The 57671-nt window shown below is 37.0% G+C and carries 52 protein-coding genes, 1 tRNA gene and 1 riboswitch (1 of these 54 only partly in view); of the genes, 25 read left to right on the top strand and 28 right to left on the bottom strand.

All coding sequences use genetic code 11. The annotated features are described in order from the left end of the window. Positions 1-174: the 3' end of a hypothetical protein gene (locus N0B48_RS19930; protein WP_259840855.1), read on the top strand. The gene continues 591 nt to the left of window position 1, outside the view; 174 of the gene's 765 nt are visible here — the last part of the coding sequence; its start codon lies off the left edge, out of view; it ends in the stop codon at positions 172-174. Between the two features lie 91 nt (positions 175-265). On the opposite strand, the gene N0B48_RS19925 is transcribed toward N0B48_RS19930, so the two are convergent. Further along, positions 266-727: an Lrp/AsnC family transcriptional regulator gene (locus tag N0B48_RS19925; RefSeq protein ID WP_259840853.1), complete on the bottom strand. Its 462-nt coding sequence runs from the start codon at positions 725-727 to the stop codon at positions 266-268. A gap of 153 nt (positions 728-880) precedes the next feature. Next, a riboswitch (cobalamin riboswitch) is annotated at positions 881-1065 on the top strand. A gap of 179 nt (positions 1066-1244) precedes the next feature. Here N0B48_RS19925 and metE point away from each other — a divergent pair. From metE to N0B48_RS19895, 6 genes are all read left to right on the top strand, one after another. After that, complete coding sequence (gene metE / locus N0B48_RS19920; protein WP_259840851.1) at positions 1245-3566, top strand: 5-methyltetrahydropteroyltriglutamate--homocysteine S-methyltransferase; 2322 nt, start codon at positions 1245-1247, stop codon at positions 3564-3566. 248 nt (positions 3567-3814) lie between these two features. Continuing rightward, a complete protein-coding gene (locus tag N0B48_RS19915; protein WP_259840849.1) occupies positions 3815-4195 on the top strand; it encodes a helix-turn-helix domain-containing protein in 381 nt (126 codons plus the stop codon). A gap of 94 nt (positions 4196-4289) precedes the next feature. Next, complete coding sequence (locus tag N0B48_RS19910) at positions 4290-5021, top strand: SDR family oxidoreductase (protein ID WP_259840847.1); 732 nt, start codon at positions 4290-4292, stop codon at positions 5019-5021. 100 nt (positions 5022-5121) lie between these two features. Then, complete coding sequence (locus N0B48_RS19905) at positions 5122-5598, top strand: HEPN family nuclease (RefSeq protein ID WP_259840845.1); 477 nt, start codon at positions 5122-5124, stop codon at positions 5596-5598. Beyond that, complete coding sequence (locus N0B48_RS19900) at positions 5598-5930, top strand: hypothetical protein (protein WP_259840844.1); 333 nt, start codon at positions 5598-5600, stop codon at positions 5928-5930. Before N0B48_RS19905 ends, N0B48_RS19900 begins: the two co-directional genes overlap by 1 nt. A gap of 102 nt (positions 5931-6032) precedes the next feature. Beyond that, positions 6033-6479: a KTSC domain-containing protein gene (locus N0B48_RS19895; protein WP_034725280.1), complete on the top strand. Its 447-nt coding sequence runs from the start codon at positions 6033-6035 to the stop codon at positions 6477-6479. A 655-nt stretch (positions 6480-7134) separates the two neighbouring features. Here the strand turns inward: N0B48_RS19895 and N0B48_RS19890 are convergent. From N0B48_RS19890 to N0B48_RS19875, 4 genes are all read right to left on the bottom strand, one after another. Further along, positions 7135-10323, bottom strand: coding sequence for an efflux RND transporter permease subunit (locus N0B48_RS19890; RefSeq protein WP_259840842.1), 3189 nt, complete (start codon positions 10321-10323; stop codon positions 7135-7137). Between the two features lie 6 nt (positions 10324-10329). Further along, complete coding sequence (locus tag N0B48_RS19885) at positions 10330-11391, bottom strand: efflux RND transporter periplasmic adaptor subunit (protein WP_259840840.1); 1062 nt, start codon at positions 11389-11391, stop codon at positions 10330-10332. Between the two features lie 9 nt (positions 11392-11400). Beyond that, entirely contained in the window at positions 11401-12753 is a 1353-nt protein-coding gene (locus N0B48_RS19880) for a TolC family protein (RefSeq protein ID WP_259840839.1), read from the bottom strand. 96 nt (positions 12754-12849) lie between these two features. Beyond that, entirely contained in the window at positions 12850-13443 is a 594-nt protein-coding gene (locus tag N0B48_RS19875) for a TetR/AcrR family transcriptional regulator (RefSeq protein WP_259840837.1), read from the bottom strand. Positions 13444-13629: 186 nt separating this feature from the next. Between N0B48_RS19875 and N0B48_RS19870 the strand changes: the two genes are divergently transcribed. Next, on the top strand, positions 13630-17643 hold the full coding sequence (locus N0B48_RS19870) for a DUF7948 domain-containing protein (RefSeq protein ID WP_259840835.1): 4014 nt from the start codon (positions 13630-13632) through the stop codon (positions 17641-17643). A 37-nt stretch (positions 17644-17680) separates the two neighbouring features. On the opposite strand, the gene N0B48_RS19865 is transcribed toward N0B48_RS19870, so the two are convergent. From N0B48_RS19865 to recQ, 10 genes are all read right to left on the bottom strand, one after another. Then, on the bottom strand, positions 17681-18505 hold the full coding sequence (locus N0B48_RS19865) for a CvfB family protein (RefSeq protein WP_259840833.1): 825 nt from the start codon (positions 18503-18505) through the stop codon (positions 17681-17683). Between the two features lie 256 nt (positions 18506-18761). Continuing rightward, complete coding sequence (locus N0B48_RS19860; RefSeq protein WP_259840831.1) at positions 18762-19604, bottom strand: arylamine N-acetyltransferase family protein; 843 nt, start codon at positions 19602-19604, stop codon at positions 18762-18764. Positions 19605-19680: 76 nt separating this feature from the next. After that, entirely contained in the window at positions 19681-20598 is a 918-nt protein-coding gene (locus N0B48_RS19855; RefSeq protein WP_259840829.1) for an AraC family transcriptional regulator, read from the bottom strand. Positions 20599-20736: 138 nt separating this feature from the next. Continuing rightward, positions 20737-21591, bottom strand: a complete 855-nt coding sequence (locus N0B48_RS19850) for a proline and serine-rich protein 1 family protein (protein WP_259840827.1) — start codon at positions 21589-21591, stop codon at positions 20737-20739. 101 nt (positions 21592-21692) lie between these two features. Continuing rightward, positions 21693-23096 (bottom strand): dihydrolipoyl dehydrogenase, encoded by a 1404-nt coding sequence (gene lpdA, locus N0B48_RS19845; RefSeq protein ID WP_034725270.1) that lies wholly within the window; start codon positions 23094-23096, stop codon positions 21693-21695. A gap of 126 nt (positions 23097-23222) precedes the next feature. Continuing rightward, positions 23223-23549 carry a hypothetical protein gene (locus tag N0B48_RS19840; RefSeq protein WP_259840825.1) on the bottom strand — a complete coding sequence of 109 codons (327 nt, stop codon included), beginning with the start codon at positions 23547-23549 and terminating at the stop codon, positions 23223-23225. A gap of 140 nt (positions 23550-23689) precedes the next feature. Continuing rightward, complete coding sequence (locus tag N0B48_RS19835) at positions 23690-24040, bottom strand: hypothetical protein (RefSeq protein ID WP_259840823.1); 351 nt, start codon at positions 24038-24040, stop codon at positions 23690-23692. A 77-nt stretch (positions 24041-24117) separates the two neighbouring features. Then, the gene (locus N0B48_RS19830) at positions 24118-25200 is read right to left on the bottom strand and encodes a glycosyltransferase (RefSeq protein WP_259840821.1); all 1083 of its coding nucleotides are present in this window, start codon (positions 25198-25200) and stop codon (positions 24118-24120) included. 9 nt (positions 25201-25209) lie between these two features. Continuing rightward, positions 25210-25635 carry a hypothetical protein gene (locus N0B48_RS19825; protein WP_259840819.1) on the bottom strand — a complete coding sequence of 142 codons (426 nt, stop codon included), beginning with the start codon at positions 25633-25635 and terminating at the stop codon, positions 25210-25212. 122 nt (positions 25636-25757) lie between these two features. Beyond that, on the bottom strand, positions 25758-27962 hold the full coding sequence (recQ, locus tag N0B48_RS19820; RefSeq protein WP_259840817.1) for a DNA helicase RecQ: 2205 nt from the start codon (positions 27960-27962) through the stop codon (positions 25758-25760). A 158-nt stretch (positions 27963-28120) separates the two neighbouring features. Here recQ and N0B48_RS19815 point away from each other — a divergent pair, with 158 nt between their 5' ends. From N0B48_RS19815 to N0B48_RS19780, 8 genes are all read left to right on the top strand, one after another. After that, positions 28121-29080, top strand: coding sequence for a KpsF/GutQ family sugar-phosphate isomerase (locus tag N0B48_RS19815; protein WP_259840815.1), 960 nt, complete (start codon positions 28121-28123; stop codon positions 29078-29080). 215 nt (positions 29081-29295) lie between these two features. Beyond that, complete coding sequence (gene tatC, locus N0B48_RS19810; protein ID WP_259840813.1) at positions 29296-30117, top strand: twin-arginine translocase subunit TatC; 822 nt, start codon at positions 29296-29298, stop codon at positions 30115-30117. Between the two features lie 154 nt (positions 30118-30271). Then, positions 30272-30658 (top strand): DoxX-like family protein, encoded by a 387-nt coding sequence (locus N0B48_RS19805; RefSeq protein ID WP_259840811.1) that lies wholly within the window; start codon positions 30272-30274, stop codon positions 30656-30658. Then, positions 30651-31415 (top strand): DUF2071 domain-containing protein, encoded by a 765-nt coding sequence (locus N0B48_RS19800; protein ID WP_259840808.1) that lies wholly within the window; start codon positions 30651-30653, stop codon positions 31413-31415. The genes N0B48_RS19805 and N0B48_RS19800 overlap by 8 nt, the downstream gene beginning before the upstream one ends. Beyond that, positions 31379-32131: a methyltransferase gene (locus N0B48_RS19795; RefSeq protein WP_259840807.1), complete on the top strand. Its 753-nt coding sequence runs from the start codon at positions 31379-31381 to the stop codon at positions 32129-32131. The genes N0B48_RS19800 and N0B48_RS19795 overlap by 37 nt, the downstream gene beginning before the upstream one ends. A gap of 12 nt (positions 32132-32143) precedes the next feature. Then, positions 32144-32542, top strand: a complete 399-nt coding sequence (locus N0B48_RS19790) for a hypothetical protein (protein WP_259840805.1) — start codon at positions 32144-32146, stop codon at positions 32540-32542. Between the two features lie 77 nt (positions 32543-32619). Continuing rightward, the gene (locus tag N0B48_RS19785; RefSeq protein WP_259840803.1) at positions 32620-34251 is read left to right on the top strand and encodes a M1 family metallopeptidase; all 1632 of its coding nucleotides are present in this window, start codon (positions 32620-32622) and stop codon (positions 34249-34251) included. Positions 34252-34403: 152 nt separating this feature from the next. Further along, positions 34404-36260 carry a M61 family metallopeptidase gene (locus N0B48_RS19780; RefSeq protein WP_259840801.1) on the top strand — a complete coding sequence of 619 codons (1857 nt, stop codon included), beginning with the start codon at positions 34404-34406 and terminating at the stop codon, positions 36258-36260. 218 nt (positions 36261-36478) lie between these two features. Here the strand turns inward: N0B48_RS19780 and blaIND are convergent, their stop codons facing one another. The 4 genes from blaIND to pepE all read right to left on the bottom strand — a co-directional run bounded on the left by blaIND (position 36479) and on the right by pepE (position 41046). Beyond that, the gene (gene blaIND, locus N0B48_RS19775; protein ID WP_259840799.1) at positions 36479-37210 is read right to left on the bottom strand and encodes an IND family subclass B1 metallo-beta-lactamase; all 732 of its coding nucleotides are present in this window, start codon (positions 37208-37210) and stop codon (positions 36479-36481) included. A gap of 451 nt (positions 37211-37661) precedes the next feature. After that, positions 37662-38813 (bottom strand): sensor histidine kinase, encoded by a 1152-nt coding sequence (locus N0B48_RS19770; RefSeq protein WP_259840797.1) that lies wholly within the window; start codon positions 38811-38813, stop codon positions 37662-37664. 6 nt (positions 38814-38819) lie between these two features. Then, positions 38820-40190 (bottom strand): D-alanyl-D-alanine carboxypeptidase/D-alanyl-D-alanine endopeptidase, encoded by a 1371-nt coding sequence (gene dacB / locus N0B48_RS19765; RefSeq protein ID WP_259840795.1) that lies wholly within the window; start codon positions 40188-40190, stop codon positions 38820-38822. 163 nt (positions 40191-40353) lie between these two features. Continuing rightward, complete coding sequence (gene pepE, locus N0B48_RS19760; protein ID WP_259840793.1) at positions 40354-41046, bottom strand: dipeptidase PepE; 693 nt, start codon at positions 41044-41046, stop codon at positions 40354-40356. A 198-nt stretch (positions 41047-41244) separates the two neighbouring features. Between pepE and N0B48_RS19755 the strand changes: the two genes are divergently transcribed. Then, positions 41245-41811, top strand: a complete 567-nt coding sequence (locus N0B48_RS19755; protein ID WP_259840791.1) for a tetratricopeptide repeat protein — start codon at positions 41245-41247, stop codon at positions 41809-41811. 384 nt (positions 41812-42195) lie between these two features. On the opposite strand, the gene N0B48_RS19750 is transcribed toward N0B48_RS19755, so the two are convergent. Next, the gene (locus N0B48_RS19750) at positions 42196-42684 is read right to left on the bottom strand and encodes a YdeI/OmpD-associated family protein (protein WP_259840789.1); all 489 of its coding nucleotides are present in this window, start codon (positions 42682-42684) and stop codon (positions 42196-42198) included. A 273-nt stretch (positions 42685-42957) separates the two neighbouring features. Between N0B48_RS19750 and fsa the strand changes: the two genes are divergently transcribed. After that, entirely contained in the window at positions 42958-43611 is a 654-nt protein-coding gene (fsa, locus tag N0B48_RS19745; RefSeq protein WP_034725246.1) for a fructose-6-phosphate aldolase, read from the top strand. Between the two features lie 59 nt (positions 43612-43670). Here fsa and N0B48_RS19740 read toward each other — a convergent pair whose 3' ends face one another. The 6 genes from N0B48_RS19740 to N0B48_RS19715 all read right to left on the bottom strand — a co-directional run bounded on the left by N0B48_RS19740 (position 43671) and on the right by N0B48_RS19715 (position 49677). Next, the gene (locus N0B48_RS19740) at positions 43671-44537 is read right to left on the bottom strand and encodes a GLPGLI family protein (RefSeq protein ID WP_259840787.1); all 867 of its coding nucleotides are present in this window, start codon (positions 44535-44537) and stop codon (positions 43671-43673) included. Positions 44538-44558: 21 nt separating this feature from the next. Next, the gene (locus N0B48_RS19735) at positions 44559-45137 is read right to left on the bottom strand and encodes a sugar O-acetyltransferase (protein WP_349644561.1); all 579 of its coding nucleotides are present in this window, start codon (positions 45135-45137) and stop codon (positions 44559-44561) included. A gap of 86 nt (positions 45138-45223) precedes the next feature. Further along, the gene (locus tag N0B48_RS19730; protein ID WP_259840785.1) at positions 45224-46138 is read right to left on the bottom strand and encodes a GLPGLI family protein; all 915 of its coding nucleotides are present in this window, start codon (positions 46136-46138) and stop codon (positions 45224-45226) included. A gap of 168 nt (positions 46139-46306) precedes the next feature. Then, on the bottom strand, positions 46307-47197 hold the full coding sequence (locus tag N0B48_RS19725; protein WP_259840784.1) for a GLPGLI family protein: 891 nt from the start codon (positions 47195-47197) through the stop codon (positions 46307-46309). A gap of 68 nt (positions 47198-47265) precedes the next feature. Beyond that, on the bottom strand, positions 47266-49305 hold the full coding sequence (locus tag N0B48_RS19720; protein ID WP_259840782.1) for a M56 family metallopeptidase: 2040 nt from the start codon (positions 49303-49305) through the stop codon (positions 47266-47268). 6 nt (positions 49306-49311) lie between these two features. Next, complete coding sequence (locus N0B48_RS19715) at positions 49312-49677, bottom strand: BlaI/MecI/CopY family transcriptional regulator (protein ID WP_047456181.1); 366 nt, start codon at positions 49675-49677, stop codon at positions 49312-49314. A gap of 414 nt (positions 49678-50091) precedes the next feature. On the opposite strand from N0B48_RS19715, the gene N0B48_RS19710 reads away from it, so the two are divergent. The 4 genes from N0B48_RS19710 to N0B48_RS19695 all read left to right on the top strand — a co-directional run bounded on the left by N0B48_RS19710 (position 50092) and on the right by N0B48_RS19695 (position 53843). Further along, positions 50092-50961 (top strand): ATP-grasp domain-containing protein, encoded by an 870-nt coding sequence (locus N0B48_RS19710; protein WP_259840779.1) that lies wholly within the window; start codon positions 50092-50094, stop codon positions 50959-50961. 380 nt (positions 50962-51341) lie between these two features. Then, positions 51342-51923: a hypothetical protein gene (locus tag N0B48_RS19705; RefSeq protein WP_259840777.1), complete on the top strand. Its 582-nt coding sequence runs from the start codon at positions 51342-51344 to the stop codon at positions 51921-51923. Between the two features lie 81 nt (positions 51924-52004). Continuing rightward, positions 52005-52604 carry a Crp/Fnr family transcriptional regulator gene (locus N0B48_RS19700; RefSeq protein WP_259840775.1) on the top strand — a complete coding sequence of 200 codons (600 nt, stop codon included), beginning with the start codon at positions 52005-52007 and terminating at the stop codon, positions 52602-52604. Between the two features lie 90 nt (positions 52605-52694). Beyond that, positions 52695-53843, top strand: a complete 1149-nt coding sequence (locus tag N0B48_RS19695; RefSeq protein ID WP_259840773.1) for a T9SS type A sorting domain-containing protein — start codon at positions 52695-52697, stop codon at positions 53841-53843. A gap of 80 nt (positions 53844-53923) precedes the next feature. Here the strand turns inward: N0B48_RS19695 and N0B48_RS19690 are convergent, their stop codons facing one another. After that, positions 53924-54490 carry a hypothetical protein gene (locus N0B48_RS19690; protein ID WP_259840771.1) on the bottom strand — a complete coding sequence of 189 codons (567 nt, stop codon included), beginning with the start codon at positions 54488-54490 and terminating at the stop codon, positions 53924-53926. Positions 54491-55028: 538 nt separating this feature from the next. Between N0B48_RS19690 and N0B48_RS19685 the strand changes: the two genes are divergently transcribed. The 3 genes from N0B48_RS19685 (at position 55029) to N0B48_RS19675 (ending at position 56811) form a co-directional block, all read left to right on the top strand. Further along, entirely contained in the window at positions 55029-55280 is a 252-nt protein-coding gene (locus N0B48_RS19685) for an Ada metal-binding domain-containing protein (protein WP_259840769.1), read from the top strand. A gap of 366 nt (positions 55281-55646) precedes the next feature. Beyond that, positions 55647-56477, top strand: a complete 831-nt coding sequence (locus tag N0B48_RS19680) for a GLPGLI family protein (RefSeq protein WP_259840767.1) — start codon at positions 55647-55649, stop codon at positions 56475-56477. Between the two features lie 34 nt (positions 56478-56511). Then, positions 56512-56811 carry a hypothetical protein gene (locus N0B48_RS19675; RefSeq protein WP_259840766.1) on the top strand — a complete coding sequence of 100 codons (300 nt, stop codon included), beginning with the start codon at positions 56512-56514 and terminating at the stop codon, positions 56809-56811. Positions 56812-57489: 678 nt separating this feature from the next. On the opposite strand, the gene N0B48_RS19670 is transcribed toward N0B48_RS19675, so the two are convergent. Beyond that, positions 57490-57562 (bottom strand) — tRNA-Met (locus tag N0B48_RS19670). Positions 57563-57671: the final 109 nt, after the last annotated feature.

Raw genomic sequence — 57671 nt, 5'->3', positions numbered from 1 at the left:
GATCAGCTTAATGATCTCCAGAAAGATGATTATGCACTCATTGACCTGATGGGAATGGGGTTTCACAACTGTGCGAACGCCAGTTTCAGAGCTGAACCCGATGATGAAGGAATATTGTATAAGAAATTTGACAAGACCTTTGTAAAGCTGAAGCAGGATTGTGATCAGCCGTAGACGTGATTTAAAGATTGAATCATTTAAAAATTTAATGATTTAAAAATTCAGAAAGTATAGCAGCATTCGTTTTCGGGTGCTGTTTTTATTTTTAAATACTTACCCCATGAATATTTTTCACTTCCGCCATGACAAAAGTACTGTGCGCACTGCCAATAGTATCCAATGAACCCAGCTTATTGAAGACAAAGTCCTGATAATGCTTCATATCTCTTACCTGAACTTTGAGCAGGAAATCAAAATCTCCGGAAATATTATAACACTCGGCAACTTCATTGATCTGTAAAATATCTTCAACAAACTGGTTGCCTACAGAACGATCATGCATTTTAAGTTTGACCTGACAAAAAACAGTAAATCCCCGATTGAGTTTTTCTGCCTCCAAAACGGCTGCATAATGCTTGATATATCCAGCCTGTTCGAGCCTTTTCATCCGCTCGAAAACAGGTGAAGGTGACAGATTAATTTCTTTCGCAAGTTCCTTTACCGTCAGTTTAGCATTCTTTTGAAGGATTCTAAGCAGCTGAAGATCCTTTTCGTCAAGTCTTTCCACAGAATAATATTCTTTTTGGGATTATGTTTTTCAAATTTACAGAATAATTCGCTTTTAAATTAATCAAAAACGAAATTATATTCTTATTTTATTCAATTCAACCAATCAATTCACTTTAATCATACCTTTAGCCCAGATTTTGTTCTTTAACATCCTTCATCAAACAGAAGAGGTTTTACATAACGTAGATTAATAGGGAATCGTGTGAGAATCACGAGCTGTCGCGCAACTGTAAGTAACACACCAAAGGTTTTTATCCGTGAATATCCACTGCGAAAGCGGGAAGGATGATGAAAGCCGTTATAAGCCAGGAGACCTGCCTAATCTGAATTGACAATGCTTTCGCGGTCTGAAGCTTTGGGTCATACAGATGATACTTTTTTTGAACGTTCCTGTTAGCAGGAAAACTACGTCCTTATTGTATCTCTTTATCCTCAACATTCTTTCCCGGCAGCATTGCGAAGCATTCTAAAAGAGCTTTTACCATCATTATTGTTTAATTTAAAAGTTTAAGAACATGCAAACGCACCTACTTGGCAGCCCGCGTATTGGCCGCCACAGAGAACTCAAAAAAGCCTGCGAGCAATATTGGTCAGGCAAAACGTCACTGAATGAACTTTTGGAAACCGGGAAAAACATCAGCCTGCAAAACTGGAAACTTCAGCAAGAAGCAGGAATCGATCTTATTCCATGCAATGACTTTTCGTATTATGATCAGGTTTTGGATATGACGCTAAGTGTTGGAGCCATTCCGGAGCGTTATCAGGAAATTGCAGCCAGAAAATCTGCCTCAGAGCATGATCTGTATTTTGCAATGGCAAGAGGCTATCAGAAAGACGATCTGGATATTACCGCCATGGAAATGACGAAATGGTTCGATACTAATTACCATTACATTGTTCCCGAGTTTCAAAAGGACCAACCGTTCAGATTGTTTTCCCAAAAGATCATTACTGAATTCATCAGTGCAAAACAAGCCGGAGTGAATGCAAAACCGGTAATCATCGGACCGCTTACTTATCTCCTCCTGGGAAAAGAGAAAGAAGAAGGGTTTGATAAACTGGATTTAATCCATAATCTTCTTCCGGTATATATTGAAATTTTAAAAGAACTTGAGAACCACGGTGCTCAATGGATACAGTTTGATGAACCGTTTTTAGGACTGGATCTTACTGAAAAAGCAAAAGAAATCTATCAATCGGTTTACAGCGAAATCAGAAACCAGTTTCCGGAGCTTAAAATCATCGTTGCTACTTATTTTGAAGGTTTAAAAGATAATCTTTCATTGGCATCTTCGCTTCCGGTTGATGTCTTACACATTGACTTAGTTCGTTCTCCTGAGCAGTTGGATGAGGTTTTAAATGCTATTCCGCAGACACTGAGTTTATCCTTAGGCATTGTAGACGGAAGGAACATCTGGAAAAATGATTTTGAAAGATCACTGGGATTCATTGAGAAAGCTGTCAATACCATCGGATCTGACAGGGTTTTCATCGCTCCGTCATGCTCCCTGCTCCACTCTCCTTTCGACCTTGACCTTGAAACGAATGAAAACACGTTATCTCCTGAGATCAAACAATGGATGGCTTTCGCCAAACAAAAGATCCATGAAGTGGTTGCTTTAAAAAAACTGGCAGCCGGAAAGGCAGATTATCAGGTCTTACAGCAATATGCCGAAAATAAAAAAGCCATTGACAACCGTAAAATTTCATCCCTGATCCACAATCAGGCCGTAAAAGACCGTGTTGATATCACCACTGAAAATGATGCGCAGAGAAAAAGTCCGTTCAGCATGAGAAAAGAAAATCAGCAGAATGTTCTTCAGCTTCCTTTATTCCCAACAACCACTATCGGTTCGTTTCCTCAAACTAAAGAAGTAAGAGCCTGGAGATCGAAATTCAAAAAAGGTGAACTGACAGCCGAACAATATGATGATTTGCTAAAAAAAGAAACGGAAAGAACCATCCGCTGGCAGGAAGAAATCGGCATCGATGTATTGGTTCATGGTGAATTTGAACGAAATGATATGGTGGAATATTTCGGGGAACAGCTTGCCGGATTTGCTTTTACCCAAAACGGATGGGTTCAGAGCTATGGAAGCCGCTGTGTAAAACCTCCGGTAATCTATGGTGATGTTCACCGACCGCATCCCATGACCGTTTATTGGTCTCACTATGCTCAATCTCTTACTCAAAAATGGGTAAAAGGAATGCTTACCGGTCCGGTAACGATCCTGCAATGGTCTTTTGTACGAGATGATCAACCAAGATCTGTAACCTGTAAACAGATTGCGTTAGCGATCCGCGATGAGGTCAACGATCTGGAAAAAGCAGGAATCAGAATTATTCAGATTGATGAACCGGCAATCAGAGAAGGACTTCCACTTAGAAGATCCGAATGGCAGCAGTATCTGGAATGGGCAGTAGAAGCCTTCAGGATTTCCGCTTCAGGTGTTGAAGATACAACGCAGATTCATACCCATATGTGCTATTCCGAATTCAATGATATCATCCAGAATATTGCAGATATGGATGCCGATGTGATCACTATAGAATGTTCCAGAAGCCAGATGGAACTGCTTCAGGCCTTTGCCGATTTCAAATATCCGAATGAGATTGGTCCGGGAGTTTACGATATTCACTCACCAAGGGTTCCTTCGAAAGAAGAAATGATTCATCTGTTAAGAAAGGCGCAGGCTGTTATTCCGGCTCAGCAGCTTTGGGTGAATCCGGATTGTGGTTTGAAGACTCGGCATTGGGATGAAACGGAGAAGGCGTTGATTGCGATGGTGAAAGCCTCAAGAGAAGCAGCTGCAGATTTTGTGTTGCAGGAAAGCTAAAGAATTAATTATTATAATTTTTGAGCAGGAGTTTTTGCTCCTGCTTTTTTATGTTTTGGCTAAAGCCGTTTGCCTGAATTAATGATGGTGAGTGAGCGGGCTAAAGCCCGCTCCTATTGAATTTTTCACAAACACCTATACAATAATTTTAAATCTCAGATTTCAGAATAGGAAGACAAACTCAGCTATTTAAGTTAGAAAATCAATTTAATTCAATAATTTTGAATATTATTTTTTCACCATTTTTAATGAAAAAGCAGGATAAAAGTATTTCTTTGAGACAGGCAGAAATAGCCAATCAATTTGTTTCTAAACTGGATAAACATTTAGACGAACTTCTGGCAGGACAGGTTGAAACGGCTTATGAAATCAATGAGTTTGCAGACTTACTGTTTATCAATCCCAATCATTTAAGTGACACCATTAAAGATGTTCTGGGAAAATCACCTTGTGCCGTATATGAAGAAAAACTGGTTATTATTTCCAAGGACCTCATTGTGAACACCAACAAACCCATTAGTGAAATTGCAAGAATTTTAGATTATGACCCATCCAATTTCACGAAATTTTTCAAACGATTTACAGGTAAAACGCCCAAAGAATTCAGAAATGAAAACCATGCGGGTTAAAAAAACAGAAAAGGTTACCATTTAAACAGAAAAGGTCACCATTTTCCCTGTCATACACTTTCTATTTTTGCTGTATCATTTAACGACAGAAATTATGACAACAAAGAAAACGGCTTTAATTACAGGAGCCAATAAAGGAATAGGTTTTGAAACGGCTAAACAGCTTTTACAGCTTGGGTATTTCGTTTTCATCGGTAGCAGAGATAGAGAAAGAGGTTTAAAAGCTGTAGAAGAGCTTAAAAATACAGGATTTAATGATATTGACCTGCTGGAGATTGATGTCACCAATTTACTCTCGGTTCAACGTGCCAGAGAAGAACTTGGGTTCAAAATTTCAAAGCTAGATGTGCTTATCAATAATGCCGGAATTACGGGAGAAATGCCTCAAAATGCGTCCAGTATATCATTGGACAATCTGCGTACCGTTTATGAAACCAACTTCTTTGGCGTTATTCAGGTGACACAGCATTTTCTGGATCTGATGAAAAAATCTGACGAGCCCAGAATCGTCAATGTTTCGAGCGACCTTGGCTCTCTGACCAATCACAGTAATCCTGATTATGAATTTTATGACGTAAAACTTACGGCCTATTGCAGTTCAAAAACGGCTGTCAATACTTTTACTGTAATGCTCGCCTATGAACTGAAAGATACCCATTTCAAAATCAACAGTGTGAATCCAGGATTTACGGCAACGGATCTTAATGGATACACAGGATATCAGACCGTAGAACAGGGAACTAAAGCCATTGTAAAATATGCTACTATTGATCAGAATGGCCCATCCGGAAAATTTTTCGGTGATGGATTGGAAATTGCGTGGTAGAAGTTCTTCAAATTTGATTAAACAGGATATTTTCCTGTTTTTTTTATTTGTCAAAGAAAAATAAAATTTATAGATTGCTTAAAAACTTAAGTATTAAATTATGAGTTATTATAAACATCAAGAATATGATTTTGTACAAAGAACCAAAAAAATAATTAATCAATATGATAGCATTATTATTAATGAAAAAGAAAAATTTGAAGTTACATTATTAATCAATTGTTTTGTAGGCTTACTAATGACTCCGCAACAGTATTGGATAGATCAAATTCCACAGACATTAATTAGAAATAAAGAATGGGGATTAAAAAAAGAATATTTCAGAGTTTGTAAGGATACTAGTGGAAATGAGCTGTTAGATTTACGACAAGTAACAAGACATTTAAGAAATTCTGTTGCACACTATAGTTTTAAAACATTCAATAACCAAAATCATGTGATAAAAAGCATCAAATTTACCGATAAAAAAAATAGAACAGAAATTACTTTTGAAGCAGAAATTCCCATAAGTAATTTAAAAGATTTCTTAAATCATTTATCTGACTGGTTTTTAAATGAAATGAAAAAAAATCAATAATGACTACTAAAGAATTCGTAAAAAATTTCTACCAAGAAAAACAAAATATTCTAAATTCAAGTTTTGAAACTCAATCAGAATACAGAACTCTAGTTTCGGTAAAAATTGAAAAATTAAACTTAAATAAAGTACAAACTGAAAAATTAAAAGAGATAGTTTCTAGTATTTTGACAGATAGTTTTTATACTATCTTATTAGGCTTGGATGGATCTGCAAACATTGGAGGTTCACAAGAAAGTTTTAAAATTTATGATGAAGAAGATAACTTAATCTCTGAAAGTGGAGATTTGGAAGGCTATGCTTATGAATACTTTCATGGAGATAACGGGTAGTTTTTAATTCTAATAAATCCATTAAATAAATTAACACTGAATAACTTACAGTTTGTCAATTAAAAAGCTTAATTTTGCACCCCGAAATAAGGATTTACAGTTATGAAAAAATTAGGCGAATACAGAAAGCTTCTTAATGTTGATAAGACCGTTACTTTAAAGGAATTAAAGACAATTTACAGAAATACGATGAAAGATTCGCATCCTGATAAATTTATTGACGACGAAGCCGGGAAACTGGAAGCAGAAGAAAAAAGTAAAGCTGTAATTGAAGCATACCATTTCTTAGTCAGCATCAACCAGGAAACACAGGAAAAATATAAAGAGGAATATACGGAAACGATTACAAAATCTAATATTCAGGATTTTTATCTTGAAAAGGCAGTTTTGAAAGTTCAACACCTGAACGGAAATATGTACGAATACATTGGGGTTCCAAAAAACACGTATATCAAAATGGTGAACGCTGATTCGCCAAGCCGTTTTGCAAGAAGACACATTTACGGAAGTTTCGTCTACAGAAAAGCCGGTGAGGCGATGGTAGATTAATTCTCCACATACAATATAAACAAAGGCTTTCAGTTCATTCTGGAAGCTTTTTTTATGCTTAAACATTATTTTTTGCTCTCGCAGATGATTCTGATATAGCAGATTAGTAAACCTAGAAATCTGTATTATCTGATGAATCTGCGTGAGATTTTAAAATCAAGCAATCTGTATTGGCTTCATCAGAATCAATTAGATTAATTCTCTCTTTGTATTTCTTATAATATGCGATATCAGAATTATACTTTGCGTGGTAAATTCGTAATAATAAAATACTCTTTAAATTTCGAATAAAAATATTCATTTAAATTATTCGAAAAAAGATAGGTTTTGCGCTGATAATTTTGATATCGTTTTAAATGTTTAATAATCGCAAGGAGAAACAAAGGTTTTTTGAAATGAAACAAAACGAATAAAGATAAACAAAGGCATTTCATTTAACAAAAGTAAAACAAAACATCAGTAATTTTAGGCTTTAACTTATTCTAAAAATCGTATTTCGGAAATGAGTGAAACGCCTTTGCTTATCTTATTTTAAAGTAATTAAAGTCAATTCTTTGTTTTTCTTTGCGTTAAAAAAAAAGATGAAAATACTTCAAAAATCAAAAAAAGCGCATCAGATTTCTGATGCGCTTTTAGGTTAATTAAGGTTATTATATTATTCTACGTGTTTCGGAGTGTATCCGTCTTCACTTAGTTCTTTATGGTCGTATTCAGCTTTCATTTCAGCTTCGTAGTCTACTTTTTCACCTTTACCCATTCTTCTTAGAATTGAATCAAATAATGAATATACTACCGGTACAATGATCAGCGTCAGGAATAATGATGATGTCAAACCACCGATAATTACCCAGGCCAGTCCGTTGTTCATCTCTGCTCCTGCTCCTTTTGCAATTGCAATCGGGATCATACCGAAGATCATCGCAATCGTGGTCATCAGGATCGGACGAAGACGGGCGTGGTTGGCCTGAATCAAAGCGTCATGGGTATTGGCACCCGCTGCTTTTCTCATATTCGCAAAGTCGACAATCATAATCGCGTTCTTCGCTACCAAACCAATCAACATGATCATCCCCAGCATCGTAAAGATGTTTAATGAATTTCCGGTGATGGCAAGAATAACCATTACCCCGATCAATGCCAGAGGAATAGAGAACAATACCACGAACGGATATACAAATGAGTCATACAGTGAAACCATTACCAGATAAACCAATACGATAGCTGCCATCAATGCAATACCTAACGTACCGAAACCTTCAGTCTGGTTTTCCATATCACCACTCCAGATATAGCTTACACCCGCCGGTTTGGTTTTCTCGTTATCCATAAACTGAGCGGCCCATTCGTTGGCAACATCTCCTACAGGACGACCTACCACTTTAGATTTTACCTTTACAGAAGGTGCTTTATCTCTACGTTCAAGCAAACTAGGTCCTGAACCCATTTTTACATCTGCAAACTGGCTCAGTCTGATCTGCTCACCCTGAGGATTTGTAAACATCAGGTTTCTTACATCATCAATAGACTGTCTGTTGGCATCACCAAAACGGATGTTGATATCATATTCATATTCTCCGGCTCTGAATTTTCCGTCTGTATTTCCACTGAATGCAGTCTGCATCGTTTGTCCTACACTGGAAAGATTTAAGCCTAAAGATGCCATTTTATCTCTGTCGATATTCACTTGTACTTCAGGACTTCCAGAATCCGTAGATAATTCTGCATCTACAGAACCGGGAACTTTCTTAAGTAATTCAAGAATTCTGTTCGCTTCTTTATTGGCCGTTTCGTTATCCTGAGCCGTCACTACCATTTCAATCGGTGCATTATCTGCTCCCATTAATCCGATTGGTGCCGTTTTAAATTCAACTCCTGTGAATTTTTCTTCTAAAGCTCTCTTGATTTTTGCAGACTTGATATCCGTGCTTTCATTACGCTCAGATTTATCTACCAGAATCACCTGAATCTCTGACTGATACAATGTAGCCTGTGCCCCACCAAAACCAGATGACTGCTGACCCACTGTCGTGATCATATCCACGACATCTTTATCATTTCTAAGGTATCTTTCAACAGCTAAAGTAATCTGATTGGTTTTTTCTACGGAAGCATCTTTTGGTAATTCCATCTGAACAAGGAATTGACCTCTGTCCATTTTAGGGAAGAATTCACCACCGATAAATCCGAAAGCCACCAACATGAATGAAGAAATCAGGATAATAAATGTTATAACCACTGTCATAATTCTTCTCAATGTTGATTTTAAAGCCCACTCCAGAATTCCTGTAATCCAGTGCGTGAATTTTTCCAACTGCTTTTCAAACCAAAGGATAAATTTCTCAAAAGGATTTTTACCTGTCAGATGCACCAGTTTACCATATCTTGAAGATAACCAAGGAATAATGGTAAATGAAGCCAATAACGAGAATAATGTCGCAATAACTACCGTGACACAGAACTGCGCCAGGATATCAGCAACCAACCCAGAACTCATCGCAATCGGTAAGAATACCACCACAATTACCAGGGTAATAGCCGTTACCGTAAATCCAATTTCCGAAGCTCCATCGTACGCTGCACGAATTCTGCTTTTCCCCATCTCCATGTGACGGTAAACGTTCTCCAGTACTACAATCGCGTCATCCACAAGAATACCCACAACCAATGAAAGTCCAAGTAAACTCATTAGATTCAAGGTATATCCCATCAGATACATTCCAATTACCGTTGCAATCAATGACATCGGAATAGAAACCATTACAATAAATGCGTTTCTGATGTTATGAAGGAACAATAGCATTACTACTGCTACCAGGATAATCGCCAGGAATAAATCGAAAATTACGTGGTCAGCAGCTTCAAGTGTAAAGTCTGTTGAGTCATCTACGATATTGATTTTAATCGCCTGCGTTTTATAATCTTTCTGAACATTATCAATTGTTTTCTGAATAGCTTCTGAAACGGAAACTGCATTGGCGTCAGATTGTTTTTTAACCTGAAGTAAAATCGTAGAATTCTGGTTGTATCTTGCCACTTTCTCCACATCTTTCTGGGTATCGAAAACGGTTGCAATATCAGACAAACGAACCTGAGCTCCATTTTTATTGGAAACTACAAGGTTATTCATCTCATCTACACTTTTATACTTACCGGAAAGTCTGATCGTAGATCTCGAAGTTCTTGTCTTCAAAGCTCCCGTCGGGAAATCCAGGTTGGATGAAAGAATGGCCTGCTGTACATCTGCGATGGCAATACCATACCCCTGCATTTTCTTTTCATCTAAATTCACCTGAATCTCTCTCTCCTGTCCACCTACAAGGTCCACCTGAGCTACACCGTTTACACGGGAGAAAATAGGTTCTATTTTTTTATCTAAAAGGTCATAAAGATCTTTATTATTCAGCTTGTTACTGGAAATACTCAAAGTCATGATCGGAAGATCATCCAATGAGAATTTTTGCAGAGAAGGAGGATCTGCATCGTCCGGAAGGTCTGCCAGAATAGCATTTACCTTTCTCTGTGCATCATTCAAAGCGTAGTTTACATCGGCACCGGTATTCAACTGAACCATGATTACCGATAAACTTTCGTATGATGAAGATTCTACTTTCTTTACGTTTTCCAGGGAACCTACGGCATCTTCAATTTTTCGGGTTACCGAAGTTTCCACCTCAGCAGGCGAAGCTCCCGGATATACCGTAGAAATGGTTACCATATTGGTTTCAAACTTCGGAATCAACTCGTACCCCATCATGGAGTAACTTAATAAACCACCCAATGTAAGTATCGTAAACAATACGATAACCAGGGACGGCCTTTTAATGGATATTTCTGCTAACTTCATCTTCTGTTACTTTACGATGTTGATTTTCGAACCGTTATCAAGGTTGATCTGTCCGCTGGTAATTACCTGTTCTCCGCCATTCAGTCCGCTTAAGATTTGAACTTTGTCACCGTATACTTTTCCGGTTTGTACTTTGATCAGTTTAGCCGTTCCATTGCTTACGACGAATAGTTGCCCTGAGCTTACTCCGTTCACAAAAGCTTCTGCAGGAACGGTCAGCATATTCTGAGTTTCAGTACCGTGATTGGTTTTAAATAAAGCTGTTGCGTACATACCCGCTTTTAAGTTTCCTCTGTTTTGAACTTCAATTTCAACCGGGAAATTTAAAGAGGCATCACTTTTAGGAGCAATAAATGTAATTCTACCGCTGAATGAATCTTCAGGTAAAACATTAACATTGATCGGAACTTCCTGACCTAAAGCAATTCTTCCTACCTGACTTTCGTCTACTAATACAGACAATTTAAGGCTGTTGATATTTACAATTTCAAACATAGAAGTTCCTACAGAAACTACAGTTCCCGGCTCTACCATTTTTTTATTGACTGTACCACTGATTCCTGCACGGATGCTGGTATCATTCACTCTTACCCCCTGAGCTCTTACGGCTGCCTGTGCATTTTTCAGCTGTAGTCTTGAATTATCAACCTGCTGCTTCGTAACTCCTCCCGTTTTGAAGGCGCTTTCGTAACGCTGATTGTCAATAATTGCATTCTGTAAATTATTCTGAGCCTGAGAAACATCAACCTCGATGGCGTCTTTTTTGATCACGGCCAAAGTCTGTCCTGCAGAAACTCTTGATCCTTCTTTTACCAAAACGCTTACGATACGTCCTGCGATTTCAGAAGACTGGTTCATTTCCTGTTTTGGAATGAAAGTTCCGTTAGCTGAGTAATCTGTATTGATATTTTCTCTGGAAACAGTTACTATATTCACGTTGATTTTGTCAACCTGTTTAGCAACTTCCTTTACTTCTTTCGTCTGTTTCTCTTTATTATCTGCAATCTTGTAAGCCGCTAAACCGATTAGGACCGCTGCTACGATGATGTATATTAAAGTTTTTTTCATTTTAGTTTATTATAAGTTTTGTAGTGTGTTCAGTTCCCCTTTAGCTTTTATGAGTTTAATCTCAGCCTGTTTGTAGTCCAATAATGCGTTTGAATAGTTCTGTTTTGCCTGTGTTAAAGCGTTTTCAGAATCCAGCACTTCGGTAAGTGTTGCCAAACCGTATTGGTAATTGGACTGTGTATTCTTCTGTACTCTTTCCGCAAGCTCAACGTTATCTTTCATGCTTTGGATATTGATAATGGCATTTTCCATATTGGTAACGGCATTTTTATGATCCAAATCTAAAGTCAACTGTTTATTTTGGATATCCTGATCAAGATCCTGAATATCAATTTCTGCCTGCTGAATTTTAGCTTTTGTAGCACCACCGGTGAAAATCGGAACATTAATGTTCAACCCTATCGCAGAATAGTCGCTCCAAAGAACTCCATTATTAAGACCGTTGGTCAAAGGAAATTTCTTCCCCATCCCGGCCCAGCCATAGTTGGCAGTAAGGCTAACGGTAGGATAAAGATAAGCTTCCGTTGCTTTTTTGTTAAACTGAAGAAGTTCTCTGTTTTTATTTAAAACTTTGATCTCTGTACGATCATCCAGGTTTATTGTACTGGCAATAAGTTCAGGTTTTGGCTCGATAGTTTTTTCTTCAAGCTCGATATCTGTCCCGATCGGAACTCCCATATAAAATTTCAAAGAATTTTTTGAAAGTTCTACAGAATTGATCAGCTGTTGCTTGTTGGAACCGATATTGGTAAGCTGTACATTGGTACGGTCTAAATCGATGGCTTTTGCAAGACCATTATCGACTAAACTTTTAATCACATTTCTTACTCTTTCCGTATTGGCGTAGCTAGCTTCTACCGTTTTCAGATTTTCCACCTGTACAAATACCTGATAATAAGCTGTAGCTACATTTTCAATGATCTGTTCGTTCGTAAGCTGAGCATTCAGAACATAGAATTCTCTGGTAGACTTTGCTGCTTTAAGACCTGTGAAAACTCTCTGGTCAAATAAAGCCTGCTGAAGCTGCACCGAAGCTGTTGAGCTCCAAGGCTGTCCCAGCTGTGCTCTGATTCTTTCTCCACCAAATTCAAGCAAAGACTCCTGAATAACAGGATTATAAGTTAAACCTGCTGTGGCCGTTATCTGAGGTAAAGCACCGGCTCTGGCCTCGTCAATCTTATATTCAGCCTTTTTGATCTGTAATGCTGCTTTTTTAGCTTCTGCTTTATTCTGCAGTGCCTGCTTGATGGCTTCCTGTAAAGAAACCTGCTGCTGGGCAGATACCGATGAAAAGCCGAAAATCATAAATGCTGCAGCTATCCCAATTTTTAGCTTTTTAGCAGTTATACGTTTTCTTTTCATAATTGTATACTTCGTTTATTTTTTTAATTTAATTTTTCTCGTCAAGGTTTTTGTTTCTAAAGGACGTATCATTTCCCAAAATACTTTAACATTTTTTTAATTTTTAAAAAGCATGTTGATAATGATCTCTTTTCTTTCGGAAATAATCTGGTCATATTCTTGATCACTGATCATCAGATTCTCCATAAACAAAGGCCTTACAGCACTTGGGAATACGAGTAGCGAAACCATATTCAGAATAAACTGAACGGGCGCCATTTTTTCTATATTTCCCAATTCCATTTCTTTTTCGATGTCTTTATACATCGTTTCCAGTACATCTTCTTCAATTTCTCTCTGATGGCAGTTTCCCTTATTAATCTGTGAAACAATGTAGGTTTCCAGATACGGATATTGAAGGCTGGTAGAAAGACTGCTTTCTATAAACTTGCTAATCTTTACTTTGAAAGGAAGATCTGCATCCTGAATGATCTTAGATTTTTCCTGTTCCACTCTCTGAGCTTCGTCAAAAATGATCTGAATCAGATTATCTCTTGAACGGAAATAATAGTTGATTAATGTTCTGTTCACTCCGGCTTCATCGGCAATCTCCTGGGTAGTAGCATCAAACTTCCCCTTCACAAAGAATAAATTCTTCGCTGTCTCCTTGATCAATTCCTGTGTTTGGTCTTTTTTCGCTTGATTTGACATTATTGTTAAACAATTTTGTGCAAATGTAAATCAAATTCTGTTTTTGACAAAATTGTTAAACAAAATAATTAAACAAATTTGTTATGATTTGCATCATGTTTTCGATGTTCAGTTTGAGATTATTATGAATTAATCTTGGCTGGGAACGGCATTTTTATATCTTTGCCGCAAAAAAAATAATAACTGATGCGAAAGATTTTATTTCTGTACACGGTACTCTACTGTGCACTGTCATATTCTCAAAACAGAACTCAAAACAACGATTACTATTTTTACGAAAATAAAGGTCAGATCATTGATCAGGAAGGAAAGGATAATCCTGGAGTGAAATACCTTTTCCTTTCAAATGGCCTTAATGTTCAGCTAAAGAAAGCCGGATTTTCTTACGATGTTTACCAGATAGAAAAGCTAAAGGAAAGCAATTCCGGTAAAAAACAAAATTTATCTGATCAAAAGCTTGAAAAAATAAAATATAAGTACCACAGAGTTGATATCGATTTAGTTAACTCAAACCCCAATGCTGAGATTGCTCCTGAAGACCAATCTCCGGATTATGAAAACTTTTATAATATTCCAGGTAAGCCCAACGGAGTAACCCATGTTTACAGATTTAAAAAAGTTACTTATAAAAACATTTACAGTAACATAGATCTGGTATTTTTTAAGCCGGCAGATACTTTAAAACCAATAGAATACAATTTCATTGTAAAACCTGGCGGGAAAGTTTCAGATATTAAAATGAAATTTAATGGCACTAAGACATCGTTAAAAGACAATAAAATAGTGATGAATCTCCGTTTTGGAGCAATGCAGGAAAACATTCCTCTTTCATGGCTTTTTGATGGGAACTCTAAACAGGAAACCAGCATAAAATTCAGAGAAGTAGAAAAAGATATGTATGGATTCGTCGGGACACAGAATTCATATGACAAAACACTAATTATAGATCCTGTACCAACACCTTTGTGGATCAAAAATTTACCTAACTGGGTTTGGCATTCAGATAATTCATATTATAAAATCTTTGCCAATGCAAATCAGGAAGTTTACACAAGTTTAACTACGATAGCAAGATACAACGTAGCTACAAGCACTTATACTGTAATGGACTCTAATTCCCAAAACTATGGTTATGTTTCTAAATTTGATTCATCAGGAAATAAAATCTGGGGAGTATTTTTAGGTAATCATCACTCTAGTGGTGACGAATCTAATGTGCTAAAAGATATGGCCATCAACAACAGTAACGAAATATATGTAGTGGGACATGCCAGAGATTCTCAAGGTGGTGTCAATACAATCACAACTCCTGGTGCACACAAAGAACACTCTACCTATATGGGACCATTCGCCACCTATGCGAATATGGATGCTTTTATTATCAAATTAAATGATAGTGGTACAAGGGTTTGGGGCACTTATTTCGGAGGAGAGGAAAGCGAAACAATCAATTCTCTGGTTCTGGACTCTAATGAGAATTTAATTTTTGGAGGTCAAGCTAACGGCAATAATGGAATTGCCACTCCGAATGCTGCCGTTCCGAATAATTTGAATATCTACAATGGAGCGTCATTTATCGCAAAATTTTCTCCAAATGGCAGCCAGATTTATGGATCGTATTTCAATTTAACAGGAGGCATCAAAAAACTCGACAGAGATAATGCCAATAACATCTATATAGCCGGAGACGTTGATAGGAGCTATAACACTTCCGGACAGGGAACAGCAGGTACTCATCAGCAAACCATCATTGGTAACGGAAATGCTTATTTAGCAAAGCTGGACAGCAATTTTCAGTTTTTGTGGGCCACTTACTACGGTGGAAAAAATGCATACGGTCTTCTACATAATTACAATGAAGGAAGAACCACAGTCAGCGATTTAAAAATAGATAAGGATAATAATGTCATACTTTTAGGAGATACGGATTCTAATGAGAAAATTTCAACTCCCGGAACGCATCAGACGGTCCGTACTTCTAATCTTGGCAACGATATTTTTTTAGCAAAATTTAATTCATCAGGAAATCAGATTTGGGGCACCTATTTTGGGGCTACCACTACTAATGCCGTTAGTGATGATTTATCTTTCGGTCTTTCAGTAGATGACAGCAATAATCTTGTATTTGCAGGACAGACATCAAATAATATCCAGATAGCCACTCCTAATGGTTTTCTTCCCAATAACACAGGAGGTCATTCCGGGTTTTTCACTAAATTCAGCACAACAGGAAATCAAATATGGGGATCATATTTTTACCGTACAATAAACACAATTTATGCAAAAAGTAATAACATTTACACTTTAGGAGGGGCTAATACAACTAATAATCTTGCAAAATTTTATGATTGTACTACCGGGATTTCAGTCACTTCCAACTCACCAGTCTGCACCAACTCTACTCTCCAATTAAATGCCACCGGAGGAACAATTTACAACTGGACAGGGCCAAACGGATTCACTTCAAACCTACAGAATCCCACTATTCCAAATGCTACAACCTCCAATTCGGGAATTTATACCTGTCAGGTTTCAGGTTCCGGAGCCTGTGATGGCAGTTTTACCGTCAATGTTGTGGTTGGAGATAATGTGGCTCCCATTCCAAATACAGCTACCTTACCAAGTATCACTGGAGATTGCCATACTGTCATTACCAATATCCCAACGGCAACAGACAACTGCGCCGGAACCATTATAGCTACAACTACAGACCCTCTTTCCTATTCAGTTCCGGGAACGTATACCATTCACTGGAATTACAATGATGGAAACGGAAATATTACCACGCAAAACCAAACCGTTATTGTAAACGCTGTTCAAACTCCTACAGCAAACATTACACAAACTTTCTGCGCCTCCAATAATCCAAAGGTTTCCGATCTTCAGAGTACAGGCCAAAATATCAAGTGGTATGATGCGACGGGAAATTTACTAACTGCCACAACTCCACTTGTGAATGGACAGACTTACCATGCATCCCAAACAATTAACGGCTGCGAAAGTGGTAAAACAGCTGTTCAGGTAACCGTAAACAGTACGCCAAAACCAACTGCTAATACTGCCCAAGACTTCTGTGCATCGGCATCTCCTACATTGGTCAAGCTGATTGTAACTGGAACATCTCTTATATTTTACAATGCCTCAGGAAGTATTCTTCCGCTTACTACGCCTCTTGTTCACGGACAGACTTATTATATGACCCAAACCATTAACGGATGTGAATCTGAGAAATTGGCTATAGCCGTTACGCTTTCAGTCAATAATGTTCCTGCAACCAATTATACGGCTGTATTATGTAACAACACCATCGCAAATTCGATGAATGTAAACCTTCATTCGTATGAAAGTAATATCATCAATAATCCGGGAAGTTATTTTTTCACCTATACAGACAGTGCTGGAAATGTCATTCCCAATCCGGCCAACTATACTTTAAACAATGGAACCACGGTTATCATAGTAAAAGTGGCAACTGCTGACGGATGTTTTAATACCGTAAGACTTACTTTGACATTAAATCCCAAGCCTATTATTGAACTTTCTGATCAAGCTGATTTCTGTGAAGGTAAAACCGTTACATTGAATGCCGGACCTGGCTTTGCTTCTTATCTCTGGAGCACCGGAGCAACCAGCCAAACCATTACAGTTTCTACGCCGGGAACGCATACTGTGACTGTGAAAAATGCTTTTGGATGTGAGAATACAAAATCTGTTCAGGTGACGTATTCTGTGCTGGCTACAATTGTCGCCGTCAATATCAATAACAATACAGCAACTGTGGTTCTTTCTGCAACTGGTAGCTATGAATATTCCTTAGATAATTTCATCTGGCAGGATTCCAATATTTTCACCAATTTAGGTTCAGGAGAATATACGGTTTACGTCAGAACCAAATCAGGCTGTATCATCGGACAGAAAAAGTTCTCTATTTTCAATATCCAAAATGCGATAACTCCGAATGGCGACGGAAATAATGATACCTGGAAAATTGCCGGACTGGAAAACTATCCGGGAACTGAAATCTATTTATATGACAGAAAAGGATTTGTTATAGTAAAAGAAGTTATTACGAAGAAACCTTTCGTATGGGATGGAAAATACCATCAACAGCCCGTAGCTACAGGAAACTATTGGTACACCATTAAAGTTTCAGACGGAAGAACCTACAGCGGATGGCTTCTGGTGAAGAACAGAGATTAAAACAAAACGGGCAGAAAATTCTGCCCGTTTTTTATTTTTATACTAATTTGATTTTATCATCTGAAATATCAACGATCTTATCTTTATAAAGTCCACCGAGTGCTTTTTTAAAGTTCTTTTTACTCATCTGAAGTTCAGCTTTGATTTCCTCTGGAGAAGACTTGTCTGAAAGATAAAGAAGTCCGTAGTTATCATCCAGTTTGTCCAGAATTTTCTGTTTGAATTCGTCTATGTTTTCAAAACCTTCGGGCTGTAAGGATACATCGATCTTACCATCTTCACGGATATCCTTGATATAACCACCTTCTTCTGATAAAGGATACAATTTTTTGAACACATCAGACGCGTAAATAAGTCCGATATATTGCTTATTGATCACCACATTCCAGCCCAACTCACTTTCATTCATCATGATCAGGTCTACTTTCTCTCCTTTTTGCAAAGGAAGATCCTGATATTGCGGATTTCTTTTGAATTTTGTAGTTCCTGTAATCAGATCAAGAGCTTCATCTACGTAAAGGTAAACGAGGTATCTTTTTCCTTCAATAATTTTGGATTTCTGCTGTTTGTAAGGAATAAAAAGGTCTTTAATGATTCCCCAATCCATAAATGCCCCGCTCGGAAGACTCTGCACACAGCTCATTACAGCATACTCACCTACTTCCGCTAATGGAATTTCTGTGGTAGCCTTTAATTTGCCGTCGTCCTGATAGACAAAAACTTCAACGTCATCATCAATTTCTTTTTCATCGCTGGTGAAAACCTTAGGCAGGAAAGCCTTTTCTCCTGATTCATCCTTAAGGATCCATCCTGAATAGTTTTTGTCTGAAATTTTTAAAGTCTGGGTTTTTCCGAGTTGCATTGAATATAAAATTAGCCACAAAGGTACGGAAAATTGAAGATTTTAAAACTACATATGCTGCTTAACCTGAACTTAGGTCAAGAAAATTAAGGTTATGGGGCTTGGAAGCCGGAACAGGGAGGCTGGAAGTTACTATTAGTCGTCCATTTTTAATGATTTCCTTAACTTTTCATTTCCAACTTCCTTACATTACAAAATAACTTAATTCAATAAAAAAGAGAAGCCTCAACTTCTCTTTTAATTTTGGGATCTACTTCTATTGTGTCACACTGAAATAAGTCTTTATTTCTCTCAGTTTTCCATATACTTTTTCCAGTAACTCATCAGAAAGATGATGCAGATTAAAATACGTTTTGAGGATAAAAGCCAGCTGATCCAGCTCTGTAATCTCTGAACTCTCTTTTCTTCCGTCGTTCCAGCGGATATTAAATGTATTGTTAAAAAGGGCATATCTCGCCTCTTCATTCACTCTGGTGATCATTAAAAACTGGCTAAACACAGAACCCGGACCGGTCGCAATATACCAGTTGGCCATTTCCAGATCTGAAAATTCCACTTCTTCCAGCGAAAATTTGTAAATGGGAAGCCATTCTTCCTTTAAAACTTCCAATCTGTAAAAATCTTCTGTTTTTATTAGTCGAAACAGACCATTTGGTGTTTCCTGCTCGATATCCGTATTCAATATAATCGGAGAAGTAAGAGTCATAGATCCGAATCCCACATCTACAAGGTATTTCACGCCGTCTATATCTGTGGTAAGCATCATATGAGAGCGGGCGGTTCCGGTTCCGTCTTTACTGCCCCACACGACTCTTGCTAAGTGCATTTTAATAGTAAAGCCAACAGTTTCCAAAACATCTTTGAATAATGAATTCTGCTCATAACAATACCCTCCTCTCTCAAGCGTAACCAATTTATTGAAAACAGCATTCAACTGTAATGAAGGTGCTTCTCCGGTAAATGTTTCTATATTTTCAAAAGTGATGTTTTTAGGATGCAGCTGATGAAGTCTTTTCAAAAGCTCCAGTTTTCCTGTATTTTCTGCTGGTTGTTCTGCCTGTATTCTCTTTAGGTACAGATCCAGTTGCTGGTTTTCCATAATGCTGATATTTTAAATTTATTCTGATTCAAATATCGGGATTGTTCGGGTCTCAAAAATAGGTCAAAAGAGAGAATTACGAGGACAAATCAATCATTTTCCGGTATTCACGGGGAGTCATTCCGGATTGCTTTTTAAAAAAGCGGGCAAAGTATGAAGGATCACTGATGCCTACTGCATAAGCCACTTCACTGATACTCATTTCAAAGATCGATAAAAGCGCTTTGGCTTCGATCATAATCAACTTATTGATCAACTCTAAAGCAGTAGAACCGGTGAAATCTTTGACACATTTATTCAGGTGATTCGGGGTAACATTTAGCATTACAGCATATTCATGAACGTTGTGGATCTTATGAATATTTTTCGTTACTGCTTTTTTAAATTTCAGGACCAGTTTTTCATTAGCTGTCCATTTAATCTCCGGTAATGTTTTAATAATTTCTTTCAGTTCACCCAGAAAACACATCAGATAAAAGCTGATGAGCTGGGTATTTCTTTCGCTTTTCTCCTGATCATTTAAACGCTCCATCCTACTGAGAAGCGGTAATAAAGTTTCCGCCGAATCTACCGGAATGACATATTGATCATGGAATTCCAGATAATTTAAAATTTCAAGGAGGTATTTGATCTGATCATTTTTTGCAATAAAATCATCAGAAAAATGACAGTAAAAACCTTCAATATCTTCAGAAAGCAGATCGATGGTTCTTATTTTTTCCGGGGCTAGCAATAAAACAGATCCGGCAGAAAGATGATAGTGTTCGTTGTATACGGTCTGCTCTAATCTGCCTTTGGTCACCCATACAAAATCATTCACTGTTTTCCGGTGAGGCAGAAAAGGAGTCCGGAGCTTCACTTTTGTCGTGGATAGTTTTGAAATAAAAAAATCATTAATTGTTTTATCCTTCCAGTGTTTCTCATCGGTTTCAATGAATGCTGAAAAATTTTCCGGTTTATATTCAGGTACGATCTGTTTTTTATCCATGATCATTCAGTAACAAATTAAATGAAATATGATTTTTCTAAACGTATGTAAAGGTACAAAAGTTAATGGGGATCATAATTTGCTTTTAGTCTCAATCTGAATTTTAAACAAAAAAGAGAAACATCACTGTCTCTCTTTTATATTTTAATATTTTGCGATAAACTCCATGAGTTCCCTCTTGCTGTTTTCAAAATCAAATGCATCATAGACTAAGAAATACCTGTTTTTATCTGCACATCTTTTGTACATCGATTTAGCCAGTGCCAGTTTATTGTTATCAAAACTGATATATTTTACCAGATCTCTGATTTGCGCCGAACTAAACATAGAAGTGCGCATCTGCTGATTGATCAGAGCCAGTTTACCATCATCGAACTTTTCGTTTTTCTGCAACATATCAAAAAACTGACGGAACGTATTATTATCCATCACATTTCCTGAATTATATCCATCTCCCGGATGATTTCCATAAGGATCATTCCAGACATCATTCCAATCATTAAAACCATAAGACTGGCTTTTAACAGGGTAAAGATCCAGTAAGTAAAGGCCTTCATTGGTGAAGAAATCCAGAACCATTCTGTTGTTGTTACGCAGCATTAGAGTTGTTCTGTACAGCAAAAATCCATTTTCATAGATCGACACAGGCATTTTACCGGATTGCAAGTCAAAAAAACGATATTTTCCAGAACCATTTGAAATCATCTGGTCACCAACTTCAACTGTGAAAAAGCCTTGCTCAGGGATTCTCAGAAAAACCTCTGCATATCCATAGTTTTTATTCCACTGATAGTTTGGATTTTTTGATATATTGTTTGAATTATCTGTCTGATTATATTTTGACTGATCAAAGGTTTTGGCCTTTGTCTTTACATTCCCGGAAACCTGCATTTCTGCTGTGGAAGCTTCATTCTTTAACAACTCACCCGCCTTTCCTGCTTCCTGAGCAAACGAATGTATTGCTGCAAAAAACGCTAAACCTATAAAAAATTTCTTCATAAAATAAATTTGCTTTGTCGATCTCCATTTTTATGCCAAAAAAAAGAGAAGTAAAAAACTTCTCTTTTAATATTTAAATTTTTAAATCTTTCAATTAAAAATTAGATATGAATAGGTCTCTTACCTGTCGCATCCAATGCAGCTTCTTTAATAGCTTCTGCATAAGTCGGGTGTGCATGAGAACTTCTTGCCACATCTTCAGCACTTGCACGGAATTCCATTGCAATAACTCCTTCAGCGATAAGGTCAGCTGCTCTTGCTCCAATGATGTGCATTCCTAAAATTTCGTCTGTTTTCTCGTCAGCGATAATTTTAACCAAACCATCAACATCACCACTTGCGCGGCTTCTTCCTAAAGCTCTCATTGGGAAAGAACCTACCTTAATGGCAACTCCTTCTTCCTTCAATTGCTCTTCTGTTTTACCTACTCCGGCAACTTCAGGCCAAGTGTACACAACACCCGGGATTAAGTTATAGTTGATATGTGGTTTTTGACCAGCAATGATTTCAGCAACCAAAGTTCCTTCTTCACTAGCTTTGTGAGCAAGCATTGCTCCTTTGATTACATCTCCGATTGCGTAGATGTTTGCAACGTTAGTCTGTAAATGATCGTTTGTTTTTACTCTTCCTCTTTCATCAAGTTCTACCCCTGCTTTTTCAAGACCAAGACCATCTGTATAAGGTTTTCTTCCTACTGAAACTAAACAGTAATCTCCTTCTACAACTACCTCTTCACCTTTTTTATCTTTAGCAGTCACTTTTACAGTGTCTCCATTTCTTTCCACGGCAGATACAGCAGTAGAAAGCATGAACTTCATTCCCTGCTTTTTAAGAACTTTAGTTAATTCTTTACTCAATGCACCGTCCATTCCTGGAATAATTTTATCCATGAATTCAACAACGGTTACCTGAGCTCCTAATCTTAAATATACAGAACCTAGCTCAAGACCGATAACTCCTCCACCGATTACGACCAGGTGTTTAGGAATTTCTTTAAGGTTTAAAGCTTCTGTAGAAGTGATCACTCTTTCTTTATCAAGACTAATGAAAGGAAGTGAAGACGGTTTAGAACCTGTTGCAATGATTGTATATTTAGATTCAATGGTTTCAGAAGAACCATCGTTTTTCGTGATTTTGATCTGAGTAGCAGATTCAAAGCTTCCCAAACCTTCAAAAACAGTGATTTTGTTTTTGTCCATCAAAAACTGAATTCCTTTAGTAGTCTGATCTACCACCTCGTTTTTACGGGCAACCATTCTTGCAATATCAGCCTGTGGCTCATTGATAATGATTCCGTGACCTGCAAAATTATGTTTTGCGTTTTCGAAATGCTCAGAGCTGTCTAAAAGCGCTTTTGACGGAATACATCCAACGTTAAGACAAGTCCCGCCTAAAGTTGAATATTTTTCAATAATTGCTGTTTTGAAACCTAACTGTGCTGCACGGATAGCAGCTACATAACCTCCAGGACCAGAACCGATTACGGTAACATCGAATTGACTCATGTTATTGTATGAATTTGTTTGTTATTATCTTACTTAATGATCACAAATTTACTGATTAATTGCCACACCCCCAAGTGAGTTTTGTCAAGTTTATGGATGAATTTGAGATTTAAAAAAAAACAGTTGTTATCTGTTTGCATTGATCCATATAATGACGGCAAGAATAACCAAAGGGATTCCAATTTTAATTCCACCTAAAGTAATCACTACTATTCCTGTCAAAAGAACAGCAGTACCTACTAAATATAATACGATGCTTATAATATAACGGTACTTATTTTTTTGTTTTATGGCTTTCTGCTTTTCAGCATGGATGTCTTTCATTACTTCATCTACGTCTTTTTGATCATAACCCTCCTGAATGATGAGTCGATAGATGTATTTTTCATTATAATTTTTAGCAAGATAGCTTCTGTACTTATTGTATATTTCTTGTTTTAATTCGCTAGTCATGGTTAAAAAATTTCAATCCTTTTTATGGATATTAATCCTATTTTTTTCTTGTAGTAAAGACTTTTATAATTCAAAAAATTAATCCTGAAATGATTAACAGAGCTTATATTCTTACCTATATCTTTAATTTATACCAAAACTCACGCATCTACGTTCATTTTTCCAGATCCGAACATTCCCGCACTTTCAAAAAACGAGCCTCCATAGACATACCATTCAATATTTTCCAGATACTCCGCTGCATTTTCCGGGGTTATTTGTAAGCGATCTTTTTTCGAAACGATTCCTTTGTACCATCTTCCCGATTTAGAAAAATGCTCAAATTCAACGAAATAACGAATCCATATTCTTTGACAAAGTTTGCACTGTTGAATCGTTACTTCTGCATATCTTCCGTTGGTATGGTCTATTCCTAATTCAGAACTTCTGTATTCAGTATAGTCCGAACTCGGTTTTTCACAAGCACATCCAATTTTGGGGATTTTATTCATTGATGAATATTGATTTTAAATAAAATTAATGAAGGTCAAATGTAAAGAAATATGAAGTCATAACGCAAATCCGTGCCTTATTTCTTCACCAGATCCATCAGAACCTTTTCATATTTATCGAGAATGATATTCTTTGAGAATCTTGATCTGATAGAGTTTTTTATAGCATCACGGTTATAATTACCCTGAAGAACCTTCATTATTTTTTGGGAGAAACCTTCGTAATCTTCGATATTGGAAACTTCCCCATTGATCTGATGCTGAATGATTTCATTGATGCCACCGGGACAATTATTGGCAAGAGAATAGGTTCCGCACGCTCCTGCTTCCAGAAGGACATTCGGGAAACCTTCATACCTTGAAGAAAGGATAAAAAGATCGGCATACTTTAGATACTGGTAAGGATTGTCTTTCCTGCCGTGAAAAATTACATTTTTTAATCCCAGAAAATCTTTCGTCTGCAGCAAAACATCTTTGTCTCTACCGTCACCCAGAATATGAAGCAGGATATTTTCGTTTTTAAGTCTTGAAAACACTTTCAGAAGATTGTCGAATCCTTTTCGGGGCGACAGATTCCCGATCGCTACTACGTTTTTGTAATTGTATTTAAAACAATCCGGCTTGGTAGAAATGGCTAGTTTTTCATTGATAAAATCAAAATCAACAGGATTATTTATTTTGACAATTTTCTTTTTCTTAATATTGAAATTATCGACAAGATCATTCATCATATCATCACTTTGCGCAATGATCTTCTGATAGTTATTGTAAAAATTATAGAAAAATTTAATCTCTTTTCTGGTCACATGTTGCGTCACCACATTGGTTTCCCTGGCAATGAATTTCGTTCTCGGGAAAAGCCTGATAAATAAGGCCAGATAAGCATTCACCTCACCAAAACCTGAAAATACAATATCCGGTTTCCGTCTGTAGATTTCACCCAGAATAGGTTTTAATGAATGTCTGATCCGCTCCGTATTGATGTCGATGATTTCAACATCTTTTTTCAGAAAATTAAGATATCCGCCCTGTTTGCGGAGCAGCAGGATTTTGGGTTCGAAGCGATCTCTGGACAGGTGATTCGCAATGGTGGTCACAATCCTTTCTGCACCACCGGTTTCCAGATCCGGCAGAATAAATATGACAGAAATCTTTTTCATCAGTTAAAGTTAGTAAAAAGTTTTATTAACCTTTAATTTTAAGTTTTCGAAGACAGGAATAATCTCGCTTATATTTTCAACACTTAAAAAGGCATATTCATCTGGCTTAAAATTCATTTCCATTCTTTTAGAAATAATAAAACGTGGATTATTTTCGCCAAAAGCGGCTTCCGGTTCCCCAAAAATAATATTTCCGAAAAACTTATCATTCATCTCAATATGAACCTTCTTTATTTCTGAAAGTTTTTTCTCTTTTATAATTTCCTTATCAGACTGTTGAGCCACAATAATCCTTTCATTGGTGATGAGATAATAATTATTTTTCACCTTAAAATAGTTCAAAATCCAATTGAAAAAAGTGGTAAAAAATACGATTCCCACTACGATTACTACAAAAAAGAAGAGTATGGATGTTATCGTGTTTATAAGAAACATAGTGGACAGCACTAAAAAAATGAAGAAAAACACTGCTCTTATTTTTTCTGTCATATTAAAAAAGAAACCCTTCTTTGGAAGAATTTCTTTTAAAATTATTTCGTTATCGTGTAAATTCATTCTTAATTAGCTACGTCACTGATAAATTTTATTCTCAGCATTCTCACTTCTTCATCAGACAATTCGTCTCCAAATTCATCGAGAAGCACTTTCATGCTGTCGCTTTCAGATTCGGTCATGAATTCTATGAAGCCGTCTACAATATCTTCATCGAAATTATCTTCAATATAATAATCGATATTCAGCTTTGTTCCCTGATAAACGATGCTTTCCATTTCTTTTAAAAGTTCGGTCATCGAAAGGTTTTTCGCCCTTGCAATATCTTCAAGATCTATCTTTTTATCGGTACTCTGGATGATGAAAACCTTGTGACTGGATTTATTAGCCACCTGTTTAAGCACCATATCCTGGGTACGCTCGATATTATTAGCTTCAACGTAAGTTTTAATGAAGTCTGCGAATTCTTTACCATATTTTTTGGCTTTTCCTTCTCCAACTCCATAAATTTTTGCAATCTCATCCACCGAAACAGGATACTGAACCGTCATGTCTTCCAGACTCGGGTCCATGAAAACCGTATAAGGCGGAATTCCATGTTTCTTGGCCACTTTCTTTCTAAGATCCTTTAACTGAGCGAATAAATTCTGATCGAGTCCGCTGCTGGCCTGCATTTGTACCTGTTCGCTCTCCGCTTTGGTCTGGGAAAGATCGAATTCACGGTCTTCAGCGATTAAGAATGGTTCTTTAGGCTGATTGTCCAGGAAGTTTCTCGCTTTGTCTGACATTTTTAAAACGCCATAGGTCTCAATATCTTTCTGTAGGAAACCCTGAACGGTAGCCTGTCTTAAAATGGTTTTCCAGTAATTATCGTTTTTCTCTTTTCCGAAGCCGAAATGAGAAGTCTGCTCCAGTTTATAGGATTTTGTAACGGCATTTTCTTTTCCAACCACCACGGATATCAGATCTTTAGACTTGAATTTTTCCTGGGTATCCCGGATCAGTTCCAGCATTTTTCTCAGATCTGCGGTCGCTTCTTTTAATTTTGGAGGATCGGAGGAATTGTCGCACATATCTGCACCATCTCCTTTCACCGGATCGAAATTTTCCCCGAAATAATACAGAATATACTGTCTCCGGCTCATGGAAGTTTCGGCATAGCCTACTACTTCATTTAAAAGCTGAAGCCCGATTTCTCTTTCGGAAACTGGTTTCTGGGCAAGAAACTTTTCCAGCTTTTCGATATCCTTAGGATCATAAAATGCAAGACAATAGCCTTCGCCGCCATCTCTTCCTGCTCTTCCGGTTTCCTGGTAATAACTTTCCAGAGATTTCGGAAAATCATAATGGATCACAAAACGCACATCCGGTTTATCAATTCCCATCCCGAATGCGATGGTTGCTACGATCACATCTACTTCTTCCATCAGAAATTTATCCTGATTGGTAACTCTTACTTTCTGATCAAGACCGGCATGGTAAGGAAGCGCATTAATGCCGTTTACCTGTAACAGTTGGGCAAATTCTTCCACCTTTCTTCGGCTCAAACAGTATATAATTCCCGATTTCCCTTTGTGATGATTGATAAATCTCACGATCTCCTTATCTACATTGACTTTCGGGCGTACCTCATAATATAGATTGGGACGGTTGAAACTTTCCTTAAAAACCAGTGCATCGGACATTCCCAACGTTTTCTGGATGTCATCCTGAACTTTTGGTGTTGCTGTTGCGGTCAAAGCGATCACCGGAACATCGGCAATCCTGTCAATAATAGATTTCAGGTTCCGGTATTCAGGTCTGAAATCGTGTCCCCACTCAGAAATACAGTGAGCTTCATCTATGGCTACGAAAGAAATTTTTACATCTTTCAGAAAATCCAGATAATCATCTTTGATCAATGATTCCGGAGCTACATACAAAAGCTTGGTTTTACCGCCTCTGATATCATCAAAGACCTGTTTTGTCTGTGTTTTGTTTAATGATGAATTTAAAACGTGTGCCACCCCGTCATCAGATGAAAGACCGTTTACCGCATCTACCTGATTCTTCATTAACGCTATTAAAGGCGAAACAACTATTGCCGTGCCCTCTGATATAAGTGCCGGAAGCTGGTAACATAATGATTTACCACCCCCTGTTGGCATTAAGACAAATATATCCTTCCCACTAAGTAGGTTTTCTATAATTTCTTCCTGCTGGCCTTTAAATGTAGAAAACCCGAAATACTTTTTCAATTCGCCTGATAAATTGGCTTTTTTTGCGCTCATCTAATTTTCTATTGCTAAATTTGCATCCAACCCAAAGTTATAAAAATTCTGCTTAAAATAAAAGCGAACGAATTTATAAAAAATAAAACTTATATTAAATATTCTTTTTTAAATATAACGTTTTTCATTGGATTTTTTGTATACCTTATACTTATAAAATGGAAAGAAGCGACATTATTTCAATTGCCAAGAGCACATTAGAGATAGAAATTTCAGAACTTGAAAAATTAAAGAACAGGATAGATGAAGATTTTGCCAAAGCAGTGGAGATTATTCACTCGGCAAAAGGGAAATTAATTGTTGTGGGAATCGGGAAATCTGCCCATGTAGGCAATAAAATAGTAGCCACTTTAAATTCTACGGGAACACCGTCACAATTCCTCCACGCTTCCGAAGCGATCCACGGAGATCTGGGTGTGATTCAGAAGCAGGATGTCGTTTTATGCATCTCCAACTCCGGAAACTCACCGGAAATAGCGAATCTTGTTCCTTTTCTGAAAGATTATTCCTCTGCACTTATCGGAATGACCGGAAATAAAAAAAGTAAACTTGCAGAATTTTCTGAAATCGTTCTGGATACCCACGTGGATGTGGAAGCCTGCCCGAATAAGCTGGCTCCTACAAGTTCTACCACCATTCAGATGGCTCTTGGGGATGCGATGGCTGTTGCTTTAATGGAACTTAATGATTTCAGAGAGAATGATTTTGCTAAATTCCATCCGGGAGGTAGCTTAGGAAAGAATCTGGTTTCAAAGGTAGATCAGTTTTTATCCCCACAAAAGCCTCAGGTAGAGGAAAACGCACCGGTAAGAGACGTCATTATCTCCATCAGCGCATCCAGCCACGGAATTACGGTGGTCACTCATGACGAAAAGATCATCGGCGTGATTACGGATGGCGATTTAAGAAGAATGCTGATGAAGGGAGACGATATTTCTAAAGTTCAGGCCAGAGACATCATGTCTGCCCATCCTAAAACCATTGAAAGAGATACGCTGGCCAAAGATGCCATGAAAATCCTGAAAGAAAACAACATAGGCCAATTGATTGTCACAGAAAACGGAAAATATTTCGGGATTATTGATTTGCATAAGCTCTTAGATGAGGGGATCAATTAATTCTTACTGAAGTTATCTTCAACCATAATAAATCATCAGGCGGTATTCATCATACCGCCTGTTTTTTTTCTGAAAATCAAACATCAAGGTATTGTCCCTATAAACTTGTATAAAATCCTTCCCAATAATTCTGAATACTGATTATTATTTCATAATTTCGCAGACTTAAACAGCATAACTCTGACGAGTTTACTATTTTAGATAGACTGTACTATATGGACGAAAAAAAAGACATGTCCTTTCTGGGGCATATTGGAGAATTAAGAGGTCATCTTGTCCGCTCAATTATTGCTATTATAGTTGTAGCTTTTGCCGTAGGATTTAACATCAACTGGATCATGGACCATATCTTTTTTGGACCAACAAGAAATGATTTTCCAACTTTCAGGGTAGTCAATCACTTTTCAAGAATGCTTTTAGGGGAAGACAGTATTCATCTTCCGAAAGAATTTCCGGTTCGTGTACAGAGACTTTACCAGCAGTTCAACGTGATGATGGCTGTTTCTGTTTTCGGAGGTCTCGTAGGGGCTTTTCCTTATATTGTGTGGGAATTGTGGAGATTTATCGGACCTGCTCTTCATCCGAAGGAGAGAAAAAATTCTATCTTTATTATCAACGCCGTTTGGATCTTATTTATGACCGGAGTTTTATGCGGTTATTTCCTAATCCTTCCATTTGCTGTTAATTTTGGAGTTATTTTCAAGATCTCAGATATTATTATACCGCTTTACGACTTAAGCGATTATACCACTCTGTTTTTACAGGTGATTTTAGGAATGGGAATTATCTTCCTCTTCCCTATTCTGATCTATTTCCTTACGAGTATAGGGATTCTAACGCCTATGTTTATGAAGACTTACCGTCGTCACGCTATCGTATTGATCATGGTTGTGGCCGCGATTATTACCCCAGCCGATGTTTTAAGTATGATAATGGCTGCTTTCCCATTACTTATTCTGTATGAATTCAGTATTGTGATGTGCTCTTTCACTTACAAAAAGGTTCAGAAAAATGCTACCAACCTTCCGACTATTTAATAATGCAAAATTAAATTAAAACTACAAAATACTATTAAACAACTCTTTACACCAAAAGAGTTGTTTTTTTTGATACTTTATTTTCAATAATTACTGAAAGTTCAAAAATATTTCTATCTTTGAATAAAAATTAATACGGTAAATTCTTTATCCCATGAAAAGCATCTATAACATAATCAATTACGGTATTGCCACAGTCTGGATGATCAATGGTCTTTTCTGTAAAGTATTGAATTTTGTACCACGACATGAAGAGATTGTTGCCAGAATTTTAGGTAGTAGTTATTCAAGAACACTGACCGTACTGATTGGATGCTCGGAAATTATCATGGCGGTATGGATCTTATCTGGACTTCATTCCAAATTCACTGCTATCGCCCAAATCACAATCATTGCGGCGATGAATCTGCTTGAATTTATAGTAGCTCCGGATTTGCTTCTTTGGGGCAGATTCAATTCACTTTTTGCTTTTCTCTTTATTTTACTTATTTATTTCAATGAGTTTCATTTGAATCCAAAAAAACTAAATCATCATGTTTGACTTTTTAAAAAACCACCCGTTCGCTGTTGAAGCTTTTTTCGAAAGTTCACTGGTTTTGACCTTTGCCGTTCCGAAAGAACAGTTACAGCACCTTATTCCGGAATGTCTGGAGCTTGACACTTTCCAGGATCAATGGGCTTTTGTAGCGGCAGCCATGGTTCAGACAAAAGATTTACGTCCAAAAGGCTTTCCAAAATTCATGGGAAATGATTTTTTCCTGATCGGCTATCGGGTATTTGTAAGATACAGAAGCAATAGCGGCAAAAGATTGCGCGGATTGTATATTCTTAAATCTGAAACGGATAAAAAGAAGATGGAATTCATGGGGAATATATTCACTCATTATAATTATTCTACGACAGATATTCAGCAAACGGAAAAGGGAAACGGAAAAGAGATACAATCTTTGAAGTCTAGCTTTAAAGTTAGCATCAGCAAACAAGAAGAAAATATAGCTCTACCTCCCCATTCTCCCTTTGCAGACTGGAAAGAAGCAAGAAGATTTGCAGGCCCATTACCTTTTACTTTTACCTACAATAAAGAAACCCGGGAAGTTCTTATCATTGAAGGCGTAAGGCAAAACTGGACTCCACAAACGGTAGAGATTCTTGATTATCATTTCGGATTTTTAGATACGCTTAAACTGGAAAACCCTGTTTTAGCCAATGCTTTTATCATTAAAAACATTCCATACTACTGGAAAAAAGGAAAAATTGAACCATGGAAACAACAAGAAGGAAATTTCAAGGCGTCTTAAATATTTTAAGCTTTAACCGCCATTTTTATATCATAGGAATAGGGATTTTAGCTTTAATTACCATCAGTCACCAAGTATTTGAATGGTCAGATCTTCTATATTGGATCATCATCGCTGCATTTCTTTACGGATTGATCATGCCTTTAATCGTATCAGCCTATGTTTACGATTTTTCGGGATATTATGATTTTCAATGGCTGAAAGACTGTTCCATTGATGAATCCAAAGTACAACAGATTTTAAATATCAATGCCGGCTTTGATGAAACGAGTTACATTATCAAAGACCACTTTCCACAAGCCGATTTGAAAGTATTTGATTTTTATGATGCAAAACGACATACAGAACCGGCCATAGTAAGAGCTAGAAAAGTGAGTATCGTATATCCAGATACACAACAGATGCAGTCCAATTCAATTCCTTTAGTTGATCAGTCTGCTGAGCTAATTTTCCTGCTTTCTGCCGTACACGAAATAAGGTCACATGAGGAAAAAATCCTGTTTTTAAAAGAATGTCACCGCTTATGCAAACCTGATGGAAAAATTATTATGGTGGAACACCTTAGAGATTTCCCGAATTTTCTGGCTTTTTCTGTAGGCTTCACCCACTTTTTTTCAAAATCTGTATGGAAAAATGCTTTTAGTCAGGCAGGTTTTGCATCATTCAAAGAGGTAAAATTCACCCCTTTTATGTCAATTTTTATCTGTACCCCATAATCATCTCATCCTATGGAACTTCATTTACAAATTATCGGAATGCTTTTAATCGCTTTAGCATTTGTGCATATTATTTTTCCTAAATATTTTAACTGGGAAAAGGAACTTCAATCATTAAGCCTGATGAACCGGGAAATGATGAGGGTTCATACCATCTTCATTGCTTTAACGGTATTTCTTATGGGTTTGCTTTGTCTAACCTCTCCGCAAGAGTTGACAGAACCCGGTTTGGGTAAAAAAATTGCCCTTGGAATGGCTATCTTCTGGACCACCCGGTTATTCATTCAGTTTTTCGGATATTCCTCAGAATTATGGAAAGGAAAAGCTTTTGAAACGGTTATTCATATTATTTTTTCCCTTCTTTGGGTCTACATAAGTGCTTTGTTTTGGATCATCTGTTTCAGTAAGTAGAATAAAATTATTTGTCTTAAAATTTAAATTATTGACATTAATTTTTCTATTTTTGGTAGAATTTAATTTGATTTTAAATGAAAAAGCTGACATATACACTTTTATTCGCTTCGGGGCTGGTCTTCGGGCAGTTTTTCGAAAAAGATAAGGTTTTCACCAAACAGGATACACTGAAAGGTTCAGATACCCCATTCAGAAATTTTTGGGATGTCAAAAAATATGACCTTTCCGTAGAACCGGATTTTGCACAAAAAAGCATTAAAGGATATAATAAAATCAGCTTTGAGATCACCAAAGACATTACGGATCCTGTTTTCCAGATCGACCTGCAACAACCGATGAAAGCGGATAAAGTAAACGCGAATTTCCCGGTTGCCAATTATAAGCAGGACGGTGATTTTATTTTCGTTACGGCAAAAAAGAAATTCAAAAAAGGAGAAAAATACACCCTGGACGTTACCTATTCCGGAAATCCTGTGATTGCAAAAAATGCACCGTGGGACGGAGGCTGGGTTTTCGCTAAGGATGAAAAAGGAAATCCATGGATGAGTGTTGCCGATGAAGGAATCGGGGCATCCATCTGGCTTCCTACAAAAGATATCTGGAGTGATGAGCCTGAAAACGGGATCATCATGAAGATTATTACACCAAATGACCTTGTGGGTGTAGGAAACGGAAGACTGATCAGCAAAAAAGCAGAGGGCAGTAAAACAGCTTATACCTGGGAAGTAAAAAATGCTATCAATGCCTATTCTATCATCCCGAATATTGGTAAATACGTCAATTTTAAAGAAATATTTACCGGTGAAAAAGGAAAACTGGATCTGGATTACTGGGTATTGGATTACAACCTTGAAAAAGCAAAAAAACAGTTCCAGCAGGTAAAACCGATGATGTCTGCATTTGAATACTGGTTCGGACCTTATCCTTTTTATGAAGACTCTTATAAACTGGTTGATTCCCCATATCTGGGAATGGAGCACCAAAGCAATGTTGCGTATGGAAACGGCTATATGAACGGTTACAGAGGTTCTGATCTTTCGGGAACGGGCGTAGGTCTTAACTGGGATTATATCATCATCCACGAAAGCGGACATGAATGGTATGCCAATAATATTACAGCAAAAGATCAGGCGGATATGTGGATTCATGAAAGCTTCACGATGTATTCCGAGGTTCTTTTTACAGAAAAATACATGGATAAGAAGTCGGCTGACCAGTATGCGATAGGAATCCGTGGAAATATCCAGAATGATGTTCCTATCATCGGAAAATACGGCGTGAGAAACGAAGGCAGCGGCGATATGTATCCAAAAGGAGCCAGCATGATCCATACCATTAGGCAGGTGATCAACAATGATGAAAAATTCAGACAGATTCTAAGAGGAATGAATAAGGATTTCTATCATCAGACCGTTACCACCAAACAGATCGAAGATTATATGTCTTCAAAATCAGGAATGGATTTGTCCAGTATTTTCGATCAATATTTAAGAACAGTCAAAATCCCTACGCTTGAGTATTCGCAAAACGGAGAATCTTTAAAATTCAGATATACCAATGGAGTAAAGGATCTTAAACTTCCGGTTATCATTAATGGAGACCAAACCATTAACCCAACAGAAACCTGGCAGACCATAAAATTGAAAAAATCTACCCCGATAGAATTCAACAAGAACTATTATATCAATTATAAAAACGTTCAGTAATTACATTATAAAAAAGGCAAATTCGTTACTCCCGGATTTGTCTTTTTTGTTTCCTTTATTTTCGTCTTTTAAAATTTTAAGAAAAGTTTAATAAGACATCCCGTAACAAAACGATTAAAAAAACTACTATTTAACTATAAAATTTAAACCTAATGAGAAAAACAGCAATCAGCCTGGGTCTATTCGCCGCATTTCTGGCCAATGCCCAATCCATAAAAACGACGATTGATCTTGTGAATGTAAAAGACGACAAGGTAGCCGTTACCATGGAATTTCCGAAAATGAAATCCGGAGACATCAAGTTTCATTTTCCGAAAACCGTTCCAGGTACCTATTCTGTAGATGACTACGGAAGATTTGTGGAAGGCATCAAGTTTACTGACAACAAAGGAAGAGAAATTGCGTACACCAAAGTAAATGACAATACCTATTCATTAAAAAACGCTAAAGATTTAACCAAAGTAACCTACCTGGTGAATGACAGTTTTGATGATGAAATGGACAGTTCAAAGCATAAAGCTGTGTTTTCCCCTTCAGGAACTGATATCGAGGAAGGAAAAATATTTATGATCAATACCCATGGTTTCATCGGATATATTGACAATATGCAGGATGTTCCGTATCAGCTGATCGTTCAGAAACCTGCAGGTTTTTATGGGACAACGGCTTTGGTAGACCAGGATAAATCTGATGCTACAGATACGTTTACCCTTGCTAATTATGCTAAAGTAACGGATTCACCGCTAATGTACACCAAACCGGATTTTATCACCTTCAATGCAGGAGGAATGGATCTGGTACTGGGCGTTTATTCTCCAACCGGAAAATATAAAGCGGCAGACTTTAAAGAGAATCTTGAAAAAATGGTACTGGCTCAGAAGAAATTCCTGGGTGACATGAATACCAATAAAAAATATGCAATCATGCTTTACCTTTCAGGAGGTGATGGGCCAAAGATTAAAGGTTTCGGAGCGTTGGAGCACCATGAATCTACCAGTGTGGTACTTCCTGAAATGATGCCGAAGGAAGCGATTGACAAAACCATTACAGATGTCGTTTCGCACGAATTCTTCCACACGGTGAATCCTTTAAAGACGCATTCTGAAGAGATCCATTATTTTGATTATGCAGATCCGAAAATGTCTCAGCACCTTTGGATGTATGAAGGAGGAACAGAATATTTTGCAAACCTTTTCCAAATCCAGGAAGGTCTGATCAACAAAGATGAATTCCTTCAGAGAATGAATGAGAAGATCACCAATTCCAAGAATTATGATGATACCATGCCATTTACGGTGATGAGTAAAAATGTTCTGCAAGACGCGTACAAAGATCAGTACAGAAACGTTTACGAAAAAGGAGCTTTGCTGGCTATGTGCTTGGATATTGAACTGAGAAAACTGTCTAACGGGGAAATGGGCTACCGTGATATGATCAGAAAGCTGTCTCAAAGATTCGGGGAAAACAAACCTTTCAAAGATGACAAACTGATCGACGAATTGGTAACTGTAACCGGATATCCTCAGGTAAAGGATTTCTATAACAAATATATCGCAGGAAACCAGCCGACCCCTTATGCAGAATATCTGAATATGGTAGGCGTAGAAGCGAAAAAGAAAGATACACCTCCATTGTTCTGGTTTATTAAAGACCCGAATCAGACAGGTTATAACGATAAGAACAATACGTTTATATTTGATGAAAGCTCAGCATTATCCCCTTTTGCGAAAAGCGTAGGGTTCAAGATTACAGATGAAATTCTTGCTCTGGATGGGAAAACAATTGATATTCAGAAAATGCAGGATTTTATCAATTATTCCAAATCAATTAAGGAAGGACAGAACGTTACCGTTACCATCCTTAGAAAAAATGGTGATAAGACTGATAAAATAGAACTTAAAGGAAAAGCTATTTTAGATAAAATGACGATTGAAAGTCTTCAGTATAAAGCCAATCCTACTCCAGCAGAACTGAAACTGCAAACTCAGTGGCTGACTGGGAAGAAATAATAGATTGTGGTAATGAACGTTACGAAATACGGGTTTGAGAGTTACGTTGCTGCTTGAGAAGTTGCGAGTTGAACTACGAAACCCGCATCCCGAAACGCCATGAGTTACTAAAATCCTGATTCTGGGCAAACATTCCGGAATCATAAAAACAAATGGCTTACCTGAACTCAGGATGGTTAATAAAAAAGCGGAGAAAATTTCTCCGCTTTTTGTATTTCTTATTTACCGCTTTGTTTTTCTAAAAGTTCCAGCGTATGTTTTACATGGTCGTTGCCTTTCCATTCATCATGACCCGGAATTACTTTGGCACTGGCCGGGTATTTGGCTTTAAGATTTTGCATCGTCGATGGCCATTGCTGAACATTGGCTTCTCCTGTGTACCCAAGATCAACCGCTGAACTGCTTTTCACTAAGCACCCGCCATCCAAAACATTATATTTTGGAAACCATACCACAACATTATCCGCGGTATGTCCTTCTCCAAGGAAATCTACTGTAAATTCCTCTCCTCCGATTTTATATTTCTTGCCAGTTTTTATGATCTTACTGGATGTGGCTTTGCCTTCTTTCTTTAGTAATTCATTCGTTTTTGCCGTTGCATACGTACTGATTCCTTTATTATTGTAAAAGCTCAGATCTCCTGCTCTGTCAGAATGGGAATGGGTTGCAAATACCGCAATCACCGGTAAATCATGACGCTTTTTGATCGTATCCATAAGGCTTTGATACTGGGATTTCTGCCATGGAACATCGAATAACACCACTCCTTTCTTCGTAATCAGGTAAAGCGCATTGGTTGAGTATTCTTTACCCCCAAAAACACCGAATGTTTTGTATAAATACAGGTTTGGACTCAGAGGCGGCTCGATCTCAAAATCACGCACCTGCGCATTAAAAAAATTAATTAAGAATAAAAACAACATTGTAAAAACCTTAACACTTTTCTTCATAATTTTTTATTGTATTAAATTGAATTGTAATGTGATCTGAGATGTTAGATTTCAGATATGTTTCGGGATACGGGTTCCGAGATTTCAACCAGCAACTATATCACTTTCAAACCCTAAAACGCTTCGACCCTCAAACCAAAACCCCTCATCCCGAACCTCGAATCGGAAGAGCCGCGAAACTACTTATAATTTGGATAAAATGAAGATGATCAAAAGGAGTTTAACTTTTTTTTAATAGAAGACTATGAGAGAAGAAGATGATAGACCAAGAAGATTTTTATTCTTTAAACTTGCTGTCCTTTCCTCTTATGGACTGAGAAATATGATTCTATGTGCAGCGAAACCTTATAGGTTTTAAAAACCTATAAGGTTTGATCGTGTTTATCAATGTCGGTTAAATTTACAGATCGCTAATAAGATTAGCTTCAACCTCCCAACATTGATAATTGTTTTATGCTTTTTTCACCGTTATTCTAAAAGTACTCCCCTTTCCTATCTCAGTCTGGGAAATTTTAATATCTCCGTTATGGTATTCATGAATTACTCTTCTCGCCAGGGAGAGGCCTAATCCCCAACCTCTCTTCTTCGTTGAATAGCCTGGTTTAAAGGCGTTTCTAGCCTGCTGCTTGGTCATTCCGCTTCCGGTATCTTTGACTTCGATCAGAATATTTTTGTTTCTTTCGAAGACATACATATCCAGCGTTCCTTCTCCTTTCATGGCATCTACCGCATTTTTCACCAGGTTTTCGATCACCCAACTCATCAGGATTTTGTTGTGGGGAACCAGAATGGTATAAGTGGGAAGATGCAGCGTGAAATTTATTTTCTTTGAGATTCTTGTCTTCAGATAATCATAATTTTCGGAAATGGTTTCATTAAAATTCAGATCGTTGAGCTCAGGAATCGAACCAATTTTTGAGAAACGTTCGGAAATTGTTCTGAGTCTTTCAATATCTCTTTCAATTTCGTGTATGCCTTCTGATTCAGGATTATCCAGTTTCATGATCTCCATCCAGCCTATCATTGAGGAGAGTGGAGTTCCAATCTGATGGGCCGTTTCTTTTGCCAGTCCGGCCCAGAGATAGCCTTCATCCGTTTTTTTAATCGTCCTTAAAAACCAAAATGAAAACAGGAAATAGCATAGAATAAAAAATCCTAGCAAATAAGGGGAATAACGTAAATTATTAAGGATCTGCGAGTTGTCATAATACACGAACTGATTATTCCCGTCGGGTACTTTAATTTCAATAGGCGGATAGCTTTTCGCCATTTTTTTAGCCAGAATGGTGACCTGCACCGGATCACTTTCAATCTCCTGCGGAATATTTTTATGAACCATTGGTCGGTCATCCCTGTCCAGTACTACCATTGGAATCGTGGTATTGGAACTGTATATTTTGAGGATCAATTCCTGAACTTCAAGACTGGGTGTTACTTCCTGTTGAAATTTCAGGGCACTTACCAGAATATCCACCCGCTTGATCTCTTCCTTTCTCAGAAAATTGATCAGAATCGTTGAGGCCACCACAATAGTCACCACCACAATGGTCATCAGTAAAAATATAATCCAGTTATTCAGTCTGGCCAGTATGGATTTCCTCAAAGCTTTTTATTTTAAGACATTCAGAATTTTCTGCAGTTCTGCACCTCCGCTTCCCTGATAGTTATTAATAATGATTGAAAATACATATTTTTTGCCATCTTTCGCGGTATGGTATCCTGCAAAAGATTTAGTATCTCTCATCGTTCCGCTTTTCATCTTCATTCCGTTGTCCTGAACCGGAAAACCGTCATAATAGACATCGAACCAGCTTTGTTTTTTGGCATAAATCAAGGCCTGAACTTCAGCTTTGGCCGCTACGTAATTTTGAGGAGAAAGTCCGCTTCCGTCTGCAAAATTGATCATATTCGGATTAATCCCTTTTGATTTCCAGAATTCTTTCAGATAAGCGATTCCGCTTTTAAAGCTGGGATTCCCTTTCTTTTCTTTTCCTAAGGTTTTAATGAAAGTTTCGCCATAAAGATTGACACTTTTTCTCAAAAACCAATAGACCATTTTATCCAGAGTTGGCGATTCGTAGGTAAGAATTACATTTTTGGGCATTCCTGGGACCGTTTTTCCTTCTATTTCTAATTGTGAACCTGTGATTACTTTTCCGGAAATTTCAATACCTGATTCTTTCAACCATTGAAGTGCTTCAGTTCCTAGTTGCAGGGGTGGATTGGGCAAAGCACCGGAAACGGTAACTGTTTTTCCAGCCGGAAGCGTTCCATTGATCAAAGCTACTTCGGAATGAGGGGCCGTAAAAATGAGACTTTGATCTGAGCTTCCACCTGCTTTCAGGTCATTCAGCCATTTTATATTGTCCATCGGATAAGAGAATCCTTTGAATTCCGTACCGTTAATATTAATGTCAAACTGATTTTCTCTCCAGTTGATTCCCCAGACCCCTGCTCCATAATAGTTACCAAGGTCGTCCCAGGGCCATCCTCCCGGAATCGTCTGATGGTCAAAATAGGAATCATCAATCACCAGATTTCCTGAGATCTTTTTTATTCCTGAATTTTGAAGCGCTTCAATGAATTTCTTTTTAAAACTTTCCGGTTTATAAGCATCATACCGCCAGCTTCCAAGGGTTGGATCACCATTTGAACCAATGATCAGGTCTCCATTCAAAGTCCCTGAAGAAAGATTTCCTGAGTAGCCGGCCGTTGTTTTATAGGTGTAATTTTTTCCCAATGTTTCAAGGGCAGCTCCAGCCGTAAATATTTTCTGGGTAGAAGCGGTTGAAAGCCCTTTATTCCCTTGATATTCGTAGATCAAAGTACCGCTTTCATCTGTGACGTAAAACGATAAACCGGATGACAATGCCCCCGAAGAATCCATCAGATCTTTGGTAGCTTTATCCAGTTTCTGCGCCATATTCTGGGCAGATAATATCTGAACCGACAGTATAAGAACTGCAAGTGGTTTTTTCATTGCAAGGTTTTTATAGATCTAAAATTTATAGGCATGCTTCGACTCCGCTCAGCATGACAGCATTAGCACAATTCAGCATTTGAATCTCCTGATGAATGAAGTTACCCATAAGTTATTCAATTACTGATCAAATATAATAAAAATAAGAGCTTGTTTTTATGACTTACAACGTACTTCCCGCTTCTATTTCATAAGGTTCTTTTCCTTTTTCAAAGATTCTTGTCAGTTCGCTGCCTTCTACGGTGATAGTATCTCCTATTCTTCTGATCCAGTTTCCTTCACGAAGACCAACAACCTTCAGATCATTTTGAGTCAGGAATTCTCTGATTCTTGTTTCTCTGGTTTCCCCATTGTGTTTCAATTCAGGATTTGGGTCCAGATAATGTGGATTGAGATTAAACGGAACCAACCCCATACATTCAAAGCTTGGCGGATAAACGATAGGCATATCATTCGTGGTCTTCATATTCTGACCTCCGATATTGCTTCCGGCGCTGCATCCTAAGTAGGCTTTTCCGCTTTCTATGTTATCTTTAAGGACAGACATGAAGCCTTCTTCATGCAAAGTTTTCACCAGTAAGAATGTGTTTCCACCTCCTGTAAAATACCCTTGAGCATTATTTAAAGCTTCTGTTTTATTTTCAAATTCGTGAAGCCCTTTTACTTTAATATGAATAGTTTCAAAAAAAGATTGGGCTTTTGCCGTGTAATCATCATGGGAAATCCCACCGGGTCTGGCAAAAGGAACGAAAATAATCTCATCTATTCCTTGATACAGCTGTATTAATTCTTCTCTTAAGTATTCCAGATATTCGCCACCGAAAATAGTGGATGTTGAGGCTAATATGATATTCATTGAAGTAAGAAAATTATAGTGATTATTAAAAAATGTTTGAATGACAAAGATAAACTCAATCCCCAACGAATCAAAAATTAAGCTAAAAAAAAACATTTATCCGTTAATATTTTCCAAAAAACCTTAAAGCTTCTAAAATTTGAGCCTTTGTGGAATTATTATTGAATTTTAGAATGTAGAATTTAAAAATGTAAGATTATGAAAATGACTAAAATCAATATCAAAAACCTATTTTTAGGATTGATCCTTGCAGGAGGTGCAAGTTTTGTAAATGCGCAAACCACTCAGACAGATACAGCAACTACGACAACTGCCACAGCTGCTACAACGACCACGACTCAATCAAACCCGGCTATTGATGCCCTTAAAAAGCAAATCGAGACCAATCCAAAAGATACGGATGCTTTAGCCAAATTAGCAACAGCTTATCAGGATGCATCAGATTGGACCAATGCAGTAGACACCTGGAAAAAAATATCTGCTTTATTACCGGATTGGGCTCCATCCTATTACAGCCAAGCCTATGCTTATCAGTCTGCTAAAGACGATGCCAATGCAAAACTTGCTTATGAGAAATATATTGCCACTGTAAAACCGGCAGAAGTAGATCAGAATAAGAAAAATCTAGCCTACGCTTACTTCTATATTGCCTTTGCAGAACAGAAAAATGATCCTGCCAAAGCAAAAGAGCATATTGCTAAATCCATACAGTATGATCCAACCAATCAGGATGCTATAAAACTTAGTAAAGTTTTAAACTCATAATAAAAACAAAATCCCAAATATGTGGGTTGCCCCTGAAAAGTCAAGCTTTTTAGGGGCATTTTTATTTAAATATATAGTAAAGCGGCCGCTTAATCAAATCAATGAAATTGATTTCTCTTTGCACACCTTACAATAAACGGTTTCAAAAATCAGACTTTGCGTTTAAACTCTAGCGGACTGTACATTTTCATAGATTAAGTCAGTCAACATCTTTTTAAACGCAAAGTTTTACAATTATGCTTTATATTTCAGGAAGGCAAAAGGAAGAATCAATTTCATTGATTCGATGAAGCGTATGAAGAAACTTGAAAACAGTTCATACTGCTTTATCCTCTTTATGTAATCTGTAGTTTTCTTCTCAGTTTTTGAGACTGGTGATTTATTTTAATCAATTCTTTTACCAAAGAAATCCGTTTCGCCATGGAGGTGCCGTATAATTTTTTCAATATTCCTTTCGATGCTGGCTTCCGTTTTCAGATTGTTGATGTAGCGGATCAGCTCATTTCTTCTTGACGGAATCAGGCTTTCAAAATTATAGGTTGCTACGGGACTTCCTTTAATCGCCTCATCCAGCCTGGGATGAATGGAAATACTTCTGTCCGAGTCATCAAATTCTACCACAATTTCAAGGGTTTCACCAATTCTTTTAGGAGAGTTTTTCAGCATCAGCAAATTGACATACAGCCTCCACTCCCCTAAATACTTCATCAGGTTCTGCTGAAATTCTTTTCCATTCACTGTTCCCTTCACTGGAATCGGGCTTTTATCCTTCCCCGCCGCCTTGAAAATTTCATTCAAAATCTCATCAGGAACGAAAACAAAAGGATTAATACCGATAATTTCCAATGTGGCTGTAAAGCTGCTGTTTTTCATGTTTAACAAAGATAATATTTTATGGTGAATGAGTTGTGGGGTACGGGTTACGAGTTGCGAGGTTCGGGTTGCGAGTTTGAGAGTCGGAGAGTTTTAGAGTTTGAGGGTCTTGGGACATCAGTTGTTTTTAAGGGGTTACTAGAAAAGTCTCATGTCTCATGTCTGATGTCTTGTGTCTGACATCTGACATCTGACATCTGACATCTGACAAAATTAAAATTTTCCACTCACGAAGGGAATCATTATCTTTGCAGGAATAAATCTATCAACGAAATGAAATTTTTTATTGACACAGCTAATCTGGAACAGATCAAAGAAGCAAGAGACCTTGGAATTTTAGATGGTGTAACCACTAATCCTTCATTAATGGCTAAAGAAGGAATTCAGGGAAATGAAGCGATCAAGAACCATTATAAGGCGATCTGCGAGATTGTAGACGGAGATATTTCTGCTGAAGTACTTTCTACTACGTACGAAGAAATGATCAAGGAAGGTGAAGAATTGGCAGCGATCCACCCGAATATCGTGGTAAAAATCCCGATGATCAAAGATGGAATCAAAGCATTAAAATATTTCTCTGATAAAGGGATCAGAACAAACTGTACGCTTATTTTCTCTGCAGGACAGGCGCTTTTAGCCGCTAAAGCAGGAGCTACTTACGTTTCTCCTTTCCTAGGAAGACTGGATGATATCTCTACAGATGGACTGGGTCTTATTCAGGAGATCAGATTAATTTTTGATAATTACATGTATGAAACTGAAATCCTGGCAGCATCTATCCGCCATTCTATGCACATCATCGACTGTGCTAAAATCGGGGCAGATGTCATCACTTCTCCACTTCCTCCGATCTTGAGCTTATTAAAGCATCCATTAACGGACAGCGGACTGGCTCAGTTTATTGCAGATTCTCAGAAACTGGCTTAATAACTTTGGTTATTCAGATATAAAAATCCCGAAACTCTTTTCGTTTCGGGATTTTATTTTTATTTTAAAAGATCAAGTTCAATAGGATTGTTTTCTTTTTTGATCCTATCCTTCATCTTTTTTTCCTGTTCCCGTCTGGATTTCTCCGGATCTACCAATTTTCCTGAATCATCTCTTTCTTCAATAATAACTCCTTGTGCCATCATCTGTCTTTCACTTTTCATAGGATCAGCGCGGAAATCATTAAACGCTTTTTTATACTTGGTCTCATTCAACGTAATGAGAGGATTGTAGCGCTCTTTATCTTTTTTACTTTTCCAGTCGTAGGTATCAGGAAGTTTTTTAATTCCTTTTAATTCGAATGTGTGGGTAAGATTTTCATCTTCAATTTTCACAATCAATCCCGGTAAGCCATGAAATTTATACGGTCCGTCCTGAATCGGAAGATCTGTTGTAAACCATGCAGTCCACTTTCTGCCAGCGAAAATACAGGTTGCTTTCTGTGTGATAAAATTTTCTACTTTTTCTTTCTCCGGGAGTATTTTCCAGTTTTGTGTTCTGCCATCCTGTACCAGATATTCGTCGGAACCGAGCGTGGTGAAGAAATTCACGGAATAAGCTGGATACGCCTTTTCAACACTGTATCTTACTTTTCCTCTGAATTTGAATCCTGAAAAATTAAAGTCTGTATTTCCGCTTTTAGCCTGTTTTTGAATGGCGGCCGTCATCAAAGAATCCGATTCAAAATAATCTTTACTGTAGAACTTGGATCCTTTGGGTGTCATATCCAGAATCATCAGCTCGGTTTCTGTTTTATCTTTAGCTGTAGAATCTATTCTGTATTTATACTCGTAAGTAAAACGCTGGCTTTGCGCCTGGAAAAGTAATCCTGATAACAGGAAAAATATAAAAAAGGTTTTCTTCATGGTCTGGTTTAAATGATATTTTTAGTTTTCTTCAATATTTTTAATGACTTTACATGGATTCCCCACAGCGACAGCATTATCGGGAATGTCTTTGGTGACTACACTTCCCGCTCCTATCACCGAATTATTTCCGATCGAAACTCCCGGCAGGACCACTACATTTCCTCCCAGCCAAACATTATCTCCGACGATGATGGGATGAGCGTATTCAAGGCCTTCGTTTCTTTGTTTAGCGTCAAGTGGATGTCCGGCCGTATAAAAACTGCAGTTGGGTCCGATGAAGACATTATCTCCGAAAGTCACTTTTGCGCAGTCTAAAATAGTCAGATTATGATTGGCATAAAAACTTTCTCCTACTTCAATATTATAGCCGTAATCGCACCAAAAATTAGGTTCAATACAAACGTGTTCTCTCGCTTTTCCCAGAATTTTCCTGATTAATCTACTCCTGTTTTCTGCATCAGAGTTCTTCAGCTGGTTATATTCCAGGCACAGATCTTTAACGGCAATTCTTTCGTTGATAAGTTCCTGATCATAATTAGCATTATATAAAAGTCCCGCCTCGCATTTTTCCTTTTCCGTCATAGTATTAGGATTCAAAGTTTAGGGTTTGAAGATACGATAATACAAAAAAAAACAGGATAGTCATTAATAACCATCCTGTTCTATATTAACAATTATGGATACTACTTTATCAGATCCGGCTCCATCGGATTATTGTTCTTCTGAAACCAGTTCTTAATTCTCCCTTCTACTTCTTTTAATACTTTATCAGGATCTGAGATCTCATTCCCGTCCAAAGTTCTAAATATAAGAAAGGGTGCCTTGGCATTGGAATCACCTCCGTTTTTCATTCTCATTTCTCTCATCTCTTTGGCAGGATCATTCACGTAAGCTTTCCATACTTTTTTATATTGATCTTTTGTAATCTCCACATCTTTTCCGCCCAATCCCAATATTCTGACGTTGTCCGGAATCCGGTTTTCTTTTTCTTCTGAAGGATTCTTTATCATCTTATTTCCAACAAGAGTCATGATGTGTGAACCTGTTGTATCCTCAATCTTTACGATCAGTCCCGGAAGGCCACAGAACTTATAAGGTCCGTCCTGAAAAGGAATATCTGAGGAAAACCAGGCTATCCAGTCTCTTCCGCCATAACTCATTACTGCTTTTTGTGTATGGTACTCTCCTATCTTCTGTGTGTCCGGAAAAATGGTCCATTCCGGTTTTTTATCTTCCTTTATTTTATATCTATCTGCGTTGATGCTTGTAAAAAAATAAGTTTTAAAATCCGGATAGTCTTTAGTTACTTTGTGAATCTGGCCTGGCCTATTAACCCTTTTTTTTACATTAATAATTCCGTTACCCGAACTAATCTGTTTTTGGATATCTGCCTTTGAAGTAGAGTCTGTAAAAAATTTGTCGTGACTGTAATAGTAGTCTGATCCGTTTTTCTGAATGTCCAGAATCATCATTTCCTTCTTCACTTCTTCTTTATTGTCAGAATCCGGAATAAACTTGTATTCATAAAAAAATCTGTTGATTTGTGCATTCACGAATACACTCAGAAATGCCAGTAAAATAAAATATTTTTTTTTCATAGTTTATATTTTTCTTCGTCTGTTTCAATATAAAAAGCTTTTGCAATCAATCAGTGAAAAAGTTTAAAGGTACTCCTATCTTTTGACATTATTTTTTTGACCCATTATTAAACAAAACAGGATGACTTAGAAAATCATCCTGTTATTTATCACGTGGAAACCGATTGGTTACTTATACAGTGCCGGTTCTATTTTATTGTTGTTTTTTACTATTTCCTCCTTAGCTCTTTTTTCAATATTCCTGTACATTTCGTTCATATCAATACTTTTTCCATCCTTATTTTTCATATTGACTACTGCACCTTCAGGAAGCGTACTCATGGTTTGCTTCATATCTTTTGTAGGATCTGTCACGTAGTCTTTCCAGGCTTTTTTGAACTGTTTTTTATTTACCTCAATTTCTTTTCCTCCTAAACCGATCATGGTAAGACCCGGTATCTGAAGATCTTCTTCAGATGCTGCTTCCGTTTTCTTATTACCGATTAAAGTCATAATGTGAGATCCGGTTTTATCTTCAATTTTTACGATAAGCCCCGGAAGTCCATAAAATTTATATGGTCCGTCCTGAATGGGAATATCTGTTGCAAACCATGCAGTCCAGCTTCTTCCTCCATAGTTAGTCGTGGCTTTTTGTGTATTGTATTCTCCGATTTTCTCTTTATCCGGCAGGATTTTCCATTCCGGTTTCTGATCTTCTGCTACTTTGTAAGTGGTATTTCCTACTTTTTCGGAAAACGACATGCTGTAGTCAGGATATTTTTTGGTAACACTTGAAAAAATGGTTCCCGGCTTTATATTTTTCTTGATATTAATACTCCCGCCAAATCCGCCTTTCATCTGCTTGGCGATATCTGCTTTTGTGGCGGAATCTGAAATAAACTTTTCACGGCTGTAATATTTCGATCCGCTTTTGTCAATATCTAAAAGCATAATATCACTTTTCACGTCTGCCTTATTCGTAGAATCCGCGATATATTTGTAGTCATAGAAGAATCTGTTGACCTGTGCATTGGCGAACACGCTCAGAAATGCCAATACAATAAAATAATTTCTTTTCATAATTTATGTTTTTTCCTGTAATTAAAAAAAGCTTTGTCAATCAATCATTGACAAAGCTTAAGGATACTTTATTTCTTTGTCTGAATTCTTATCTCGCCGCTTTTATTGTCATCCGTACTTTGTTTGTTCACAATAACGCTTGAAATTTTTTCCGGTTTCAGTGCCTGAGCCTCTTCTTTGGAAACTTCTTTTCCGTCTATATAAACTTTTAAATTATCCCATCCGTTGACATTAATTTTTTTCACACCATTCATCGAAATGTTTCCGTTGCCATCTCTCTTGATATAATCAGCCTGCATTACGATTGTTCTTGCTTTCTCACTGAGCTTATCAAAGTTTGTCCCATTATAAACATAAACGTTTGCGTCTCCATTTTCAGAAAGTCTTTTAGTCACTTCCAGTCTGATTTTTTCACCCATCTGTCTGGCTTTCTCGCCATCAATTCTTGCTTTTTCTCCTGCTATACGAGCTCTTTCTCCCGCCAGTCTTCCGATTTCGCCAGCTTTCATGGCTTCGATTCGGGCTTTATCTCCAGCTAACCTTCCGATCTCGCCAGCTTTCATTCCTTCAATCCTTGCTTTCTCGCCGGCTATTCTTGCAATTTGACCTTGCTGTCTGGCTTCTTCACCCATTATTCTGGCTTTTTCACCTGCTTTTATGGCCTCAGCTCTTGCTTTTTCAGCTACTTTTCTGGCTGCTTTCCTTTCTTTCATAGCTTTCCGGGCTTCCTTTTCTGTAAGCGGACCCAGGTTTTGGTAACCGATATCATTATTAAATCTAAGAACTCTTACTCCATTAGCATTTGGAGGTGTAGGAGGTGCTTCAGGGAAATCAATATTCAGTTTGGATAAGTCCGGGATTTCTACGCCCATATCCTCAAGCGCTTTAGTTTTGTTTTTCCATTCGTCTGATTTGAAAAAATCATTTACTTTTTTCGCTTCTGCTGTAGAAAATGTCATCGCCATTTTAAAATCATCAGAACTGGTAATCGCTCCTAATTCTCCCGAAAGGTCACTGATCTCATCGATCTTTTGCTGAAATTCTTTGCTTTCAGGTTTCAGATTTTTTAAAGCCTTGCTTTTTTCTTCAATTTGTTTTCCAAGCTCTGTCAATTTTTTCTCGTTGGCAGACTGTCTGGAATATTTAGGCACTATAACTTCTTTTCTTTCGATTTTTTCTGGTCTTACCGTATCTTTTTTGATCTGGGAAACGGCATCCTCAATCGCTATATTGGTTTCCTTAATTTCTTTATTCTTGGCATTCACCATATAGGCAAAGGCTACTGAAAATAAAACCGGTAATGCAAAAATTCTACGCGCATATCCGAATTGGGTTTTGGGTTTTTGTAACATTTTGAGTCGTTTTTTTAGATTTGAACTTAGAAACGGACTGGCTGCAGGCAACTGTGTTCCGGAAAAGTGGCTTGCTAAAAGCATCTGCGCAAATGCTTTGGTGTCCGATTGTCTGACGGCTTTTTTATCCGCCAGGTATTCGTGGATCAGGCTGATTTCTTTTTTAATGATATGAAAAAACGGATTGAACCAGAAAACAGAGGTGATGATCTCAATAAATATCTTATCGAAAGAGTGTTTCTGCTCAATATGGACCATCTCATGTTTTAAAATCTGTTCTCCTACCTCAGAATTCAATGTGATGGTATTTTTCCAGAATAGATTTTTAAAGTATGAAAACGGAGCTTCATTCAGGTCTGTACGGTAAAAATTGATCCCGTCAAAACTTTCTTTTTGAAACTGTTTCTTAAGCTGCTGGATCTTGATGACCCCAAAAGTCAACTTTCCTAAAAAATAGAGAGAAACCAGTCCCAAAGCTGAAAAAATAATTCTAAAATAAGTGTGGCCATTGTCTATGTTTTTTTCTGAATTAAAATTCTGTATCTTATCAAGAAGCATATAGAGGTTACCATTCACTTCTATCGTAAAATCATCCACCCTGATGAGGGGCAGCAGCAGCGATATCACCATCGCACCCAACAGATAAAATCTGTTATAATGATGGAATGTCTTGTCTTTTAAAGACAACTGATAGTACAAAAACATTACACCGGAGCTTAGAATTACTTTTCCAAAGTATAGAAGTACAGTTTCCATAGTCTGCTAATTTTTCTTTTTGAGTTCATCCAGGAGCATTTCAAGGTCCTCTACGGTCATTTCATTCTTTTCCACCAGGAAAGAAACCGCACTTTTATAGGAACCTTTGAAATAATTTTTCACGAGGCTTTTCATTGTTTTCCCTGAATACTGTTCTTGAGTGACCAGTGGAAAATACTCATGCTGTCTTCCGTATACATGATAATCTACGAATTCTTTATCCTTCAATACCTTTAAAATTGTAGAGACTGTATTGGTATGGGGTTTTGGTTCGGGAAATAAATCCAGAACATCTTTCAGAAATCCTTTTTCCAGTTTCCATAAATACTGCATCACCTGCTCTTCCGCTTTCGTTAAATTCTGAATTTTCATATCCTTTCCATTTATCATTATAATAATGTAGAATTTTCATAGAATTCTATATCACTAAGAAATTAGTTATACAAATGTAGAAATAAATATGAATCAAACAACTAATTTTCTAGTGATAAAAGATTACAAAATATAAATCACTGAAAATCAATGATATAAATTTTATTAAAATATGTTAAATTTTTAATTCGCTTATTTATGCCCTGTTTAATTTGCAGAAAAAGAGCTAGATCACCCGGTAAATCCTTAAAAAATGTTAAAAACAGATATGAGTTAAGCATTTTTCATTTTCATCCAATGAACCGGATGTTTGAATGGGACAAAAATGATCTGTATCTATCCAAATAGCCCAAACTGTAACTGTTTGCATTGACCCTATTTGATGATATTTGTATTCAACGAAAAAAAATAAGTATGAAAATCGCACTGGTTGGTTATAAAAAACAGGAAAAGTTTACACAGGGAGTTGCTAATGATGAGGATACAGATCTTTTCAATTTTTTGAAAGGGAAAGGGCTCAATGTTATTCCTGTCATCTGGAACGATGAAAATGTAGACTGGACCGGTTTTAATGTAGCCGTCATTAAATCCCCGTGGGATTACCACAATCATTTATCAGAATTTTTGAATTGGCTGAATCAACTGGAACAATTAAATGTCAAGGTATTAAACCCCGTAGAGATCATCCAATGGAACAGCCATAAAAAATATCTTAAAGACATTGCTCAAAATGGACTTCCGGTAATTGCTGCAGAATATATGGACAAAGGTTCTGATTTTGATGATCATTTCTTTGATTTATTCGGTACAGATCAATTGGTTGTGAAACCTTGTGTAAGTGCAGGCGCTCAAAATACGATCATTGTGACCAAAAACAATCTTAAAGAACGCACAGAGGAAATCGGGCAGCTTTTAAAAACGGAAGATTATATGGTACAGCCTTTTGTGGAGGAAATAAAAAATGGCGAATGGTCGTTTCTGTTCTTCAATGGTAAATACAGTCATTGTTCGTTAAAAACACCTAAACAGGATGATTTCAGAGTACAGCACTATCACGGTGGCAGTATCAGTTATCCTGCTCCTGATACGCTCCACATAGAACAGGCAGGAGCTTATTTAAAGAGTCTGCCGCAACCTACGCTTTATGCACGAGTGGACGGTGTTCTCATCAACAATACATTTACATTAATGGAACTGGAACTTATAGAGCCTTATTTATTCCTTAATGGCAACATGGATTTACTGGAAAACTATTATCAGGCATTAATGGCTTTGATTTCATAAATTGAAGCTGGAGATTGTTATCCGGTGTTATTTTTTCTGAAATCACATCTTCCACTTTTGTTTTTCGCATATAAGACTGGATGAATAATTTTGACTTTTTATCCTTGTCAAGGTTTTGAACCTTGACAAGGATAATGGCGAAGATTGTTTCTAAATAAATATGATTCAGATTTAAATAAGTCGAACAATAAATGAAACTTTAATTTTTGATTAAGCAGCTCATTCAGTTTAAAAATAGCATTAATAAACATCCCATAGTCATCATTTGTACAATGATGAACTCATTATATTAAAGATTTGTTAAAATTTATTAAAGAAAATTAAAATGAACTTGTTTAAAGTGAGAAAATATATTTATTTTAGTGCTTTAAAAATTTCTCATGAAAAGATATAACTTATTGATTGTACTATTACTTCTTATTTTTAACGTGACTGCGGCCCAAAAGAAAAATTCTCCAGCGGCAGATCTCAGTATCTTAAAGGAAACCAAAACGAAAATCGAAAATACGGTTCCACTGGTCATCAAACATCTTCAGGCTATCGCTGATAAAGAAGGAGACAACAACATTGTCACCAACGGAAAGGCTGGTTTAGGAAAAGAATATGGCATTCTGGAATCTGAATGGTTCCTGTACAGAAATAATATGAAGAACTGTATCCTGAACAATTCTTCCAAAAAAGCTAAAAAATGTATGGAATACCATACGCAATACCTGAGAAATACATTCATCAACTACGGGAACTATATCTCAAACCTTACCAGAAAGAACGGATATCTGGGTGTGGAAGGTGATACAAAATTTGATTTCAAACCGGCTGATATTACCACAAAGCTGAGCGAAGCTTATTTCAACGCGAATGATGCAGCGGGCAGAATGAAAGGTGATCAGAAAAAAGACTTTTTGGGACAGACCATGTCTGATGACAACAAGCTTACCCCTTTCGGTCAATTACCTCAATAATATTAACCTATACCATATTGAATCCCGCTTTTTTTTAAGTGGGATTTTTTTAAGCCTCTACTCCATTCAATTTTTCATCCAATGCTCACTATTTTTACTGCGATTAATTCCTACATCAGCTCAATGATCGATAATGACGATATGTCACCCGTTTCTTTATCTCTTGAAGCGATGATGGCTATTTTCACAAAACTGAAAAAAGAAGAACTTCCCCGGAACAGTATTGTGGTAAAGCCCAATCAGACTTGTGAACATATCTATTTTATTGAAAAAGGAGCGGCCAGAATCTTCTATTACAAGGATGAAAAAGATGTAACGGACGGTTTCAGAGGAGAAGAAACATTGCTGCTCTCTATCATAAGTTTTATCCGTCAGAAACCGGACAAAAGAGGAATCGAGCTTTTAGATGATTGTATTTTATGGAAGCTTAGCTATAAAGATCTGGAAGAGCTTTCTGCCACCTATCCGGATATTCAGTATTTATACAGGATGATCATGAGCAGTGTTTTAATCATGACCCAAAACAGAATAGACCGGATGCTTTTTCAGACCGCAGAAGAACGATATGATGATTTTGTAAAATCACATCCGAGGGCAGCTGAACTTCTCAACTTGGGTATGATTGCTTCTTTCTTAGGAATAACACAGGAAACACTAAGCAGGATTCGTTCGAAAAAGTAATATTTGACAAATGTCAAAACATTTATTTTTTAATTTGATTTTTGTCAAATTGACTATACAAGTCCGGTTAATATCTTTGAAAAAAAAGATATGACCAAAAAATCGATTCTGTTTCTATTCTTGCTAATTACGAGCATTTTTTACGGCCAACAGTGGCAGACTGCAACCTTTCAGCACGCTTCCGGGCTCCGGGAATATTCTATTTACGTCCCTTCCAATTATAATTCTCAAAATCCCGCTTCGCTGGTTATCACCCTGCACGGATTGGGAGATACCATGGCAAATTTCAGAAATATCGGTTTTGCTGATCTTGCCGAAACCCAAAATATCATTGTCATCTGTCCGCAGGCAATAAGTGATCCTTTATTGGGAACAGCCTGGAATTCAGGCGCTGGCTATGCTATTTATACACCTAATGCCAGTGTGGATGATATCGGTTTTATAAGCGCACTGATTGATAAAGTAAAGCAGGATTACAGCATCAACAACAATAAAGTATTTGCCTGTGGGTTTTCTATGGGAGGATTTATGACGGAACGGCTGGCTCTGGTTTTGAATGATAAAATAAAGGTATTTGCTTCTGTGGCAGGAACTTTCGGAAACGCAATCCTTCCTGTCGCTCAGGGAACTCCAGGACGTCCGGTGTCGATTGCGCATTTTCACGGTACCACTGATGCCACTATCGGTTATACCAACAATAATTTTGGAAATTCTGTAGATCAGTTGATCAGTTACTGGAAAACCAATAATTCATCAAACAGCAGTCCGGTATATACAGCGCTGGCTAACACGGCCAATGACGGATATACAGTAGATCACTACCGCTATACCAGCCCTGTTAACAGTTCCGTAATTGAGCTTTTTAAAGTTAATAATGCCGGTCATACCTGGCTTAATTCACAAAATGATATTTCTTATACCCAAAAGATCTGGGAGTTTTTCACTCAGAACAGCAGCCTGGCGGTTTCGGATGTGCCTTCTCCTGTTACATTCTCGGTATCTCCCGTTCCTGCGAAAGATTTTATCACCCTGAGTTTTCCAAAGAACTACTCCAATATAGAGTTAGAAATAACGGATTTTAACGGAAGAAAAGTTCTGTCTGAAAAAGTAACTTTAGACAACAGTAATCGCTACATGCTCCATTTAAAATCAGCCCATCTTTCTCATGGTGTTTATTTATTATCTGTAAAGGCAAATAACGAAAATAATGTAACAGTTAAAAAGATAATCATTGAATAACCATCTTTCTCCATCATTTAAAAACCACCAATCATCATTTAATTATAATAGGTCCCGCTTTTTTTAAGTGGGATTTTATTTTATCGTTTGTTCTCCTCTATTTTATTTCGATAATCTTCACAAATCAATGCTATCGTATTGGGATGTTCTTCAAATTTACCTAGCCTGATCGCATAGTAATTAGGGCTGAATTTCTCAAAATCAGCTTCACCTTTCTCTTTATTTTTTAATGTAACAATAAGACTGTACCTGGTGATGGTTGTATAACCGCCGCCTTCAGTCGGTTCCTGACGTTCGTAAGCATCGATATGAAATCCTGTAACCTTTGACCATGGAATTTCGTGATCATCGGGTATGGAAAAACCGCCTTCAAAGTGCATGATGTCAACGAAATTCCGTCCATAGGAGAGTTTTATACTGTCTTCTGATAAAATGATTCTTTGTTTTACATCCCAAATATAGCCGGAAACGACAACTACAGGAAAAAACAGCGTAACGATAATCAAGAAAATAATAAATATTTTCCCTTCATCAGCTAAAATCAACCATTTCACTAAGAAAAATAAGGGCACAGCACCGAATAAGGTCAATAAGATCGAATCCGTGATGATTGATTTTTTCCTTTCTGTGATGATGATAGTTTCCATAAGCCGGGATTTTGATGGTAAAATGAGGTAAAAAATTAACCTTACATCTTGCTGTACCAAGTTAGTCTAAAAAACCATTATCCTCTGTCTTGAATAAAAAAAGAGCGCCACAAATGCAGTTCTCTTTATCGTTAGAATATGTACAATTCATCATTCATATATTCGATGAAAGGTTTTTAAAAGCAGGTAAGAAAAAGATCCCCGCCATGAAAGCAGTTATGTACTAATCATAAAAACATTCGGGAAAAAGTAGAAAATGAAGGCGGAGATCAATAAACATAAATAAACTCTACAACCGGTCTCCCGGCCAGTAAGAGCGGTACAAAAGTAAGCTTCCGATCGGTCCCGTTAAAAAATATTTTGTAGAATTAAATCGATAGCCGTGTAGAAGTAGTACTACTTTTGAGACAATATGGTGATGTGACGATTTGATGATTTGATAATGTGATGATGTATAATTTTCCCTTCTTTGATCATCTGCCAGCAAATACACATATTCCGGATTGTATACTTGCAGACAACTTAAGATCTTTATCTAATGGAAAAGCATACTGAGATATCTGATATTGATTTAAGACGTAAAATCAGACACAAGGAAATTAATTTTGCAGGCAACCGAAAACTGAAAATTTACGGATTACTCACCTGTTCTTCCGGTAAAAAAATGAAAAGGGAAAACAGGATCTTCTTTATATCAGAAAAGGATGCATTGGAAAACAAATACCGTCCCTGCGGACATTGTATGAAGGAAGAATATCAACTTTGGAAGAATAAGTCGTTTGAAAAATAAAATAATGTTAAATCCCATTATTGAAAATATCATTTTTTTTAATACCATTGTAAAATGAATAGCTTTGAACTATATGAGAATTAAAGCCTCTGTATTTCTTATCCTTGGTTCCCTATTTGTCAGTGCTCAAAAGGCAGTGGTGGAGATCAATTATGAGACTAAAATTATCCAGGACAGTAGTAATAAAAGTCAGATTAATAAGATATACAATGGCATATCGTGGGCAAAGAAATATGCGTATTCATGGGTTATAACCCTATCGAAGACGATTATAGGGACATCAGATCACTGAAATTAAATTAATGATCCTCTCCGGCTCTATTTTACATAATAAAAAAGTTATAAAAAATACGGATTCCCTTAATTGTGAATAAAAAAACAATTTGTATAATTGCAGTACATAAATTAAGAATGAATATAAAAACGATATTATCAACGTTATTTATTTCAAGTTCCATTTTAGTATTTTCTCAAAGTAAAGCAATGATGGAAATAAATTATGAAACTAAGATAATTACAGATAGTCTTGCTAAGGAAAAAGTCAATTTTTTCCAATCAGTATTATTATTAAATAATAACGAATCTGCTTACTTCAGTAGAGAAGCTAAGTCTTTTTACAATAATGATGTAAAAATCCCTAGCGCCAATTCTATAAGTACAAGTGCAGGATTAATTCCAAAATATCCTAAATCAGTTGCAAGCTTTTTAAAAATTGGGGGGAAGCTCACAGCATATCTTCCAGTAGGGAAATATATTTTCTCCTATGATGAGCCTAAACTTGTATGGGAGACTTTATCTGAAATAAAAGAAATAAAAGGATATAAATGTCGTCTTGCAAAAACGACCACCGATACTGGAGGTGAGTTTTACGCATGGTATACAGAAGATATTTCAATACCCGATGGACCTTTCCGTTTTAAAGGCTTATCCGGACTGATCCTTGAAGTATATAATAGAAATAGGACTATAGAGATATATGCTACTGATGTGAAAAAATCGGAGGAAACTATAGAGGCTATAACGTATGATAATTTAGTGAACACTAAATCTAAGATGCAATTTCTTGAAGCTCGTAAAAATTATGCAGAAAATCCTTCAATGTACAACGGTAATTTAAAAATAGTGGATTCAAATGGTAATGATAGAACCAAAGGAATTTCTGAAAGATTAAAGAAGATAAATGTATTTCTCGACTAAAACAATTTTATAAAAAAATATAAAAATTTCTACTATGAAAAAATTATTATTTATCGGAGCAATGGCTCTTTCCACATTCACTTTTGCTAATACCAAGGAAGAAGTAAAAGAAAACAAACAAGAAGTTAAACAAGAGAAAACGGCCGAGGCAAAAGAGCTTACCCAGGAACAAAAAGAAGCACTAGCGCTATACTTTTTATGGTACCAAGTATCTTTTCAGAACTCTTGTGGAAACACAAGTACTGTATTCTTTCAATCAGAACACGAAGACGGCAGTCAGCCATTTATTCGTGAACTTGCCTTTGCGGTAAATGATGGTTACGCAAATTGTTAAAAAAATAATCAAGTACAAATGTGAATAGCTTCCTAATTTAGGAAGCTATTTTTTTGTGCGTTATGACGATATATCTTTATCTTCAAAATATTTCGAGTAATCTTCAGCTAATTCTGCATCGATATCCCTCAAATATGCTTTTAAAGCTTTTAATGTAGAATGGCCTGTGACTTTCATCAGCAAATCAAATGTCTCCAGCTCCGTCCTTTCTTTTCTTAGATCGATAATCTGGGATTGATGTCTCAGAAAGTGTGGCAACTTTCATTTCATAGGCCCATTCTAATGCGCTTTTAATTGTAGATCTTTCTTTTAACTCAGTATCCGGATATGGAGAGTATTCTTTTTTTCAATAATTCTCCCAGATTCTTTTTAATCGCCTTTAATCTGGTCATCCTCTCACTAACTGTATTTTAATCTCGATTTACATTCATGTATATTGGAGGTTGTTGCTTCATTTTACCTGTTTCCGGATCTATATATGAATAGTAGACATACCATCTTTGAGAAAGATCATAGTCATCTCCTCCGTGATATATTTTTGGTAATTTGTACGGTACGTTAGGCATTATAATACTGTATTCGTTACTGTATTCAGTCTTTAAAATTTCAAGTAATGATAACATAAAAAAATCGGTGTAACTAGTTGTTAGACCGATATTTATAGTTTATGAAACTTAGTAGCGGGAACCGGACTCGAACCGATGACCTTCGGGTTATGAGCCCGACGAGCTACCTACTGCTCCATCCCGCGGTGTATCTTTAGAGTGCTTACCGAAAGCACTTAACTTAGTAGCGGGAACCGGACTCGAACCGATGACCTTCGGGTTATGAGCCCGACGAGCTACCTACTGCTCCATCCC

The organism is Chryseobacterium herbae, from assembly GCF_025154075.1.
GTDB lineage: Bacteria > Bacteroidota > Bacteroidia > Flavobacteriales > Weeksellaceae > Chryseobacterium > Chryseobacterium herbae.
This window is presented reverse-complemented; position numbering and strand designations above follow the sequence as displayed.

Coding starts and splice junctions, on each gene's coding strand:
- N0B48_RS19910 (WP_259840847.1), top strand. CDS start 4,290: ATGACAACAAAGAAAACGGCTTTAATTACAGGAGCCAATAAAGGAATA.
- N0B48_RS19885 (WP_259840840.1), bottom strand. CDS start 11,391: ATGAAAAAAACTTTAATATACATCATCGTAGCAGCGGTCCTAATCGGT.
- N0B48_RS19700 (WP_259840775.1), top strand. CDS start 52,005: ATGCTCACTATTTTTACTGCGATTAATTCCTACATCAGCTCAATGATC.
- N0B48_RS19790 (WP_259840805.1), top strand. CDS start 32,144: ATGGAACTTCATTTACAAATTATCGGAATGCTTTTAATCGCTTTAGCA.
- N0B48_RS19710 (WP_259840779.1), top strand. CDS start 50,092: ATGAAAATCGCACTGGTTGGTTATAAAAAACAGGAAAAGTTTACACAG.
- N0B48_RS19800 (WP_259840808.1), top strand. CDS start 30,651: ATGTTTGACTTTTTAAAAAACCACCCGTTCGCTGTTGAAGCTTTTTTC.
- N0B48_RS19715 (WP_047456181.1), bottom strand. CDS start 49,677: ATGAAAATTCAGAATTTAACGAAAGCGGAAGAGCAGGTGATGCAGTAT.
- N0B48_RS19725 (WP_259840784.1), bottom strand. CDS start 47,197: ATGAAAAGAAATTATTTTATTGTATTGGCATTTCTGAGCGTGTTCGCC.
- N0B48_RS19875 (WP_259840837.1), bottom strand. CDS start 13,443: ATGTCAAATCAAGCGAAAAAAGACCAAACACAGGAATTGATCAAGGAG.
- N0B48_RS19720 (WP_259840782.1), bottom strand. CDS start 49,305: ATGGAAACTGTACTTCTATACTTTGGAAAAGTAATTCTAAGCTCCGGT.
- N0B48_RS19840 (WP_259840825.1), bottom strand. CDS start 23,549: ATGACTAGCGAATTAAAACAAGAAATATACAATAAGTACAGAAGCTAT.
- N0B48_RS19865 (WP_259840833.1), bottom strand. CDS start 18,505: ATGCAACTCGGAAAAACCCAGACTTTAAAAATTTCAGACAAAAACTAT.
- N0B48_RS19915 (WP_259840849.1), top strand. CDS start 3,815: ATGAAAAAGCAGGATAAAAGTATTTCTTTGAGACAGGCAGAAATAGCC.
- N0B48_RS19860 (WP_259840831.1), bottom strand. CDS start 19,604: ATGGAAAACCAGCAACTGGATCTGTACCTAAAGAGAATACAGGCAGAA.
- N0B48_RS19835 (WP_259840823.1), bottom strand. CDS start 24,040: ATGAATAAAATCCCCAAAATTGGATGTGCTTGTGAAAAACCGAGTTCG.
- N0B48_RS19730 (WP_259840785.1), bottom strand. CDS start 46,138: ATGAAAAAAAAATATTTTATTTTACTGGCATTTCTGAGTGTATTCGTG.
- N0B48_RS19705 (WP_259840777.1), top strand. CDS start 51,342: ATGAAAAGATATAACTTATTGATTGTACTATTACTTCTTATTTTTAAC.
- N0B48_RS19675 (WP_259840766.1), top strand. CDS start 56,512: ATGAAAAAATTATTATTTATCGGAGCAATGGCTCTTTCCACATTCACT.
- N0B48_RS19690 (WP_259840771.1), bottom strand. CDS start 54,490: ATGGAAACTATCATCATCACAGAAAGGAAAAAATCAATCATCACGGAT.
- N0B48_RS19805 (WP_259840811.1), top strand. CDS start 30,272: ATGAAAAGCATCTATAACATAATCAATTACGGTATTGCCACAGTCTGG.
- N0B48_RS19755 (WP_259840791.1), top strand. CDS start 41,245: ATGAAAATGACTAAAATCAATATCAAAAACCTATTTTTAGGATTGATC.
- metE (WP_259840851.1), top strand. CDS start 1,245: ATGCAAACGCACCTACTTGGCAGCCCGCGTATTGGCCGCCACAGAGAA.
- recQ (WP_259840817.1), bottom strand. CDS start 27,962: ATGAGCGCAAAAAAAGCCAATTTATCAGGCGAATTGAAAAAGTATTTC.
- dacB (WP_259840795.1), bottom strand. CDS start 40,190: ATGAAAAAACCACTTGCAGTTCTTATACTGTCGGTTCAGATATTATCT.
- N0B48_RS19880 (WP_259840839.1), bottom strand. CDS start 12,753: ATGAAAAGAAAACGTATAACTGCTAAAAAGCTAAAAATTGGGATAGCT.
- N0B48_RS19795 (WP_259840807.1), top strand. CDS start 31,379: ATGGAAACAACAAGAAGGAAATTTCAAGGCGTCTTAAATATTTTAAGC.
- N0B48_RS19855 (WP_259840829.1), bottom strand. CDS start 20,598: ATGATCATGGATAAAAAACAGATCGTACCTGAATATAAACCGGAAAAT.
- N0B48_RS19850 (WP_259840827.1), bottom strand. CDS start 21,591: ATGAAGAAATTTTTTATAGGTTTAGCGTTTTTTGCAGCAATACATTCG.
- N0B48_RS19905 (WP_259840845.1), top strand. CDS start 5,122: ATGAGTTATTATAAACATCAAGAATATGATTTTGTACAAAGAACCAAA.
- lpdA (WP_034725270.1), bottom strand. CDS start 23,096: ATGAGTCAATTCGATGTTACCGTAATCGGTTCTGGTCCTGGAGGTTAT.
- N0B48_RS19890 (WP_259840842.1), bottom strand. CDS start 10,323: ATGAAGTTAGCAGAAATATCCATTAAAAGGCCGTCCCTGGTTATCGTA.
- N0B48_RS19685 (WP_259840769.1), top strand. CDS start 55,029: ATGGAAAAGCATACTGAGATATCTGATATTGATTTAAGACGTAAAATC.
- fsa (WP_034725246.1), top strand. CDS start 42,958: ATGAAATTTTTTATTGACACAGCTAATCTGGAACAGATCAAAGAAGCA.
- N0B48_RS19750 (WP_259840789.1), bottom strand. CDS start 42,684: ATGAAAAACAGCAGCTTTACAGCCACATTGGAAATTATCGGTATTAAT.
- tatC (WP_259840813.1), top strand. CDS start 29,296: ATGGACGAAAAAAAAGACATGTCCTTTCTGGGGCATATTGGAGAATTA.
- N0B48_RS19780 (WP_259840801.1), top strand. CDS start 34,404: ATGAGAAAAACAGCAATCAGCCTGGGTCTATTCGCCGCATTTCTGGCC.
- N0B48_RS19740 (WP_259840787.1), bottom strand. CDS start 44,537: ATGAAGAAAACCTTTTTTATATTTTTCCTGTTATCAGGATTACTTTTC.
- pepE (WP_259840793.1), bottom strand. CDS start 41,046: ATGAATATCATATTAGCCTCAACATCCACTATTTTCGGTGGCGAATAT.
- N0B48_RS19815 (WP_259840815.1), top strand. CDS start 28,121: ATGGAAAGAAGCGACATTATTTCAATTGCCAAGAGCACATTAGAGATA.
- N0B48_RS19785 (WP_259840803.1), top strand. CDS start 32,620: ATGAAAAAGCTGACATATACACTTTTATTCGCTTCGGGGCTGGTCTTC.
- N0B48_RS19695 (WP_259840773.1), top strand. CDS start 52,695: ATGACCAAAAAATCGATTCTGTTTCTATTCTTGCTAATTACGAGCATT.
- N0B48_RS19900 (WP_259840844.1), top strand. CDS start 5,598: ATGACTACTAAAGAATTCGTAAAAAATTTCTACCAAGAAAAACAAAAT.
- N0B48_RS19825 (WP_259840819.1), bottom strand. CDS start 25,635: ATGTTTCTTATAAACACGATAACATCCATACTCTTCTTTTTTGTAGTA.
- blaIND (WP_259840799.1), bottom strand. CDS start 37,210: ATGAAGAAAAGTGTTAAGGTTTTTACAATGTTGTTTTTATTCTTAATT.
- N0B48_RS19895 (WP_034725280.1), top strand. CDS start 6,033: ATGAAAAAATTAGGCGAATACAGAAAGCTTCTTAATGTTGATAAGACC.
- N0B48_RS19830 (WP_259840821.1), bottom strand. CDS start 25,200: ATGAAAAAGATTTCTGTCATATTTATTCTGCCGGATCTGGAAACCGGT.
- N0B48_RS19870 (WP_259840835.1), top strand. CDS start 13,630: ATGCGAAAGATTTTATTTCTGTACACGGTACTCTACTGTGCACTGTCA.